General features: G+C 69.0%; 41 protein-coding genes and 2 pseudogenes. 29 read left to right on the top strand and 14 right to left on the bottom strand.

Features of this window, described 5'->3' with window-relative positions; all coding sequences use genetic code 11:
- Positions 1 to 138: 138 nt before the first annotated feature.
- The 3 genes and pseudogenes from FFS72_RS02385 to FFS72_RS02375 all read left to right on the top strand — a co-directional run.
- Positions 139 to 819: pseudogene (locus tag FFS72_RS02385) on the top strand (thiamine pyrophosphate-dependent enzyme); the annotation flags it as partial.
- On the top strand, positions 816 to 1,472 hold the full coding sequence (locus FFS72_RS02380) for an SRPBCC family protein (RefSeq protein WP_137872410.1): 657 nt from the start codon (positions 816 to 818) through the stop codon (positions 1,470 to 1,472). The pseudogene FFS72_RS02385 and the gene FFS72_RS02380, both read left to right, overlap by 4 nt.
- Before the next feature lie 13 nt (positions 1,473 to 1,485).
- On the top strand, positions 1,486 to 2,505 hold the full coding sequence (locus FFS72_RS02375) for a 3-oxoacyl-ACP synthase III family protein (protein WP_137872409.1): 1,020 nt from the start codon (positions 1,486 to 1,488) through the stop codon (positions 2,503 to 2,505).
- A gap of 17 nt (positions 2,506 to 2,522) precedes the next feature.
- Here FFS72_RS02375 and FFS72_RS02370 read toward each other — a convergent pair whose 3' ends face one another.
- Entirely contained in the window at positions 2,523 to 3,518 is a 996-nt protein-coding gene (locus FFS72_RS02370; RefSeq protein WP_137872408.1) for a bile acid:sodium symporter family protein, read from the bottom strand.
- 84 nt (positions 3,519 to 3,602) lie between these two features.
- Here FFS72_RS02370 and FFS72_RS02365 point away from each other — a divergent pair, with 84 nt between their 5' ends.
- The 3 genes from FFS72_RS02365 (at position 3,603) to FFS72_RS02355 (ending at position 6,155) form a co-directional block, all read left to right on the top strand.
- Positions 3,603 to 4,463 carry a LysR family transcriptional regulator gene (locus tag FFS72_RS02365; protein ID WP_137872407.1) on the top strand — a complete coding sequence of 287 codons (861 nt, stop codon included), beginning with the start codon at positions 3,603 to 3,605 and terminating at the stop codon, positions 4,461 to 4,463.
- Between the two features lie 784 nt (positions 4,464 to 5,247).
- Positions 5,248 to 5,574, top strand: a complete 327-nt coding sequence (locus FFS72_RS02360; RefSeq protein WP_137872406.1) for a hypothetical protein — start codon at positions 5,248 to 5,250, stop codon at positions 5,572 to 5,574.
- Between the two features lie 275 nt (positions 5,575 to 5,849).
- Positions 5,850 to 6,155, top strand: coding sequence for a hypothetical protein (locus FFS72_RS02355; RefSeq protein WP_137872405.1), 306 nt, complete (start codon positions 5,850 to 5,852; stop codon positions 6,153 to 6,155).
- Between the two features lie 111 nt (positions 6,156 to 6,266).
- Here FFS72_RS02355 and FFS72_RS02350 read toward each other — a convergent pair whose 3' ends face one another.
- The 3 genes from FFS72_RS02350 to FFS72_RS02340 form a co-directional block, all read right to left on the bottom strand.
- Positions 6,267 to 7,382: an NDMA-dependent alcohol dehydrogenase gene (locus FFS72_RS02350; RefSeq protein WP_137872404.1), complete on the bottom strand. Its 1,116-nt coding sequence runs from the start codon at positions 7,380 to 7,382 to the stop codon at positions 6,267 to 6,269.
- 39 nt (positions 7,383 to 7,421) lie between these two features.
- On the bottom strand, positions 7,422 to 8,852 hold the full coding sequence (locus FFS72_RS02345; protein ID WP_137872403.1) for an aldehyde dehydrogenase family protein: 1,431 nt from the start codon (positions 8,850 to 8,852) through the stop codon (positions 7,422 to 7,424).
- A gap of 454 nt (positions 8,853 to 9,306) precedes the next feature.
- Positions 9,307 to 10,266 carry a DUF1648 domain-containing protein gene (locus FFS72_RS02340; protein ID WP_137872402.1) on the bottom strand — a complete coding sequence of 320 codons (960 nt, stop codon included), beginning with the start codon at positions 10,264 to 10,266 and terminating at the stop codon, positions 9,307 to 9,309.
- Between the two features lie 129 nt (positions 10,267 to 10,395).
- On the opposite strand from FFS72_RS02340, the gene FFS72_RS02335 reads away from it, so the two are divergent.
- Positions 10,396 to 11,625, top strand: coding sequence for a wax ester/triacylglycerol synthase domain-containing protein (locus FFS72_RS02335; protein ID WP_137872401.1), 1,230 nt, complete (start codon positions 10,396 to 10,398; stop codon positions 11,623 to 11,625).
- Between the two features lie 10 nt (positions 11,626 to 11,635).
- Here the strand turns inward: FFS72_RS02335 and FFS72_RS02330 are convergent, their stop codons facing one another.
- Positions 11,636 to 12,142, bottom strand: a complete 507-nt coding sequence (locus FFS72_RS02330; protein WP_137872400.1) for an SdpI family protein — start codon at positions 12,140 to 12,142, stop codon at positions 11,636 to 11,638.
- 140 nt (positions 12,143 to 12,282) lie between these two features.
- Here FFS72_RS02330 and leuS point away from each other — a divergent pair, with 140 nt between their 5' ends.
- Positions 12,283 to 15,135 carry a leucine--tRNA ligase gene (gene leuS, locus FFS72_RS02325; RefSeq protein ID WP_137872399.1) on the top strand — a complete coding sequence of 951 codons (2,853 nt, stop codon included), beginning with the start codon at positions 12,283 to 12,285 and terminating at the stop codon, positions 15,133 to 15,135.
- Between the two features lie 63 nt (positions 15,136 to 15,198).
- Here the strand turns inward: leuS and FFS72_RS02320 are convergent, their stop codons facing one another.
- Positions 15,199 to 16,668, bottom strand: coding sequence for a lipase family protein (locus FFS72_RS02320; RefSeq protein ID WP_249353078.1), 1,470 nt, complete (start codon positions 16,666 to 16,668; stop codon positions 15,199 to 15,201).
- A 153-nt stretch (positions 16,669 to 16,821) separates the two neighbouring features.
- Between FFS72_RS02320 and FFS72_RS02315 the strand changes: the two genes are divergently transcribed.
- Positions 16,822 to 17,196, top strand: coding sequence for a nuclear transport factor 2 family protein (locus tag FFS72_RS02315; protein WP_050066766.1), 375 nt, complete (start codon positions 16,822 to 16,824; stop codon positions 17,194 to 17,196).
- 81 nt (positions 17,197 to 17,277) lie between these two features.
- On the opposite strand, the gene FFS72_RS02310 is transcribed toward FFS72_RS02315, so the two are convergent.
- Positions 17,278 to 17,862, bottom strand: coding sequence for a hotdog family protein (locus FFS72_RS02310; protein WP_137872398.1), 585 nt, complete (start codon positions 17,860 to 17,862; stop codon positions 17,278 to 17,280).
- Positions 17,863 to 18,040: 178 nt separating this feature from the next.
- On the opposite strand from FFS72_RS02310, the gene FFS72_RS02305 reads away from it, so the two are divergent.
- The 3 genes from FFS72_RS02305 (at position 18,041) to FFS72_RS02295 (ending at position 20,484) form a co-directional block, all read left to right on the top strand.
- Entirely contained in the window at positions 18,041 to 19,519 is a 1,479-nt protein-coding gene (locus FFS72_RS02305; RefSeq protein WP_137872397.1) for an FAD-dependent oxidoreductase, read from the top strand.
- Between the two features lie 68 nt (positions 19,520 to 19,587).
- Positions 19,588 to 19,857 carry a DUF4235 domain-containing protein gene (locus tag FFS72_RS02300; protein ID WP_050066763.1) on the top strand — a complete coding sequence of 90 codons (270 nt, stop codon included), beginning with the start codon at positions 19,588 to 19,590 and terminating at the stop codon, positions 19,855 to 19,857.
- Positions 19,858 to 19,965: 108 nt separating this feature from the next.
- The gene (locus FFS72_RS02295; RefSeq protein ID WP_050066762.1) at positions 19,966 to 20,484 is read left to right on the top strand and encodes a flavin reductase family protein; all 519 of its coding nucleotides are present in this window, start codon (positions 19,966 to 19,968) and stop codon (positions 20,482 to 20,484) included.
- Positions 20,485 to 20,576: 92 nt separating this feature from the next.
- On the opposite strand, the gene FFS72_RS02290 is transcribed toward FFS72_RS02295, so the two are convergent.
- Positions 20,577 to 21,335, bottom strand: coding sequence for an IclR family transcriptional regulator (locus FFS72_RS02290; protein ID WP_137872396.1), 759 nt, complete (start codon positions 21,333 to 21,335; stop codon positions 20,577 to 20,579).
- The gene (locus tag FFS72_RS02285) at positions 21,332 to 22,879 is read right to left on the bottom strand and encodes an APC family permease (protein ID WP_171018518.1); all 1,548 of its coding nucleotides are present in this window, start codon (positions 22,877 to 22,879) and stop codon (positions 21,332 to 21,334) included. The genes FFS72_RS02290 and FFS72_RS02285 overlap by 4 nt, the downstream gene beginning before the upstream one ends.
- A 397-nt stretch (positions 22,880 to 23,276) precedes the next feature.
- On the opposite strand from FFS72_RS02285, the gene FFS72_RS02280 reads away from it, so the two are divergent.
- The 9 genes and pseudogenes from FFS72_RS02280 to FFS72_RS02240 all read left to right on the top strand — a co-directional run bounded on the left by FFS72_RS02280 (position 23,277) and on the right by FFS72_RS02240 (position 31,045).
- Positions 23,277 to 23,915 carry a MauE/DoxX family redox-associated membrane protein gene (locus FFS72_RS02280; RefSeq protein ID WP_137872395.1) on the top strand — a complete coding sequence of 213 codons (639 nt, stop codon included), beginning with the start codon at positions 23,277 to 23,279 and terminating at the stop codon, positions 23,913 to 23,915.
- Positions 23,912 to 24,511, top strand: coding sequence for a redoxin domain-containing protein (locus FFS72_RS02275; protein ID WP_137872394.1), 600 nt, complete (start codon positions 23,912 to 23,914; stop codon positions 24,509 to 24,511). Before FFS72_RS02280 ends, FFS72_RS02275 begins: the two co-directional genes overlap by 4 nt.
- Positions 24,512 to 24,550: 39 nt before the next feature.
- The gene (locus tag FFS72_RS02270; protein ID WP_137872393.1) at positions 24,551 to 25,216 is read left to right on the top strand and encodes a methylamine dehydrogenase light chain; all 666 of its coding nucleotides are present in this window, start codon (positions 24,551 to 24,553) and stop codon (positions 25,214 to 25,216) included.
- Complete coding sequence (locus FFS72_RS02265; RefSeq protein ID WP_171018517.1) at positions 25,213 to 26,526, top strand: hypothetical protein; 1,314 nt, start codon at positions 25,213 to 25,215, stop codon at positions 26,524 to 26,526. Before FFS72_RS02270 ends, FFS72_RS02265 begins: the two co-directional genes overlap by 4 nt.
- On the top strand, positions 26,523 to 28,097 hold the full coding sequence (locus FFS72_RS02260) for a multicopper oxidase family protein (RefSeq protein ID WP_137872391.1): 1,575 nt from the start codon (positions 26,523 to 26,525) through the stop codon (positions 28,095 to 28,097). The genes FFS72_RS02265 and FFS72_RS02260 overlap by 4 nt, the downstream gene beginning before the upstream one ends.
- An 11-nt stretch (positions 28,098 to 28,108) precedes the next feature.
- Positions 28,109 to 28,450: a cupredoxin domain-containing protein gene (locus tag FFS72_RS02255; protein WP_137872390.1), complete on the top strand. Its 342-nt coding sequence runs from the start codon at positions 28,109 to 28,111 to the stop codon at positions 28,448 to 28,450.
- A gap of 14 nt (positions 28,451 to 28,464) precedes the next feature.
- Positions 28,465 to 28,793: pseudogene (locus FFS72_RS02250) on the top strand (cupredoxin domain-containing protein).
- A gap of 35 nt (positions 28,794 to 28,828) precedes the next feature.
- Positions 28,829 to 29,674, top strand: coding sequence for a methylamine utilization protein (locus FFS72_RS02245; RefSeq protein WP_137872389.1), 846 nt, complete (start codon positions 28,829 to 28,831; stop codon positions 29,672 to 29,674).
- A 192-nt stretch (positions 29,675 to 29,866) separates the two neighbouring features.
- Positions 29,867 to 31,045, top strand: coding sequence for an NADH:flavin oxidoreductase (locus FFS72_RS02240; protein WP_137872388.1), 1,179 nt, complete (start codon positions 29,867 to 29,869; stop codon positions 31,043 to 31,045).
- A 9-nt stretch (positions 31,046 to 31,054) separates the two neighbouring features.
- Here FFS72_RS02240 and FFS72_RS02235 read toward each other — a convergent pair whose 3' ends face one another.
- Positions 31,055 to 31,732, bottom strand: a complete 678-nt coding sequence (locus tag FFS72_RS02235; RefSeq protein ID WP_137872387.1) for an SDR family oxidoreductase — start codon at positions 31,730 to 31,732, stop codon at positions 31,055 to 31,057.
- A 20-nt stretch (positions 31,733 to 31,752) separates the two neighbouring features.
- Positions 31,753 to 32,463 carry a GntR family transcriptional regulator gene (locus tag FFS72_RS02230; RefSeq protein ID WP_137872386.1) on the bottom strand — a complete coding sequence of 237 codons (711 nt, stop codon included), beginning with the start codon at positions 32,461 to 32,463 and terminating at the stop codon, positions 31,753 to 31,755.
- Positions 32,464 to 32,623: 160 nt separating this feature from the next.
- Here FFS72_RS02230 and FFS72_RS02225 point away from each other — a divergent pair, with 160 nt between their 5' ends.
- The 8 genes from FFS72_RS02225 (at position 32,624) to FFS72_RS02190 (ending at position 40,496) form a co-directional block, all read left to right on the top strand.
- Positions 32,624 to 33,298 (top strand): phosphonatase-like hydrolase, encoded by a 675-nt coding sequence (locus FFS72_RS02225; RefSeq protein ID WP_137872385.1) that lies wholly within the window; start codon positions 32,624 to 32,626, stop codon positions 33,296 to 33,298.
- Positions 33,299 to 33,323: 25 nt separating this feature from the next.
- Positions 33,324 to 34,304 carry a phosphate/phosphite/phosphonate ABC transporter substrate-binding protein gene (locus FFS72_RS02220; protein WP_171018515.1) on the top strand — a complete coding sequence of 327 codons (981 nt, stop codon included), beginning with the start codon at positions 33,324 to 33,326 and terminating at the stop codon, positions 34,302 to 34,304.
- A 3-nt stretch (positions 34,305 to 34,307) separates the two neighbouring features.
- Positions 34,308 to 35,123 carry a phosphonate ABC transporter ATP-binding protein gene (gene phnC / locus FFS72_RS02215; RefSeq protein WP_137872384.1) on the top strand — a complete coding sequence of 272 codons (816 nt, stop codon included), beginning with the start codon at positions 34,308 to 34,310 and terminating at the stop codon, positions 35,121 to 35,123.
- A gap of 74 nt (positions 35,124 to 35,197) precedes the next feature.
- The gene (phnE, locus tag FFS72_RS02210) at positions 35,198 to 36,721 is read left to right on the top strand and encodes a phosphonate ABC transporter, permease protein PhnE (RefSeq protein ID WP_137872452.1); all 1,524 of its coding nucleotides are present in this window, start codon (positions 35,198 to 35,200) and stop codon (positions 36,719 to 36,721) included.
- Positions 36,697 to 37,728, top strand: a complete 1,032-nt coding sequence (locus FFS72_RS02205; protein WP_137872383.1) for a zinc-binding dehydrogenase — start codon at positions 36,697 to 36,699, stop codon at positions 37,726 to 37,728. Before phnE ends, FFS72_RS02205 begins: the two co-directional genes overlap by 25 nt.
- A gap of 234 nt (positions 37,729 to 37,962) precedes the next feature.
- The gene (locus tag FFS72_RS02200; RefSeq protein ID WP_084734433.1) at positions 37,963 to 38,253 is read left to right on the top strand and encodes a hypothetical protein; all 291 of its coding nucleotides are present in this window, start codon (positions 37,963 to 37,965) and stop codon (positions 38,251 to 38,253) included.
- 61 nt (positions 38,254 to 38,314) lie between these two features.
- A complete protein-coding gene (gene ggh / locus FFS72_RS02195) occupies positions 38,315 to 39,652 on the top strand; it encodes a glucosylglycerate hydrolase (RefSeq protein WP_050066744.1) in 1,338 nt (445 codons plus the stop codon).
- Positions 39,653 to 39,758: 106 nt separating this feature from the next.
- Entirely contained in the window at positions 39,759 to 40,496 is a 738-nt protein-coding gene (locus FFS72_RS02190; protein ID WP_137872382.1) for a glycoside hydrolase family 25 protein, read from the top strand.
- A 20-nt stretch (positions 40,497 to 40,516) separates the two neighbouring features.
- Here FFS72_RS02190 and FFS72_RS02185 read toward each other — a convergent pair whose 3' ends face one another.
- The 3 genes from FFS72_RS02185 to FFS72_RS02175 form a co-directional block, all read right to left on the bottom strand.
- The gene (locus FFS72_RS02185; RefSeq protein WP_137872381.1) at positions 40,517 to 41,230 is read right to left on the bottom strand and encodes a GntR family transcriptional regulator; all 714 of its coding nucleotides are present in this window, start codon (positions 41,228 to 41,230) and stop codon (positions 40,517 to 40,519) included.
- 67 nt (positions 41,231 to 41,297) lie between these two features.
- Positions 41,298 to 42,440: a TIGR03364 family FAD-dependent oxidoreductase gene (locus tag FFS72_RS02180; protein ID WP_137872380.1), complete on the bottom strand. Its 1,143-nt coding sequence runs from the start codon at positions 42,438 to 42,440 to the stop codon at positions 41,298 to 41,300.
- A 144-nt stretch (positions 42,441 to 42,584) separates the two neighbouring features.
- Complete coding sequence (locus FFS72_RS02175; protein WP_137872379.1) at positions 42,585 to 44,666, bottom strand: PhoX family protein; 2,082 nt, start codon at positions 44,664 to 44,666, stop codon at positions 42,585 to 42,587.
- Positions 44,667 to 44,832 lie beyond the last annotated feature (166 nt).

Genomic DNA, 44,832 nt, shown 5'->3' with positions numbered 1-44,832 from the left:
GTCTTTCTGTCGGCGGACGAGTTGGTGGTACTTCTCATCCTGCCGCGGAAGGACCCGTCCGCCTTGGTTGGCCCAGATCCTGGCCGGTGTCTACAACGTCATGACCCGCAACAGCTAGTCGACGCGTTCGCGCCGGTGCCTGTGGCGCACTCGAACCGCGACGTCCACCGGCCGACGTCCGTCGCGGTGCCACCCTCCCACGGGCCGGGCCTTCGGTACCGGGACGCGGCCGCGGTCCTCGACCGCCATCTGCCGGACGGGGTGGACGTGTTCGTCGATGCGGGCAACACCGGTGCGGCGATCGTGCACCACCTGCCGGTGCGGCGCGGCGGACGGTTCGTCGTCGCGCTCGGTATGGGCGGAATGGGCTACGCGTTCGGTGCGGGCATCGGGTCGGCCTTCGTGCGGGATCGCCGCACCGTGGTGATCGCGGGCGACGGCGCGTTCTTCATGCACGGCATGGAGATGCACACCGCGGTGCAGTATGCGTTGCCCGTGACGTTCGTCGTCTTCAACAACAACGCGCACGGCATGTGTGTCACCCGAGAGCGGTTGCTGTACTCGGATCGATACAGCTTCAACAGGTTCGAGAGTTCGCACCTGGCCGCGGGCGTCGCGGCGATGTTCCCGTCGGTGCCGGCGTACGTCGCGGGAACCGTCGCCGAACTCGACGCGGCGCTGTCCGCCGTCGCCCAGGTGCCGGGGCCCGTGTTCGTGGAGGTGCTCTGCGACCCCGACGAGATCCCGCCGTTCCTGCCGTTCCTTCCGCCCGCGGAGGCCGACCGGTCCGACACCCACAACCCGGGAGGAACCCCGTGACCGAACCCCTTGCCGCCCTGAGCGACATCCCTCCGGACGCGTTGCCCGCGGTGCACCGAATCGAGAACACCCCCGCGGAGGAGGCGCACCCGATGATTGCCGAGATGGTCCACTCTGTGTATCCGCACGACCAGATCTACGGCGACTACTGCACCCTGCAGGGTTTCGTCGCGGCGCCGGCCCGGCAGGTGTACGACTACCTCGCGCACACCCGGAGTCTGGAGGAGTGGACGTTCAGTCTGCGCGGCTTCGCTCCGGTCGGCGACGACGGACTGTGGCTCGGCAAGGACCTCCTCGGTGACGGCGACACCGACATCTACGCCCGCACCCGCGCCTGCCCGGACGCGATGACCGTCGACTACCACTGCGCCTGGGACCAGGGCGAGCACCTGTGGATGATCTACCTGATGCGGGTGGTCGACGCGCAGGTGGTGCTCGACAAGCCGGGGTCGGTGGTGCTGTGGACCAACTGTCATCACCCGTTCTACGACCGTAACCCGTTCCCGGAGAAGGCGCTTCCCGGTCGTGACGCGTGGGTGGGTGACTACTGGGACGTCTTCTACCCCGGTCACCGGCTCGAGCTGGACAACCTGACGCAGATCTGCGAGTACCGGCATGCGCACGGTCTGCCGTTGACGCCCGCCGGGCTGTGAGAGGAGGCCTGCCGTGAAGACCGTCAGCCTGGTGGACATCGCCTCGTATCTCCCCGAGAACCGGGTCGGCGCAGACTATTTCGCCCAGTTCGCGGCGCCGAGCCGGCTCGCGAACAGTCCGATGTTCCGGCCGCCCGCGCACCGGCACCACGTCGCGGACGGGGAGAGCGCCGTCGACATGGCGATGCGCGCTGTCGCGCCGCTGGTAGCGCGGTCCGGGGAGGACGTGGTGCGCGGCGTCGACGCGATCCTCACGCACACTCAGCTGCCCGACCTGCCGTTGCAGGGATGCGCCGGAGAGTTGGCGTACCGCCTCGGCGCGAACCCGGAATGGGTGCTGGACGTGCACAACAGTGGGTGCGCGGCGTTCCCGTACATGATCAAGGTGGCACGCCAGCTGCTCCAGCAGGACGGTGCGCGGTCGGCGCTGATCGTCGCGGTGCAGAACGCGGCCGGTCAGGTGTTCACGCAGACCGAGGTCCGCTCGCAGCCGCAGGCCGCGATCCCCGGCGACGGTTGCGGGGCCGGGCTGCTCGTCGTCGGCGATCGGGCGCCGGTCCTCGCGACGGCGTGCCGGTCACAGGGCGAGTTCGCGCCGTCGCCCGCCGACGCGGACGTCGACCCGCCGCGCAAGTACTGGGAACCCGGTCCGGGCCAGTTCCGGATCGCGTTCAACCAGAACAAGATCGCCCGCGTGTACGCCCGCGGAAACCGGATGGTGCCGGAGGTCGCGCACGACGTGTGCCGTCAGGTCGGGGTGGCGCCGGACGAGGTGGACGTGTTCGTCACCAATCAGCCGAACCGGCTGTTCCTGCGGAACTGGCGGGAGGCGATGCAGCTTCCGCCCGAGCGGCATCCGGACACCTTCGACGAGTGCGGCAACCTGTTCGGCGCGGGTATCCCCGTCACTCTCGACACCGAGAACCGCGCAGGCCGCATCCCGAACGGTGCGCTGGTGGTGATGTCCGCGTTCGCGCACGCGGGCGACTTCGCCGGCGCCGCCGCCGTCCGCTGGGGCGCCGCCCCGGTCTGACCCAACCGGCACCGGGGTCAGGACGCCGTCGCGACCTCCAGTTCGGGGTCGGTGCGCTTCGCGTACCGCTGTGCGAGCGCCGCACAGACGATCAGCTGAATCTGGTGGAAGATCATCAGCGGCAACACGATCAGCCCGATCGGCTGGCCGGCGAACAGCACCGCCGCCATCGGCAAGCCGGTGGCGAGGCTCTTCTTCGACCCGCAGAACAGGATGACGATCCGGTCGGGCAGCGAGAACCCGAGGGCCTTGCCCGCGTACGCGGTGGCCGTCATCACGACCGCGAGGATCAGGCAGCACACCGCGACCAGCGCGACGACGTTCCAGGCGGACAGGCCCGCCCACGCGTGCTCGACCATGCCGGCGCTGAACGCGGCGTAGACGACGAGCAGGATCGAGCCGCGGTCGACGAGCTTGGTCGGCTCGGCGTACTTCTGCAGGAATCCGGCGACCCGCGGTCGGATCAGTTGTCCGAGGAGGAACGGGAGCAGCAGCTGCACGACGATGTCGACGATCGAGGACGCGTCGACGTGCGCCTCCCCGGTGGTGTTCATCAGCAGAACCACCAGCAGCGGCGTGACGAAGACACCGAGCAGGTTGGACATCGACGCGCTGACGATCGCCCCGGCGACGTTGCCGCGGGCGATGGAGGTGAACGCGATCGACGACTGCACGGTCGACGGCACCAGGCACAGGTACAGCACGCCGGTGTACAGCTCCTCGGTGAGCACCGACGGCACCAGGATCCGCAGCGCCAGGCCGATCAGCGGAAAGAGCACGAACGTCGCGGCGAACACCACCGAGTGCAGTCGCCAGTGCCTCAGGCCCTCGAGTGCCTCGCGGGGGTGCAGGCGGGCGCCGTAGAGCAGGAACAGGAAGGCGATGGCGATCTTCGTGGCCCATTCGAGTGTGGTCGCGCCGGCGCCGGAGGCCGGGAAGATGCTGGCGAGCACCGCGACCGCGATGATCGACAGGATGAACCCGTCGACGTGGAACCTGCTCAGAAACCTCACCCGACCACGGTAGGGCGACCACCGGGTATCGGAGAAGTCGATGAGACCGATTATTCACATCGAGAAACGTGATAAATATCGGGGATGCTGGATCCGGTGCTGCTCCGTTCCCTCGTCGCCGTCGATCGCGAAGGCGGGTTCACCGCCGCCGCGGCGCGGCTCGGCTTGAGTCAGTCCACTGTCAGCGGACACGTGGCGCGCCTCGAGAAGTCGGTCGGCCGGGAACTGCTGCGCCGCGACACCCGCAACGTCGAACTGACCGCCGACGGTGCCGCGATGCTCGGCTTCGCGCGCACCATCCTCGACGCGTCACAGCAGGCAGAGGCGTATTTCGCGGAACCCGACCTGTCCGGGCTGCTGCGGTTCGGGGTCTCCGACGACCTCGTCGCCGCCGAACTGCCCGAGGTGCTGTTGGAGTTCCGGCGCAGTCACCCGCGGATCGACCTGGAGCTGACGGTCGGGCTCAGTGAGACGCTGGGGGCGAAGGTCGCGGCCGGTGAACTCGACCTCGCGTTCGGGATGCGCCGGCCCGGGGAACGGCACGGGGAGCTGGTCTGGCGCGACCGCCTCGTGTGGGCGGGATCTCCCGAGAGTGAGGTCGTCGATCCCGCCGCGGGTCCGGTGCCGCTGGTGACCTATCCCCCGCCGAGCATCACCCGGCGGGCTGCGATGGAGGCGATGGAGCGGGCGGGGCTCGTGTGGCGGACGACGTGCGTGACGGACAGCCTGCTCGGCCTGCGCGCGGCGGTGCTGGCCGGTCTCGGGTACATCGTGCACGCCGAGTCGATGCTGCCGGACGGCCTGGTGCCGCTTCCCGGCCACGCCCTGCCCGACCCCGGCGACGCCGACTTCGTGGTGATGCGCCGCCCCCGGCCCGCGACCGGGCCGGAGGCCGCGCTGACGGCGCTCATCGTGGCCAGCGAACGCCGCCTGCGCCGCAGCTAGGTCCGAATCACTCAAGTGAGCGGGACCCACGACGGCAGGGCCGCAGCGCGGTGGGGATCCTGCCTCCGGTCGTGTTTAACGCTGTGACCTGCAAAAACTGGAATCCGATTCGGCCGCAGGACTGGCCGATTCGCCCTAGTCTGGCTCGGTCGGGGGGCGCCGTGTCGGGTGTGGGCGCCCCGGTCCCACTTCGAACGAAGGAAGTTGCATGTCTCGAAATCTGGCGCGCCGCGGCGCGTCCGTTCTGGTCGCGGCGGCTGTGCTCGGTGGTGGCCTGGCCCTCGGTGGGGGCACGGCGTCGGCCGCGGAGACCGACCCCCTCCCCGACAGTTGGATCGTCGATTACATTCTTTTCCCACTGATTGCCCCACTGACGGGCAGCGTTGCGGACCTCCCCCCTGGGGCGGGCAGCGCCGCTGTGGGCAGCAGCGAACCCTGCCAGAGCTGGGTGGAAATGGGGGGAGACAGCCCTGGCTGCATATTCTCCTACCGCTACCTCCCCGCGGAGCTTGCTTCCCTGAGTTAGGGCACTTCTCCCAATCCCTGTTGCGGGAGTGGGAGACACACCTCCTCAGGTCCGAATCACCCAAGTGAGCGGGACTCGCGGCGGCAGGACGCAGCGCGGTGGGGGGTCCTTCCGCCGGTCGTGTTCAACGCAGTGAACTGCGGAAACTCGAGTTCGATTCGGCTGCAGGACTGGCCGATTCGTCCTACTCTGGCCCGGTCGGGGGCGCTGCGTTGGGGTGGTCGCCCCGGTCTGTCACATTCGAACGAAGGAAGCTGCATGTCTCGAAATCTGGCGCGCCGCGGCGCGCCCGTCCTGGTCGCGGCGGCTGTGCTCGGCGGTGGCCTGGCCCTCGGTGGGGGCACGGCGTCGGCCCAGGAGACCGACCCCGTCTTCGGCGGTTCCGTCGCAGAATTCGGCCAATTCCTCGCCGACGTCATTCTTCCCCCCATTCTTGCCCCATTGGGCAGCTCTGAGCCCGGGTCTGGCAGCGCCGCTGTGGGCAGCAGCGAACCCTGCCAGAGCTGGGTAGAAATGGGGGAAGACAGCCCTGGCTGCATATTCTCCTACCGCTACCTCCCCACCGAGCTTGCTTCCCTGAGTTAGGGCACTTCTCCCAGTCCCTGTTGCGGGAGTGGGAGACACACCTCCTCAGGTCCGAATCACCCAAGTGAGCGGGACCGACGGCGGCAGGACCACCGCGCGGTGGGGGTCCTGCCGCCGGTCGTGTTCAACGCTGTGAAGTGCGGAAGCTCGAATCCGATTCGGCTGCAGGACTGGCTGATTCGCCCTAGTCCGGCTCGGTCGGGGGCGCCGCGTCGGGTGTGGGCGCCCCAGCCCTACACCTTCCCGGTCCTACACATTCGTACGAAGGAAGTTGCATGTCTCGAAATCTGGTGCGCCGCGGCGCGTCCGTCCTGGTCGCGGCGGCTCTGCTCGGCGGTGGCCTGGCCCTCGGTGGGGGCACGGCGTCGGCCGAGGAGTACGACCCCTACGCCGGCGATCTGTTCATGCAGGTCGCCGCAGTCCTTCTTTCCCCACTGGGCAGCGCTGCGGGCCCCATTGAGTCGGGTAGCGCTGCTGTGGGCAACACCGAGCCCTGCCACGGGGTCTTCGCAGAGGAACCGGAACCTGGCTGTTTTCTTGGTGTCTTCCGCGTCCTCCCCGACGAGCTGGCTGCCAGTTAGGCATGTCTCCCGATCCCTGTCGCGGGATTGGGAGACCCGCCCCGGGTCGACGTCCGCGCACCGCCGGGCCCTGTTCGGCCCGACGGTGGCGGAGCGTCCGCACGAGTGGGATCAGAAGACGATCACCCCGCGCAGGTTCCTGCCCGCGTGCATGTCGTCGAAGCCCTGCGCCACCTCGTCGAGGGTGTAGGTGGTGGTGACGAGGCCGTCGAGTTCGAGCTTGCCGGCGGTGTACAGGTCCACCAGCCACGGGATGTCGGCGCTCGGGGCGGAGGCGCCGAACAGTGAGCCCTGCAGACGCTTCTGGTAGAGCGTGAGCTCCATCGGGCTGATCGGGATGCCGACATCGGTCATCTTGCCGAGGCCGGTCACCACGCAGACACCCGCCTTGCGGATGGCGGAGAACGCCTGCGCGATGTGGTCGCCGGTGGTCACGCCGACGGTGACGATCGCCGCGTCGGCGCCTTGACCGTTGGTCAGTGATCGGGCCACCTCGGTGGCCTCCTCCATCGTCGAAAATACCTGGGTTGCTCCGAACTTCAGCGCGCTGTCCCGTTTGAACTCGACCGGGTCGACCGCGAGAACGTGGGCCGCGCCGGCGTGCGCGGCGCCCTGCACGGCGTTGATGCCGATGCCGCCCACACCCATCACGATCACCGTCTGGCCGGGGTAGACCTGCGCGGAGTTCACCGCGGCGCCCCAGCCGGTACCGACGCCGCAGCCGAGCAGGCACAGCGTCTCGAGGGGTAGGTCCTTGTCGACCTTGACGGCGGAATCGGTACTGACGGTGGTGTATTCGCTGAACGTTGACAGCCCGCAGGTCTGCGCGACCGGGGCGCCGTCGAGGCTGAGACGGAAGCTCGTCGGATCGTCCGGGCGGCTGCCGGTCATGATGGCCGCGCCGCGGTCGCACAGGTTCTGCAACCCCTTCGCGCACCAACGACAGCGTCCGCAGCCGGCAACGAACGAGAAGATGACGTGGTCGCCCTCGGTGAAACCGGTCGTCTCCGGACCGACCTCGACGACGATCCCGGCGCCTTCGTGGCCACCGCAGATCGGATAGACCCCGACAGCGTGGTCGCCCTTGGCGACGTGGTCGTCGGAGTGGCACAGGCCCGAGGCGACCATCTTGACGGTGATCTCGCCGCGCCGGGGCGCGTCGAGGTCCAGCTCCACGACCTCGAAACGGCCGGGCGTGCTGCGGATGACGGCACCGCGTGTCTTCACGAGTGAATCCCTTCTGAAAAGTGTTGTGACGAAAGGTGTCTACGGGGTGACCTGGGCGGCCATCATGGCGCGGAACTGCTCGGTGTACGGCGGCAGCATGCCCCACTCGCCGCGCAGGTCCGGTCCCGCGGACTCGTAGACAGCGCGCGCGTGGCTGAACTCGAGGAAACCCTCGCGACCGTTGTAGTGGCCCATGCCGGACCCGCCGACACCGCCGAACGGGGCGTCCTGCAGGCCGGGGTGCATCATCACCTCGTTGATCGTCACGCCGCCGGACAGGGTGCGGTCGACGACGGCCTCCCGCTCGATGACATCGGTGCCGAAGTAGTACAGTGCCAACGGCTTCGGTCCCGTGTTGATCGCGTCGATCACCTCGTCGATCGCGTCGTAGCCGAGCAGCACGACGGCGGGTCCGAAGATCTCCTCCTGCCGTATGACGGCGTCGGCGGGCGGCTCGATCACCATGCGCAGCGGGCGGCGGCGGCCGGTAGCGGGCAGCGGAACGTCCGGTGCGGACTCGACGCGGGCGCCGCGCTCGACCGCATCGGCGACGTAGCCGTCGACCCGGGTGACGTGCCGGTCGTTGACGATCGCGACGGCGTCGGCGTTGTCCTCGATCGTCGGCAGCAGTGCGGTGTAAGCCTCGCGCAGTGCGCCGGTGAAGTCGTCGAGCCGGTCGCCGGGCACGTACACGGTGTCCGGGCTGACACAGATCTGGCCGCCGTTGGTGGCCTTGCCGACCGCGATGCGGTGCGCGGCGTCGGCGAGGTCGGCGCCGGCACCGATGATGGTCGGGGACTTGCCGCCGAGTTCGAGCGTGACGGGCACCAGATTCGTTGCGGCGTTGGCCATCACCAGCTTCCCGACCGCGGAGCTTCCGGTGAACACGAGATGGTCGAACGGCAGCGACGTCAGCGCATCCGCGACGTCGGGTCCGCCGGTGACGATCGCGAGGTCCTCGGGGTCGAATGCGGCGGAGACCGCATCGGCGAGCACCTCGGCGGTGCGCGGCACCAGTTCGGACGGCTTGAGCACCGCCCGGTTGCCCGCGGCGAACACCCCGGCCAGCGGGCTCATGAGGGTGTAGACGGGGGCGTTCCAGGTGCCGATGATGCCGACCGAGCCCTTCGGCTGGTGCAGCACCCGCGCCGTCGCGCCGAGCTGATCGTAGGGCGCGAACACGGGCCGCTCGTCGGGGGCCATCCAGGTTTCGAGGTGGTCGCGGGAGTACTTGAGCGCGGTGATCGAGCCGACCACGTCGTTCATCAGCGAGTAGCCTTCGGGGCGTCCGCCGAAGTCGGCGTCGAGGGCCTTGGCGATGTCGTCGGCGCGGGCGACGAGCAGGTCGATCACCCGCTGGATACGCGCCCGGCGTTGCTCCGCAGTCGCGGATCCGGCCGCGGTGTGGGCCCGGTGCTGAAGGTCGAGAATCGCCGAGATCTGTTCTTGCGCAGCGCTGTTGCGTTCCATTGCCCGGACGCTAGAACGTGTGCCAGGTCACGTCGGGTGCGGTCCCGGTGAGTGGGACCGGTCTTCGCGCGGCAGGCAGGTCCCGTCAGCGACATCCCGCGGCGGTTCGGGCCGCACACCGACGGCGAGTCCCGGTGCGGCCCTGACGCGGACCCCCGAAACGGCGCCCTTGCGCGTGACCGCGGAAGGCGATCACGCGCAAGGACCCCCTCTCGTGACGGGAGACCCGTCACGTCTCGACTGCTCGCCGGCCGAGGACGGTACCGACCCCCGGCGCACCACCAACCGATACCGTGCCCGGCTGAGCAGCGAGGTTCCGGCCCGAACGGGCTGATGCCGGTCCGGCCACCCCAGGGGAGACCTGTCCCGCGTCTCCGTGCGCCCGACGCTACTCGGGGCGGGGTCGCCGCGCCGCGCTTTGTGATCAATAACCGGTCAGCCGGTATCGGTATCGCTAGAACCGCCGGTCCGCGAGGGCGTTGAGGGCGCCGGCCATCTCCTCGGCCCGGTCGGTGGTGACGGTCAGCCGCTGCCCGTTCGCGGCGGTGAACACGAGTGCCGGTCCGGTCTCGGTGACGACGCCGTAGTTGCCGCGGCCCTTGACCCGAAGCCCCCAGCCGCCGAAGTCGCGGAACGGTGCGATCTCGGTGACCTTCGCGCCCTCGAGCTCGTCGACGCCGTAGCCGACCGCGCACATCCCCATGTTGAAGACCCGCAGTCCGGCCTCGTCGACCACGACGCGGAAGCGCAGCAGCCCGACCATCAGCAGGCAGACGGGGAGGAACACCGCGAGCATCCACCACGACCCGGCGAGGCGGCAGAGGCCGACGGTGACGAGCGCCCCGATGCCGATCAGGACCGCGGTGGTGCCGGTGCCGAGCCCGACGGACGCGACGATCGGGACGTCGACGGGTCCGCGAGGCAGGCGGGAGTCGGGACGCTCGGTCGCGGGTCGGCGGTCTCGGTGGTCACGCAGCATCGACGCCCCGAGCAGCCCGACCGCGCCGCCGACGAGGATTCCGACCGCGATCGACGTCGTCGACAGGTCGGCGTCGGCGGGGTCGGCGATGTCGAGGTTCGCGGACATCAGCGCCAGCCACAGGGCGAGCATCAGCCCGGTGACGGCGAGTCCGACGATCAGCATGGTCCGCCGCATCATCAGCATCGCCTGTCCCAACGCCGCGACCGCGCTGCAGCCGCCGCCGACGAGGACGATGACCAGCACGAACGTCCAGGATGCGGACGACGTGGCAGTGAAACCGTCGGCGGTCCCCCCGCTGAAGTGGGTGGCGATCTCGGAGGGCAGACGCGACTTCCATGCCTGCGCGGTGACGAGAACCGTCACGGCGGCGGCGACGGGAACGAGTACGCCGAATGCGACGCCTGCCGGATCGAACGTTCTCGCTTCGCTCATGGCCGCCGATTCAACCAGGCGATCGGAGGCCCGCGGCGTGGTACCGGGGCCACGGTTCGTCGCGGACGGCGACCGGCCCCGGGTCTACAGTGCGGACAAGCGTTGACCTCGGCGCGAAGGAGCCCGAAGATGGCCGGTCCGGTGCCTGACGTTCCCATCTCCCCGGTGGACACGGCGATTCTCGGCATCAACGTCACCGGGCAGCCGTATGTGGTGACCCTCGCCGGGCTGCTGGGCCCGGGTGGTGTCGTCGACGCGGACGGCCACCCCGATGCGGGGCGGGTGACGGAGTTCCTGGTGCCGCGGGTGGCGCGGGAGCCCGACCTGCAGCAGCGTCCGCAGCGCCGGGGCGGCCGGTGGTGGTGGGTGCACGTGCCGGTCGACGTGTCGGAGCACATCACCGTCGAGTCGGCGCACGGCGACGGCGGCTTCGAAGCGCTGTGCGCGCGACTGGTCATGAAGCCGCTTCCCCATGATCGTCCGCTGTGGCACATAACCCTCGTCCCCGGGGCCCGCCCGGGACGGTGCGGAATCGTCGTGCGCCTCCACCATGCGGTGGTCGACGGTGCGCGGGCAAGCGCTCTGCTCGAGCGGCTGTTCGATGACGGCGGGGAAGTCGATCCGGTGTCGGATATCGGGGAGGACCACCTGGAGGCCGACCGGCCGTCGTTCGGTGCGCGGGCGCATCACGTCCTGACGATGTTCCTCCGGCGACCTGTGCGGTCACGGGCGCTGCTCGGACCGGTCGGCCGTACCCGCGATGTCGCCTCGACCAGCGTGGACCTGGACCGGTTGGAGGCGGGCGCACTCACGCTCGGCGCCACGGTCAACGATGCCTATCTCGTTGCGGTCGGGCAGGGGCTGCGCGCGGTGGTCACGGAGGCGGGCGAGCAGGTGCCGGACGAGTTGACGGTCTCGGTCCCGGTGCGGGTCGCCACCCGTGGCACCGCGCACAATGCCGTCGGGGTCATGCTCGTCGGAGTGCCGCTCACGGAACCGGAGCTGGCTCTGAGGATCGTTGCCCGGCGGACGTCGGAGTCGAAGCCCCTTGCCCGCGCCTCGGGGACGGCGGGCGTGCCGTCCCCGAGGCTGTTCACCGTCTTCACCCGTCATCAGCGGGTCATCGCGACGGTCGCGTCGAACGTCCGGGGTCCGCGGCATCCTCTGACACTCGACGGTGCGCCGCTGGTGGAGATGTGGCCTCTCGGCCCTCTCGCGGGCAACGTACGCGTCGGCTTCACCGCCGCGTCCTACGCAGGTCGGCTGTGGGTCGGCGTCGAGTGTGACGCCGGGAATCTGCCGCCCGCGTCGCGGATCGCGGCAGCCGTCGGCAGGTCATTGCACTCGGTCGCCGGGTGACGCCCGTGCCTCAGTGCGGAAGGCAGGCACCCTTGAGGGAGCACGAACCGCAGGAATCCGTGCCGCAGTCCGCGGCGGCTGCCGCGTCCGCGGGGGACTCGGAGGCGCAGGCCGACGTGGTGGCGGCGTCGACATCCGAGGTGTCGGGTGCGCTGCCGCAACCGCAGGCGTCACCGCATCCGGCGGGAGCGGCCGCGGCGGCCGCGCGGGCACCGGCGGTGCCGCCGTAGCCGGCGGCGACGAGCGCCGTCAGGACGGCGAGTCCGGCGACGGCGAGTCCGCCGACGGTACCGAGTGCGAGCGCACCGAAAGCGCCGATGACCAGCAGCAACGCCGCCACCGCGAGGGTCGGGGCCGCGATGCGGTTGGCGAGGCGGAACGTCTCCTCGGACGCGAGGGTGTCCGGTGTGCGGACACCGGCCCAGCGGTTGCGCGGAAGCCGTCCGGTCATCGCGGCGGCCGCGACACCTCCGACGACCACGGCGACGACGAGCAGCACACTTGCAACGATGAACACGGATACCAGGGTACGGCGGGGGCCGTTCGGCGGCGCCCGGAGGGTGACACTCTAGGCTGGTGTCGGGAAACCCTGCCCGAAATCCGGGTGCGGGTGACCGTCCACCCGAAGCCCCCCAGCGCAGAGAAGACAGCGAACAAGTGACCGAGTCAGTGCAGCAGCAAGGCGGCGACGCGACCCCCCAGCACCGTTACACCGCGGACCTCGCGGGCCGAATCGAGGCCCGGTGGCAGGACCTGTGGCGGGAGCGGGGCACCTTCAACGCGCCCAACCCGGTCGGCGACCTCGCCGGCGCGCTGCCCGCCGACAAGCTGTTCGTGCAGGACATGTTCCCGTACCCGTCGGGTGCGGGCCTGCACGTCGGGCACCCCCTCGGCTACATCGCCACCGACGTCTTCGCCCGGTTCCACCGGATGCACGGCCACAACGTGCTGCACACCCTCGGCTACGACGCGTTCGGCCTGCCCGCCGAGCAGTACGCGGTGCAGACGGGTACGCACCCGCGCACCACCACCGAGGCGAACATCGCGAACATGAAGCGCCAGCTGCGCCGGCTGGGTCTGGGTCACGACGAGCGCCGCAGCGTCGCGACCACCGACGTCGACTTCTACCACTGGACGCAGTGGATCTTCCTGCAGATCTACAACGCCTGGTACGACACCGAGGCGAACAGGGCCCGGCCGGTGTCCGAGCTAAAGGCCGAGTTCGTCTCCGGTGTGCGCACTCCCGCCGACGGCCGCGCCTGGTCGGATCTGTCGGACGCCGAGAAGCACGCCGAGATCGACTCGTACCGCCTTGTCTACCAGTCGGATTCGATGGTCAACTGGTGCCCCGGTCTGGGTACCGTGCTGGCCAACGAGGAGGTCACCGCGGACGGACGCTCCGAGCGCGGGAACTTCCCCGTGTTCCGGAAGCACCTGCGGCAGTGGATGATGCGGATCACCGCGTACTCCGACCGCCTCACCGACGACCTCGAGTACCTGGACTGGCCGGAGAAGGTCAAGTCCATGCAGCGCAACTGGATCGGGCGCAGCCACGGCGCGCGCGTCAAGTTCGCGGCACACCGTGAGGGTTCCGCCGCCGAGCACGACATCGAAGTCTTCACGACCCGCGCGGACACCCTCTTCGGCGCCACCTACGTCGCGCTCGCGCCCGAGCACGAGCTGGTCGACCAGCTCGTCGCCGACGCGTACCCGGACGACGTCGATGCACGCTGGACCGGCGGAGCCTCGAACCCGGTCGACGCCGTCGCCGCGTACCGCGCCGCGATCGCCGCGAAGTCCGACCTCGAACGGCAGGAGAGCAAGGAGAAGACCGGCGTCTTCCTCGGCTCCTATGCCGTCAATCCGGTGAACGGACACAAGGTTCCGGTGTTCATCGCCGACTACGTGCTCACCGGCTACGGCACGGGCGCCGTGATGGCTGTGCCCGGTCACGACCACCGCGACTGGGAGTTCGCCACCGAGCTCGGGCTGCCGATCCTCGAGGTCATCTCCGGCGGCGACGTCACCGAGGCCGCGTACACCGGCGACGGTCCGCTGGTGAACAGTGGCTTCCTCGACGGGCTTCCGGTGGACGAGGCGAAGAAGTCCGTCATCGCGCACCTCGAGGCCGACGGCCGCGGCATCGGCACCATCCAGTACAAGCTGCGCGACTGGCTGTTCGCGCGTCAGCGGTACTGGGGCGAGCCGTTCCCGGTCGTCTACGACGATCAGGGTCTCGCGCACGCACTCCCGGAATCCGCTCTGCCGGTGGAACTCCCGGAGGTCGAGGACTACGCACCCGTCTCCTTCGATCCGGACGACGCCAACTCGGAGCCCTCGCCCCCGCTGGCGAAGGCGTCCGACTGGGTGAACGTCGAGCTCGATCTCGGTGACGGCCTGAAGAACTACCACCGCGACACCAACGTGATGCCGCAGTGGGCAGGCAGCTCCTGGTACCAGCTTCGCTACATCGACCCCACCAACCAGGACACGTTCTGCGCCAAGGAGAACGAGCAGTACTGGATGGGTCCGCGTCCGGAGCTGCACGGCCCGAACGATCCCGGCGGCCTCGACCTGTACGTCGGCGGCGTCGAGCACGCGGTGCTGCACCTGTTGTACTCCCGGTTCTGGCACAAGGTGCTCTTCGACCTCGGGCACGTCAGCTCCTCCGAGCCGTACCGGCGCCTGTACAACCAGGGCTACATCCAGGCGTACGCGTACACCGACAGCCGCGGTGTGTACGTGCCCGCCGCGGACGTCGTCGAGAAGGATGGGAAGTTCCTCTACGAGGGCGCCGAGGTCAACCGCGAGTACGGCAAGATGGGCAAGTCCCTGAAGAATGCCGTTGCGCCGGACGAGATCTGCGAGGAGTACGGCGCCGACACGCTGCGCGTGTACGAGATGTCGATGGGTCCGCTGGACACCTCGCGGCCGTGGGCGACGAAGGACGTCGTCGGTGCGCAGCGCTTCCTGCAGCGTGCGTGGCGCGTCGCCGTCGACGAGGAGACCGGCGCCGTCCGTGTCACCGACACCGAGCCGACCGAAGAGACGCTGCGGGCGCTGAACAAAGCGATCGACGGCGTCAACGGCGACTACACGGCGCTGCGCGACAACACGGCCGTCGCGAAGCTGATCGAGCTGACCAACCACCTCACCAAGGCGTACCCGAACGGGGCGCCGCGTGCCGCCGTCGAGCCGCTGGTGCTGATGCTCGCTCCGGTCGCTCCGCACGTCGCCGAGGAACTGTGGTCGCGGCTCGGGCACGAGACGTCGCTCGCGCACGGCCCGTTCCCGACTGCGGACGAGAAGTGGCTGGTCGAGGATTCGGTCGAGTACCCGATCCAGGTCAACGGGAAGGTCCGCAGCCGCGTCACCGTCGCGGCGGATGCGAAGCCGGACGTCATCGAGGCCGCGGCCCTCGCCGACGAGAAGATCGTCGCGTTCCTCGAGGGCAACGCGCCCCGCAAGGTGATCGTCGTGCCCGGCAAGATGGTCAACATCGTCAAGTGAGTTGAACGCCCTGCGGCCCCGGTGATCGTGTGATCGCCGGGGCCGCAGGTCTTTCCGAGGGCTTCAGCACTCGCTGGGGGCGGGCTCCCCACGCAGCCGGGCGTCGACCCAGTCGAATGCATCGCCGACACCGGTCAGCTCGGCGGCGAAGTGCTCACCGGGAACCTGCCGGTACACGGCGGGCACGCCGTAGCCGCACTGCTCGTCGTACAGGTTCCGGGTGCCCAGCGCAGGAACCCAGAAGTCCTGGCCGCCGTTGTACAGGTACAGCGGGGTGGCGGACTTGCGGTCCGCCATCCGCATCTTGGTGTAGACGGAATGCGCGACCGGGGTGTCCAGGGCCTGCTTGACGTTCGCGAGCGCCTCGGCGGGTACCTGGAAGAGGCCGAGGACCATGAGCTTGTTCCCGCACGCATCCTTCAGTGACGAGACTCCGAGCTGCCGTGCGAGTTTGTTTGCAAGTGCGAGGATCTCGGGGTTCTCCCGCGAGATCCCGAACAGCGCGGCAAGGAACAGGCCGCCGGCCAGGTTGCCGTTCATGGTGCGGGCCAGCATCTCGAAGTCGGCCGGAACGCCGCCGAGGGAGGCGCCGACGATGTCGCCTGCGAGTTCGGGTGCGTAGCTGTCGATCAGCTTGACGGCGCCGTGGGTGGCGATGGAGCCACCGGAGTAGCCCATCATCGCGATCGGACTGTCACCGAACTCGTCGGGGTAGAGCGCCCGCATGCCGCGAATGGTGTCCAGGATCGAGTGTCCGCCGACGAACGGCTCCCCGTACGCCATCCGTGGGCCCTCGTGGTCGGGTATCAGGACCGCGTAGCCGCGTTCCTCCGCCTTCGCGGTGACCGGCCGTGTCAGTTCGAAGGTGTTGGTGGACAAGGTTATTCCGTTTGCCATGGTGTGGCCCGGTGCGCAGTCCCGGCCGAGGCTGTTGATCGGCACGTTGTTGACCAGGACGGGCCGAGGTCCCGAACCCGCCCACGGTGTCGCGGGGACGACCAGCGTCGCGGTCGCGAACGAGGGTGCGCCCGCGGCGTCGGTGGATTTCACCTTGTACTGCCGCACCTCGCGCACGGGGCCACGCAGGAGTTGTCGGGCGACGGGAGTGACGTCCCGCGTCCCGATGACGGCGCCGTTCGCCATCGCGTCCAGGCCGGGCGGGTACTCGTCGAAGAAGGCCTCCCCCACCGGAGCGGGCAGCATCGCCGCCTGCAGCGTGGGAATGTCCGGCGACCCGAGGTCGGGTGCCGGGACGATCGAGTCGATCACCGGCGGCAGCCAGTTACCGGACCCGGTCCCGGCGGCGGACCCGGTGCCGACCGAACCGGTGACGAGCGTGGTGCCGTTCCCCAACACCCCGTCCTCGGCGGTGCCGTCCGTCAACGATCCGGTGCCGACGACTCCGTTGCCGCCCGCGCTTCCCGTCGGTTGTGCGAGGGCCCCGCCGCCCGCCGCCCCGGCTCCGATCGTCACCGTTGCCGCGAGTGCGGCGACCACCATCCGTACCCCGAAACCCCGACCGTGGATTGGCATGAGCGGGACGCTAACAGCGCAAACCTACCGTTCGGCTTTGTCATTTGTGCACGTCGGAGCACAAATCGGTTTCGATTGAGCCTCGGGAACGATGCGGTCACCTGTACCCTCGCGGGTAGAACGAGTTCTAGTAGTCGAGGAAGGGACACCGGCATGGCGCCGTCACGCGAGAGCATCCAGAACACCATCGAGTCCTACGTGAAGTCGGTCGCGGGCGGCACCGTCGACGACGTGCTCGCGCTGTACGCGCCGGGCGCCACGGTGGAGGATCCGGTCGGCACGCCGCCCCGCACCACCGAAGAATCGCTGCGTGAGTTCTACGGCATCATCGAGCCGCTCGAGCAGACCGCCGAGCTCGGCATCGTGCGCATCGCCGCCGACACCGCCGCGTTCAATTTCACCCTCACCACCCACCTCGGTGAGCAGAAGATCGACATCTCCGTCATCGACGTCATGACCTTCGACGACGACGCCAAGATCACCAGCATGAAGGCGATCTGGGGCCAGGAGGACATGGTCACCCGCTGACCTCTCCCCCGCTGGTTCCCTGATGTCACAGTCGGGGTCGTCAAGTGACCCGATGTGACATCAGGGAACCTGAGGCAGGGGTCAGGCGGCGCGAGCGAAGGTGGCCCAGGCGCGGCCCGCGACGCGTCCGCTCTCCCCGACGGCCGTGAGCACGACGTCGACGCGCGCTTCCCCGTCCGCGGTGTACTCCTGCACGACCTCTCCTGTGCACGACAACGGTTCGTGGCCGGAGTCGGAGTCGAGTTGCCGGGTTCGGAAGCGGCGCAACGATTCTGCGCCGAGCCAGCCGGTGGCGTGATCGGCGAGAAGGCCGACGACGGCCCCGTCCGCGCCGCCGCCCTGGATCCATGCATCTGCGACGAGCCTGCCGTCGCTGTCGCGGTACTCGGTGAGACGGTCGTGCGCGCCGTCGCGGACCGTGACGGTCAGCTGATCCCCTGCGCGTGGCGGCCTGCCGAAGAACCTGCAGTCGCGTTCGGTCGGGACGTCATGGACGCCGGTGAGGGCGTCGACCCCGCACAGGTAGGTCGGCGGGACGACGGGATTGTCCTCGCGGTACGCCCGGTGGGTGCACCCGGTCGCGTCCGCGAACGCGCGAATGCGCTCGCCGTCGATGGTGAATCGTCCGCTTGCCTGCAGCGTCGTGTCCATGTCGGTGCCTCCCATCGGTTCCCTGAGTCGACGCTAGGTGGCGAGGTCGCAGTGTCCCCGCCCCGTTCCCGCTGATCGGGAGCGGACGGCTCGACTCCCGAAGGATGGGACGGCGGAGCCGATGGTGTTCGGTGCACGGGTAGATCAGAGGGGCCACACCCGGCGTATCCTGAACGAACCGAAAGGCATTGCCATGACGATTGATTCGGACGACGTGCGACCGGTCCCGGAGGCCGGGATCGAACACTGGGATTTCGAAGCCGACGTTGTCGTCGCCGGATTCGGGGTTGCCGGGGCGTCTGCGGCCGTCGCGGCGGCCCAGGCCGGTGCCGACGTCCTCGTTCTCGAACGCACCGGCGGATGGGGCGGTGCGGCCGCGATGGCGGGTGGCTTCATCTACCTGGGCGGGGGAACGCCGCTGCAGCGCGCATGCGGGTTCGAGGACACCGTCGACAACATGAAGGCGTTCATGACGGCGGCCCTCGGGCCCGGCGTCGACGAGGCGAAGATCGCCGCGTACTGCGAGGGAAGCGTCGGTCACTACCACTGGCTGGCCGACGAGTGCGGCGTGCCGTTCAAGCCGGAATTCTGGGGCGAACCGGGCTGGGAGCCGCCCGGCGACCAGGGTCTTCAATACTCGGGCGGCGAGAACGCGGCGCCGTTCCACGAAACGATTCCGCCCGCACCCCGCGGCCACGTCCCGCAGATGCAGGACAAGCACGCCAGCTCGGAGAAGGGCGGCGGCTACATGCTGATGAAGCCCCTCACCGACACCGCCGCAGCGCTCGGTGTGCGCTCCGAGTACGACATGCGGGTGCGGACGCTGGTGACCGACGAGCAGGGTCGCGTCGTCGGAGTCGTCGCGAAGCAGTACGGCAAGGACGTGACGGTGCGCGCCCGCAGGGGCGTCGTCCTCGCGACGGGCAGCTTCGCGTACAACGACACGATGCTCGAGTCGTACGCCCCGAAGCTCAAGGGCAGGCCCGCGGCGTCCATCGAGGAACACGACGGCCGCGCGATCCGGATGGCGCAGGCGCTCGGCGCGGACCTCGCGCACATGGACGCCGCCGAGGTCGCGTTCTTCTGCGACCCCCAGCTGTTCGCCCGGGGAATCCTGGTCAACGGCCGGGGGCAGCGGTACATCAACGAGGACACCTACCCCGGACGTGTCGGGCAGGCAACGCTGTACGAGAACGAGAACCAGGCATTCCTGATCATCGACGAAGCCGCCTACGAGGAGGGCCTGTCGCGCCCGACGGCGACGCCGCAGCTGCGTGGAAAGCCCAAGTGGGTGGCCGAGACCGTCGAGGAACTCGAAGCCGAGATGGGATTCGCGACGGGGACGCTCCAGTCGACGGTCGAGGTGTACAACCGGAACGCCGAACGCGGCGAGGACCCGCTGTTCGGGAAGAAGGCGCAGTGGCTGCGGCCGATCGGCTCCCCTGTCGCGGCGATCGACCTGCGCGGCATGACCGGCGGATTCACCCTCGGCGGCCTCCGCACCTCCGTCGACTCGGAGGTGCTCCACGTCTCCGGCGACCCGGTCCCCGGCCTGTTCGCAGCGGGGCGGTGCACGTCCGGGGTGTGCGCGGGCGGCTACGCGAGCGGCGCATCACTCGGCGACGGCAGCTTCTTCGGGCGGCGCGCGGGACAGGCAGCGGCCAAGGCCTGACCCGGTGCCATGTTTCACGCTCGTGGCGTTCGGGTACGGGCACCTCGACAAGGAGTGGAGGACCAACGATGAGTGTGAAATCGAAAGCGATCTACACGCCCGTCTCGCTCGCCACGAGCGTGCTCGGGGGCATCCTCGCCGGCCTCGTGTTCAAGGAGGTCTGGAGGCGCGTCGGCGACGACGAATCGGTACCCGACGCGAACGATCTGTCCCGATCGGTATGGGCGGTTCTGGCCGCCGCGGTGATCCAGGGCGCGGTGTTCGGCCTCGTGAAGGCGGCAGTCGAACGGGCAGGAGCCAGGGGCTACCAGTCGGTGATGCACGAGAGCCCGGCCTGACGCGACCTCGGGCCAGTATCGTCGAGACCACTGGCCGGGACACGACCTGGCGCAGCGCAGACAGGTCACGCATCCTGTCGAGGTCAGATTCGTCAGGAGGAGACACCCATGAGCGCGGAACCCACTCTCGCCGATCACGTAGAGCTGTCCGGCCCCGATGCCGCAACCCTGCGCCAGGTGATGGGTCATTTCTGCACCGGCGTCGCCGTCATCACCGCACACGACGGGGAGCGTCCCCTCGGGTTCACGTGCCAGTCCGTCGTCTCGCTCTCCCTCGAGCCGCCGTTCGTCTCGTTCTGCCCGACCAAGACGTCGACCAGCTGGCCGCTGCTGCGTGAAGCCCGCCACCTCTGCATCAACGTCCTCGCGCACGACCAGAAGGCGATCGCGTCCGGCTTCGCTCGCAGCGGCGCCGACAAGTTCGCAGGCGTCTCCTGGTCACCCGCCCCCAACGGTGCGCCCGCCCTCGACGGCACCCTCGCGCGCATCGACGCGACCCTCGAAGTCGAACACGACGCGGGCGACCACACCATCGTCATCGCCCGCATCACCGACCTCACCGCCGACATCGAACGCCAGCCCCTGCTCTTCTTCAAGGGCGGCTTCGGTGATTTCGCCGCGCACTGACGTTCGCGGGTGATTTCGCCGCGCACTGACGTTCGCGGGTGATTTCGCCGCGCACCGACGCTCGCTGTAGACCTGCGCCGCACGGCGCAGGTCTACAGCAGCCCGGTGAGCTGCCGGGAGCCGTCGTGCAGGAATCCGAGTAGTTCGGGATCACTGCCGGACACGCGGAGCGGCGAGCCCTGCAGGCAGAGCCCGCCGACGACCTCGGCCGCATGGTTGCGGACCGGTACCGCCAGCGCGGATCGCCCGAGGCGACACTCCTGGTTCTCGAAGGTGTGGCCGTCACGGTGCGACCGTGTCAGTTCGGCGCGCAGAGCGTCCGGGTCGCAGACGGTGTAGTCGGTGAGGCGTCGGAGTTCGAGCCCGGCGCCGAGCGCGGGATGGTGGGCGAGCATCAGCTTGCCCAGTGCATTGGCATGAAGGTTCTTGGCCAGCAAGGCGATTCCGACGATCTCGTGGTCGGGATCCTGGTCGACGAAACGCAGCCGGCCACCGGCGAACGACGCGACGTGCAGCCCGAATCGGGTGTGGCTCCGCAGGGTTTCGACGGTCTCGTGCAGCGACGCGGACGTGTCGGTCGCCGCCGCGGCCCTGGACAGTTCGGCGGTGCGACGCCCGAGAGCGAACCCGGACAGGTCGGGGACGCGCACGAGGAAGCCTTCGGCGACAAGCAGGTTGAGCATGCGGTAGGCCGTGGTCGGCGCGACGCCGGCGAATCGCGCGATTTCCTTCGCTGTCGTTCCTGGTCCGAGTTGGGCCACCGCTTCGAGCATGCCGAGTGCCTTGCGCACCGCCCGTGGTTGCTGCCCGGTGAACCCGGCGGGTGATTCCGCATCCACGTGTGAGGTCATTCCCGTGGCCCCGGGCCGGCATGGGCGGACACCAGCTGGGGGCGCCCGGCGTCGTCGAGGATCAACGTCCCGGAGCCGGGAAGCAGGTCCGCGGTCTCGACGCTGTCGAAGGCGCCCATGGTTGTGAGGGAGTGCGGGCGCAAGCGTGCGAGTGCCGCGGCCCACGCGGTCCCCGACGCGCCGATCAGCAGCACGGCGACCGGCAGCACCCACTGTCCCCGGGCGACACCGTCGACGACGAGGTAGCCGAGCAGGCTCGCACCCGCCGCCACCATGCCGACCGACACCGCCGTCGTGGACAGGGAGTCCTCCCCGATCCTGCGCAGGAACCGCAGACACGAGACGGCGAGGAGGGTGTAGGCGATGACGAGCGCGACCTCGACGAACCCGTCGAAGGCGGTCGAATCCTGGACGAAGAACCGCAGGTACGCCCACGCACCGGCAACGCCCGCGAGAAGGAAGGACGCGACGGCGACGTACGGGGTGCGCAGTCGCGGGTGCACACGGGAGAGCGACCTCGGCGCGGTTCCTTCCACGCCCATCGCCAGCAGCAACCGGGATCCGGCCTGCGCGCAACCGAGGGTGCAGGCGAGCCACGAGCAGGTGACGCCGACCTTCACGGCCAGCACCATGGCCAGGCTCACCCCGGAGGCGGTGCCGTCGAAGTAGGCGGCGACGACCGCATCGGCGCGCCCGGTCAGCGCGGCCCATGCCGCGAAGACGAACACCGACCCGCAGACCACGGGCGTGACGAGGACCGCGCGGGAGACGGTGGTGAGCGGGCGCCTGGCCTCGGGTCCGAAGAAGGCGGCGCTCTCGAATCCGGCCATGCTGAGGACGACGATGAGGGCGAGGACGGGAAGGGTGCCCGGTGACGGAGGTGTGGTCGGGTGACCGGCAGCGTCGGGTCCCGCGAGCATCAGGATGCAGATCAGGGCCAGTGAACAGACCTCGACGACGAGGATCGCTCTGGTCGCGAACCGGACGCCCCGAACCGCGATCACCGCGACGAGACCCGCGACCATTGCTGCCGTCACCATCATCGGTCCGCTCCCCGACAGCGGAACATCCAGCGCGGCAGCGATTCCGAGCAGAGAGACCGCCGAGTTCGCCAGCACCGAGATGGAGATACCGAGGTAGCCGAGCAGCAAGGCCGCCCCGACCGTCAGCGTTGCTCGCCGCGGAAGCCCGTGGAACGCGAAGCTGTAGAGCGAACCGGCGGCGGCGAGTCTGCGGGTGAACTGGGTGACACAGAAGGCGACGGCGACGACGACGGCCGTGATCCCGACGATCGCGGCGAGGCCGACCAGACCGGGACGTGCCGAAATCATCCAGGCGGCAATGTAGATCATCCCGGTCGCAGGCGCGATCGTCGAGAGGGATTGTCCGATCAGGTCGACCTGTGAGAGCTGACGCCGCCCCAGTGCTCCCAACGGTGAGAAGACCTGTTGTGTCGGAGGCGGTGTGGTGCGTGCCCGCGCGATCGCGGCGCCGAGTGCACCACCGTTTCGCGACCACCTTCCACCAGATCTGTTGGCTGCCAAGTCGGTACCTCGTTCTCGATCACCGGGCCGGCCATCATTCGGTCGGTCGTCCTTCGGAAGGCTAGAAGGTTCGTGTTTCCGGCGAGTTTCCCGAAGGGACGCAGGCCCATGTCGGCGAGGGCGGCGCCCGGGCGTCGGCGGTTTCACGGGTGTTGCCACGGTTTCGGTGGTGTTTCCCCAAGTGGAAACCGATGTGGCCGGTGCGCCGTCGAGCGCCCCCGGCATCGCCGCTCGTGGGTGGCGTCGGCTCCGGGATTCCGGTCTCCACCAGTGCGGATGCGAACGGAACGACCCGCGGTCCATTTCCACTCGTGATGCGTACGGATGTTGCTCGCGCGCAGCGAAACCGCCGCATTCGCCCACCACCATTGTCACGACGAGAGAGAGGACGTGATCAATGTTCTGGGTGGTGGTGGCATCGATTCTCGGCGGAACGCTTCTGCTCGCGGGTGTCCCGAAACTCGGTGACCGTGACGGACTGCTGATGGTGGTCAAGGGATACCGGCTGCTGCCGGCGTCGCTGGAACGCCTCGTGGCGGTGACCCTGCCGTACGTCGAGGTCGCGATCGGAGTGTTGCTGATCGTCGGAGTGGGTGGCAGATGGTCCGCGGCGGCGGCAACCGTGCTGTTCGCCGGATTCGTGACGGGGCTCACCGTCAACCTGGCGCGGGGGCGCCGCGACCTCGACTGCGGTTGCTTCGCGTTCGGCGCCGGGCACGAGGTGCCGCGCATCGGCTGGTTCCATGCGGTCCGCGCAGGAGCATTCATGGCGGTCTCAGCAGCGCTGGCGCTCGTGCCGACACCCGAGGTGGCGCCGGTCGCGAGGTTGGCCGGCGTCGCGGCAGGTCTGCTGATCCTGCTGGCGGCGGTGGTGGTGGCACAGATCCGCGCCGTCGTCCATCTGGGGCGCAGGCCGGTCGACGACTACCTCACGGCCGCGTCGATGAACCTGCGGGCCTCGAACACGGTGTCGCGGTACGACACCGCGGTGATCGACCTTCAACAACTTCCACGACAGACGGGACTGGTTCGATGACAACATTTCTGGTGGTGGGCGTCGTCGTGTTGACGGTGGCGGTGGCGCTGCTGTTCCTGATGACGTTGGCACTGGCGCGGGAGATCGGACGCGTCCAGGTGCGGCTCGGTCCGCTGGGCGCCCGCATGATGGACACCGGTCCGAAGGTCGCGCAGGCGGGCCCGTCGTTCGCGGGCCTCGAGGACCATCTCGGCCGCTCCGTGCGGGTCGGCGGTCACCGCGACAAGCCGCAGCTGCTGATGTTCACCGCACCGAGCTGCAGCACCTGCAAGAGCCTGCTGCCCGGACTGCGGTCGATGGCACGTGCCGAGTCCGACCTCGACGTCGTGATCATCTCCGACGGAACCCCGGAAGAGCACCGGGAGTTCCTGGCGGGCAGCAACATCGGAGCCGAGTTGAGCTACGTCGACGCCCGCGACGTCGGCATCGCCTACCAGGTCGGCACCACACCGTACGGGGTGATCCTCGACGAGCACGGGAAGATCGCCGGCAAGGGCCTGTGCAACCACATGGCCCAGGTCGAGAGTCTGCTCAACGCCCTCGAGTCCGGCACCCCGTCCCTCCAGCACCTGCATGCGCAGGCGAAGTCGGCTTGAGTTCCGAGAGAAGGAGACACGTCCGTGGAACACCATGACATGACCGAGAACAGGTATCCGGTCGACGAGGACACCGTGCGCGAGCAGTCCGCGTGGATGGCGGGTCGGGGCGGATCGTTCACCAGTCGCACGGGACGCAAACTGTCCGAACGGGTTTCGCGACGCTCGATGATCAGCAAGGTGGGTCGCTGGACGATGGGGGTGTCGGGGGTCGCGCTGATCGGATCGCTTCCGGTGACCCGCACCGCGATGGCCCAGGAGGCGCCCCCCGCTCCCGAGGCACCGGAGCCGCTGGTACCGGTGTACGACGGGAAGGATCCCGCCGAGTGTGAGTACTGGCGCTGGTGCAACATGGACGGCACCTCGTGTGCCACCTGCAACGGCGGCGGCGTGACGACCTGCGCGCCCGGCTCCAAGCCCGGCGCCGAGTTCTGGGTGGGCTGCTGCACCAACCCGGACACCGGAAAGACCTATCTCATCGCCTATTACGACTGCTGCGGGGCCCCGTCGTGCTCGAACGCGTTCTGCGGCGAGCCGGACATGCAGGCGGTCATGTACAACCCGGTGTCGGGAAGCTACGACCAGGAGATCATCTGGTGCGTCTCCGACGAATCGCAGGCCTACACCTGCACGATGGCGCCCATCATCGGCGAGGACTGCCAGACCCGTCCGGCCGAGCGCCCGAAGGTCGGTGCCGGAGCATGAAAAGTTCACGCATGACGCGTCTTTCCCGGTCGGCAGCGGTCGCCCTGCCGCTGGCGGCCACCCTGGGGCTCGCCGGGTGCAGCTCCGCCGACGACGATGCCGCCTCCGGCGAGGTCACCTATCCGACCGTGCCGTTCACCGCGCCCGGCGAGGGCATCTCGCTCGGTCGCGACGACCAGGAGATCGGCGCCACGATTCCGGAGCCGGTGCACGTCGGTGAGATCACCCCGATCAAGTCGACAGATCTGCTCGCCGTTGCAGGCGGGTTCGGCAAACTCGAATTGGGTGTCAACGCGATCGACCCGGTGACCGGGGTCGCCGGAAGCAGATTCGTCGTGGGACCGGGCATCTGGGATCCGGTCATCCACGGGTTCGTCGGCGAGACACCAAGTGATCCAGCCGTTCTCGCCGCCGAGGTGTGGCGACCTCGCGGGTCGCGCGGTGCAGCGAGCTTCGTCGTGAGCACCTATTCGGGCAATCTCCTCGAACCGTCGGAGGCACCGCTGCCCGACTACGCCCGCGTGCATTCGCGCCCCGGATCGAATGCCGTCACCTCCGACGGCAAGTACTTCGTCACCTGGGACGACGGGCTCTACGGCGTCCGTGTCGTGGACCTGGAGGCGAAGAAGGAGAGCGGTGCGGTGCAGATCATCGGCTGCGGACCGTTCACCTGGCTCGACGGCCACGAGCTGTACAGCATCTGCGAGGAGACACGTGAGCTGATCCAGATCTCCATCGACGACTCCGGTGTCCCCTCGGAGACCAAGCGGTCGAAGGTGCTTCCCGAGGACTTCGTCAGCACCCGCAAGGTCACGTGGGCCGCCGACGCGAAGAAGGCACTGCTCGTCGGAGAGAACGGCGACGTCTACGTCTTCGACTTCTCGAACGGTCTGCCCACCGCGGCCGTCGCGCCGATCGGCAACGCAGGCCAGGAGGGAGGCCGGTTCGGGGAGAACGCCATCGACAACACCGGTGGTCGCCTCGCCGTCGAGTACACGGATTCGGCGATCCACCCGGACTCGGCCCGCGGCGGCGACGTCGTGAAGATCGAACTGCGCGACGCGGCGACCTTCGCTCCGGTCAAGACGCTGGACCTGCCGTATCTCGGGCTGACCGGGATCGACAGCATGGCGTGGTCGGTCGACGGTGCGACGCTGTACGTGCTCGGGGACGGCCCGGAGGTGGACGGCGAGACCGCGAAGACGATCGTCGGCATCGCCGCCGCCACCGGTGACAAGGTCAGCTCGGCAGAGGTCACGGGCACCGTCGAGGACGTCGGCACCCTGCTCACTCCGCAGGTGCTGGAATGACGCGCCGTGGGCCCGTCCTCGACCGTCGCGGGTTCCTGCGGCTGGGGTCCCTCGGGGCCCTCGGCCTCGGGGTGCTGGGGACGGGTACCACGGCATGTGGATTCGTCGAGGCGACGGACTCCACGTCGCCGCCCGACTACATCGCACCGACCGATCCCGAGATCGCTGCGGCGGAGGCGGCCCGGGGGTGGAACGGACGCGTCGCGCCGTTCGCGTTGACCGCCGGTGTCGCCACCGTCGACCTCGGCGGCCGGCTCGTCGAGACCTGGTCCTACGGCGGGAAGGCGGTGGCCCCCGAACTGCGGGTCACCGCCCGGGACCGACTGCAGGTGGCCGTCCGCAACGACCTGCCCGCGGACACGACGCTGCACTGGCACGGAATCCGGATCCGCAACGACATGGACGGCGCCGCCCCGGCGACCCAGGCGCCGATCGGTCCCGGGACCGGGTTCGACTACGAGTTCGTCGTTCCCGACCCCGGAACCCATTGGTACCACTCGCACAGTGGACTGCAGGCCGACCGCGGTCTGTTCGGTGCGCTGGTGGTGGAGGACCCGGACGACGCCTCCGGGGCGGACGTCGACGCCGTGCTGGTGCTCGACGACTGGCTCGACGGGCTGGGCACCACGCCGGACGCCGTCCTGATGGCGTTGAACCCGGCGATCTCCGGTGGGCACGCCGGTCACGGCGGTGGTGGCGCCCCGGTCGTGCATTCCGCCGACTCGATCGGCGTCGCGCAGTCGCTCGTCGCGGGCGGGCACGGGTCGTCGGATCCGCTGGGTGGCATGACCCAGCACATCGCGTACCCGCTGCACCTGGTCAACGGGCGACCGCCGAACGACCCGGAGGTGGTGACCGCGGCACCGGGTGCGCGGGTCCGGCTGCGGATCGTCAACGCGGCAGCCGAGACCCCGTACCGGTTCGCGGTCGCGGGTCACGAGTTGACCGTGATCGCGGCGGACGGGTTCGACGTCGTGCCGACCACCACCGACACCCTCGTCGTCGGGATGGCGCAGCGTTACGACGTGCTCGTGACCCTGAAGTCGGGGGCGTGGCCGGTGGTGGCGAAGGTGGAGGGACGTGACGGGTACGCGTCCACCGTCCTGCGGTCCACGGATGCCGCGCCGCTGTCCCAGCCGGATGCCGGGGGTGCGATCCCGGAACTGTCGGGACGGCTTCTCGCCGAGAGCGCGCTGCGTCCCGTCGACGGAGTTCGGCTCGACTCACGGACTCCTGACCGCGACTACCGCGTCGAGCTGATCCAGGCAGGCGACCGGTACGTCTGGGGCATGGCCGGCCCGGACGCCGGGAAACTGGTGATGCGGCAGGGCGAACGGATCCGCATCACCATGGCCAACACCACCACGATGTGGCATCCCATGCACACCCACGGCCACACCTTCGCCGTCCCCGACTACGGCGGCCTGCGCCGGGACACCGTCAACGTCCTCCCCGGTACCGAACTCGCGATCGAGTTCGACGCCGACAATCCGGGCGAATGGATGTTCCACTGCCACAACGCCTATCACTTCGAAGCCGGGATGACCGCGAACCTGCGGTACATCCGTTGAGAGGACCCCCGATGAAGAAACTGCTTCCCCTCCTCGCCGCACTGGCGACCGTGACGAGCCTGACCGCGTGCGGTTCCGCGGACGCGTCGGCCGAGCCTGCAGTGGTGATCGACGTGAAGAACATGTCGTACACGCCTGCCTCCGTGACGATCGAGGCCGGACAGACGGTGCGGTGGCGGTTCGACGACAACGGCCTGCCGCACGACGTCTCCGGAGACGCTGCGCTCGAGGGTGTGCTGCAGAGCGAGCTGCTCACCGAAGGCACCTACGAGTACACCTTCGACGACCCCGGAACCTACACCTACCACTGCACGCCGCACCCGATGATGGTCGGCACGGTGATCGTGCAGTAGTGCGCCGCAACGGAATCGGAAGGAGGTTCGCGCTTCCCGGCATCGCCGCCGTCCTCCTCGCAGGCTGCTCCGGGGAGGCCCCGCCGGACGCGGTGATCGATATCAGCAACGTGCAGTTCGGTCCGGCGGACGTCACCGTTCCCGTCGGCGGAACCGTCGGAGGTTCGACGACGGCGGCGTCCTGCATCACGTGGCAGCGGAGCCCAGGCTGGGAGTGGAGGGCGAATTCGACAGTGGGATAACCGGTGTCGGGACCTTTCGGCACACCTTCGACCGCGCGGGAACCTACGTCTACACCTGCTCGGTGCACCGGTACATGACGGGCACCGTCACGGTCGAGTGAGAACTCGAGTTCAGCAACGACTTTGGAGGTAAACGATGACAACCGTCCTCAATCACGGACCGATCGAGACCGATCTGCCCGACATCCGACCCGCCCTCGGCGACGCTGTCGCGGTACCCGCCCGCGTCGGGATGATCGCCGGGGCCGCAGCAGTCGGCGCAGGCGTCGCCACGCTGGCGAATCCGGCGACGCCGACGGCACTGACCGCTGCCGTGGTCGGTGCGGGCCTGGTGACGTCCCTGGCCGCGAACTGGTCGACGTGCGGGATGTCCGTCGCCGGCGTGGTCGCGGCACCGAAGCAACCCGGCCGCAAGGGCACGTCGACGCCGGTGCGCCGGCTCGCCTGGCACGCGCTCGGCTCGGTGGCCACCGGCGCCGTCACCGGCGCGGCGCTCGGTGTCCTCGGCTCGCTGGTGTCCGCTCATCTGTCGGTGACCTGGATGCTCTTCGGGTGGGCACTGTTCGCGCTGGCGTACGGCCTGCACGAGCTGGGCGTGATGACGATGCCCGCGCCGATGCGACGCAGGCAGTTGCCGCGGCACCTGCGCAGGACGATGGAACCGTGGAAGGTGTCGCTGCTGTTCGGCGCCATCATCGGCCCGGGCTTCCTGATCTTCATCCGGTCCAGCGCGTACTACCTGCTGGTGCTCGGCGTACTTGCGGTCGGCTCCCCCGCACTCGGCGCGGCCATGTTCACCGTGGTCTCGCTCGGGCGATGCATGCCGAGCCTCGCGGCGATCGTCCACACCCGTCGCGGCGGCTCGATGCCCGGCTTCCTGTCGGTGATGTGCGTCGTGGATCGCCGGGTGCAGTCGGTGACCGGCGCGGCGCTCGTCGCCCTCGCCGCCTTCGCCGCCTTCGCCGCCGTCGCCCTGGTCTGATCGGCTGCGGAGTTCGTCCCGCTGATCGGACCCCTGGGTGTTCCTGAATGGCCCATCCATTCACTCTGAGTGAATGGATGGGCCATTCAGGAACTACGGCGGCAGCCGCTCCGCCCAGGAAATACACAATTACGGTTCCACTGGTAACGAAATTGTCCTAGGCTCGATGAACCCGAGACCAAAGGACCTGCCGTGACCCATCCCGACGTGCTCGCGCCCGCGAAGCTGGGCCCGATCACCCTGCGCAACCGCATCATCAAGTCGGCGACGTTCGAGGGTCGGACACCGAACGCCCTGGTCACCGACGACCTCATCGACTTCCATCGCGAGGTCGCCGCCGGCGGCGTCGGCATGACGACAGTCGCGTACTGCGCGGTCGCGCCGGAAGGGCGTACCGAGTACGGGCAGCTGTGGATGCGACCCGAGGTGGTGCCGGGCCTGCGGCGGCTCACCGACGCGATGCACGCCGAGGGGGCGGCGGTGTCCGCGCAGATCGGGCACGCCGGACCGGTCGCCAACGCGAAGTCCAACGGGTTGCCTGCGCTCGCGCCGTCGACGTCGTTCAACCCGATGAGCATGAAGGTCACGAAGTCGGCGACTCTCGACGACATCCGCCGCATCACCGCTGCGCATGCCGACGCCGCCCGGTTCGCGATCGAGGGCGGGTGCGACGCGGTCGAGATCCACTTCGGCCACAACTACTTCGCCAGCTCGTTTCTCAGCCGAAAGACGAACCACCGCACCGATTCCTACGGCGGATCGCTGGAGAATCGGGCCCGCATCGTGTTGGAGACGGCGCGCGCGGTTCGGGACGCGGTCGGCGACCGGATCGCGATCCTCGCGAAACTGAACATCGACGACGGCGTCCCGGGCGGCTTCTGGGTGGACGAGGCGATCCAGGTTGCGCAGTGGCTGGAGGCCGACGGCAGCCTCGACGCACTGGAGTTGACGATGGGCAGTTCGCTGCTCAACCCGATGTACCTCTTCCGCGGCGACGCGCCGGTGCACGAGTTCGCGAAGGCGATGGACCAGCCGCTCGTCCGGATGGGCGTGAAGATGATCGGCAAGCAGTTCATTCGCACGTACCCGTACGAGCCGCTGTTCATGCTCGAATCGGCCCGGCAGATCCGGGCCGCCGTGGACATGCCCCTCGTACTGCTCGGCGGTGTCACCGACAAGGCCGGCATGGACACCGCGATGGCCGAGGGCTTCGACTTCGTTGCGATGGCGCGCGCCCTGCTTCGGGAACCGGATCTGATCAACCGGATCACGGAGGACGAGCGGACTCGGTCGCTGTGCATCCACTGCAACAAGTGCATGCCGACGATCTTCACGCGTGCGCGCTGCGTCCTGGTGGACCGCGGCGTGTAAGGCGCTCCGTCAGCGCGGATTCGGCCGCAGCACGATCTCGGTGGGGTGGGCGTCGCGGGGCGTCACGACGGCGTTCCGGACGGCCCACGCCACCGTTTCGGGTGTGAGGAAGCGGTCGGCGTCGTAGTCGTCGCCTTCGGTGGCGACGATGGCGCGCTGCATGTCGGTGTCGATGCGTCCCGGGTGGATCGAGGTGACGCGCAGCGATGGTTCCTCGGCGCGCAGCGCGTCCCCGAAGGCGCGGAGCGCGAACTTGCTCGCCGCGTACGCACCCCAACCGGGGTTCGCGCGCAGTCCGGCACCCGAATTGATGAGTACCACATGAGCTTTCGATTGCCGCAGGGTCGGCAACAGCAGTCGGGTCAGTTCGACCACGGCAAGGACGTTGGCCTCGTACATGTGCCGCCAGGCCGAGATCGGGGTGCCTTCGACCGTTCCGATTTCGGCGACTCCTGCGTTGTGCACGAGGACGTCGAGTCGGTCGATGTGGGCGACCGCGTCCGCGAGCGCGTCGTGGTCGGTGAGGTCGACGGGCCAGCCGCGCGCACCTTCGAGTTCGCCGAGGACCGCGTCGACGGAGTCCGGCGTCCGGCCACCGAGCAGGAGGTCGTGGGTGGGGGCGAGTTCGCGGGCGATGGCGGCGCCGAGGCCGCGTCCCGCCCCGGTGATCAGTGCTGTCGGGCGCATGATCCGACCTTAGGCGGTCCCTATCCGGTGAGGGTCGCGGTGAACGTCATCCGGTCCCCGCGGTAGAGCGACCGGCGCTTCTCGATCGGGATGTCGTTCTGGTCGTAGGAGACGCGGTTGAGCAGGAACATCGGGGTGCGTGCATCGACGGTGAGCAGCGCCGCCTCCCGGGCATCCGGAAGGGTGGTCTCGATGACCTCGGTGGTCCGCGCGAACTCGATGCCGCGGGCGCGAATCGCGGCGTACAGCGAAGACCGGTGGTCGAAGTCGGTGATCAGCCCGGGGTAACGGTACGCGGGCAGTCGGGTGGTCTCGAGGCCGACGCGGGTGTCGTCGGTGGTGAGGACGCGTTCGATTTCGAGGACGGGCGCGCCGACCGGGATCTGGAGTTCTTCGGCGAGTTCCTCGTCCGCCTTCAGGTCTGCCCAGCCGACCGGGATACGGCCCGCCGTGCGGCCCTGCGCGAGGGCGTCCTCGGTGTACGAGCCGATCATCAGTGGCTGCACGACCTTCGGCCTGCCGACGACGGTGGTGCGCCCGTGCCGCTCGATCCGACCGGCGACGAGTAGCTCCCGCAGCGACTGTCGGACCGTCTCGCGGGCCACGTCGAAGCGTTCGGCGAGATCCCGCTCGGCGGGGACCGGGTCGCCGATCTCGAGCCCGAGCAGCAGCTTCTCGATCTGCGCGCGAACGACCTGATGTTTGAGCACTCGCGGTTCGGCGGCGGTCATCGCCGCAGCCTATCAGTCGGTGGTCTATACCAAGATGCCCGCTGCTGTTCACTTCGTGTTCAAACCGCGTCCGCTCCGTGGTCTATACCAACGTTCAGGGTACTGACCGGAGCCGAACTGCGGCCCCCCGCAACAGTTCCCGATTCGAAGGATGAACACAGTGACAGGCACAGCCCTGGCAGTACTCGACATGGCAGGCACCACCGTCTCCGACGACGGGCTCGTCCTCCGCGCCTTCGACGAGGCGGCGACCGCGGTCGGCCTGGAGGCAGACGGACCCGAACGCGACCACGCCCGCACCTACGTCCTCGACACCATGGGCCAGTCGAAGATCGAGGTGTTCCTCGCGCTCTTCGGCACCCAGGAGCGTGCCGAGCAGGCGAACCTCGCCTTCGAAGCGGCCTACGAGGCGCTCGCCGACGGCGGCATCTCCCCCATCCCCGGCGCCGCCGAGGCGATCACCGCCCTACGGTCCGCCGGTGTGAAGGTCGCTCTCACCACCGGTTTCAGCCGTAGCACCCAGAAGAAGATCCTCACCACCCTCGGGTGGGAGGACCTCGCCGACATCACCCTGTGCCCCGCCGATGCCGGGCGCGGGCGTCCCTTCCCCGACATGATCCTCACCGCCGTGATGCGCACCGGCGTCGCCGATGTCCGGGACGTGGCGGTCCTCGGAGACACCTCCAGCGACATCGTCTCGGGTCTCCGCGCCGGTGCGTCCATCGTCGCCGGCACCCTCACCGGCGCCCACGACGAGGAGAGCCTCCGCGCCGCGGGCGCCACCCACGTCGTCGGTTCCGTCGCCGAGTTCCCGCAGTTGATCCTCCCGGCCTGACACCACCACACGAAGGAACCAACCCATGAACCTCCGTATGCGCCGCAAGACAACCGCTGTCGTCGCCGGCATCGCCGGACTGGCCCTCGCGGCCTCGGCCTGTTCGGGGTCCGACTCCGCGTCGGCCTCCGCGACGACCGGGCAGGGCTTCCCCGAAACGATCACCCTCGCCGCGATCCCGGCCGAGAACTCCACCGACCTGAAGGCGAGCTACGACCCGGTCATCAAGCTGCTCGAGCAGGAGACGGGTTCGAAGGTCGAGTTCGTGCAGGCGTCCGACTACGCCGGCGTCGTCGAGGGCATCATCGCGGGCAACGTCGACCTCGCGTTCTTCGGCCCGTTCGCCTACGTCGTCGCCGGCATCAACGGCGCCGAGATGACGCCGCTCGGCGCCGTCGTCAAGAACGAGGGCGCGGCCCCCGGCTACCAGTCGTACGGTCTCGCCAAGTCGGACAACGCCGGCGTCAACGCCCTCACGGACTTCGCGGGCAAGAAGGTCTGCTTCGTCGACCCGGGCTCGACCTCGGGCTTCCTGTATCCGAGTGCCGGCCTGATCGAGGCGGGCGTCGTCAAGTCCGGCTCCGAGGCCGACATCTCCGCCGCGATGTCCCCGATCTACGCCGGCGGCCACGACGCGTCCGCCCTCGCCATCGCCGCCGGCGACTGCGACGCCGGTTTCGCGTTCGACACCATGGTCGACAAGACCATGATCGAGAAGGGCGAGCTGAAGCCCGGCGAACTGAAGACGGTGTGGAAGTCCGAGATGATCGCCGGCTCCGTCTTCGCGGCCAACAACGATCTCGGTGCCGACAACATCGCGAAGCTCAAGACGGCGTTCGAGGAGAAGCTCAACGCCCCGAGCCTCGAGGCCGCCGGCTTCTGCTCCGGTGACGCCTGCCGCATCACCGACGAACGTGCCTGGGGCGTCGTGGCGGCATCCGACTCCGACTACGACGGCGTCCGCCACGTGTGTGACGTCACCGGCTCCGAGAAGTGCCAGGGCTGACCAATGGACGAGACCGGTCCCACCCACGCCGTCGCCGGTGACGACGTGGTCGCCTCGATCCGGAAGGTGACCAAGACGTTCGGGTCCACCGTGGCACTCGACGAGGTGTCCCTCGACATCCACCGCAGCGAACTGGTCGTGCTGCTCGGACTGTCGGGCTCGGGCAAGTCGACACTGCTGCGGTGCATGAACGGTCTGAATCCGGTTACCTCCGGGGGGATCGTCGTGAACGGTGTCCGCGTCGACGGTGCGTCCGCGCGTCAGCTGCGCGCGCTGCGCAAGGACGTCGGGTTCGTGTTCCAGCACTTCAATCTCGTGGGCCGGCTCAGCTGCCTCGAGAACGTGCTCGTCGGCGCGCTCGGCCGGCTGACGGTGCCGCGGTACGGAGCGCTGACGTATCCGAAGAGCATGCGCAGGGAGGCGATGGAACACCTCGATCGGGTGGGACTGGCCGAGTTCGCCGAGCGGCGTGCGGACACGCTGTCCGGCGGACAGCAGCAGCGGGTGGCGATCGCGCGCACGCTGATGCAGCGACCGAGCATCGTCCTCGCGGACGAGCCGGTCGCGTCGCTCGACCCGGAGAACGCAGGCGTCGTGATGGACCTGCTGTTCCGGGTGTGTATCGAGGAGAAGCTCACCGTGGTGTGCACCCTGCACCAGGTCGACCTGGCGCTCGGCTGGGCGCACCGCCTGGTCGGGCTGCGTGGCGGCGTCAAGGTGATGGACAGGCCCGCCGTCGGGATCTCCCGAGACGAGGTCATGGACATCTACCGGCGTGTCGACCCGAATGCGGCAGAGGCGTCAGCGAGGTCGCTGTGAGCACCCTCCTCACCGACCGTCCCGGCGGTGGCGACACCGCCGGGACGCGCGGGCCGCGCCCTCCTCGGCGCGCGATGCTGCCCGCCCTCACCCTCGCCGCGCTCGTGGCGACGCTGGTGTCTGCGTGGTCGATCGAGTTCGCACCCGGCACCCTGCTGAGCGGTCTCGACGCGGTCGGCAACCTGATCGAACGGATGCTGCCCCCACGGGTTTCGGACCCCGGCCGGATCGGGGTACTGGCACTCGAGACGCTGCTCATGGCCGTCCTCGGCACCGTGCTCGCGGCGACGGCGTCGATTCCGCTGGCGTTCCTCGCCGCCCGCAACACGACACCCCACCCCGTCGTCCACGCCGTGGCCCGAGGATTCATCACGTTCTGTCGCGCGATGCCCGACCTGTTGTTCGCGGTGCTCTTCGTCCGCGCACTCGGAATCGGTGTGCTCCCCGGCATTCTGGCCCTCGCCCTGCATTCGATCGGCATGCTGGGAAAGCTGTTCGCCGACGCCATCGAACAGACCGATGCCGGGCCGCGGGAGGCGGTCCGGGCGACCGGCGCCGGTTACCTTCGCGAGATGGTCAACGCCGTTGTCCCGCAGGTTGTCCCGTCCTGGATCGGTACCTTCGTCTATCGCATCGACATCAATCTCAGGATGTCGGTGGTGCTCGGCTTCGTGGGCGCCGGAGGCATCGGCTTCGCGCTGCAGGACGCGCTGCGCGGCCTGATCTATCCGCGCGCGCTCGGCATCGTCTGCATCATCCTCGTGATGATCGCGGCGATGGAGGTGGTCGCCATCGTGATCCGGCGGATGCTCCTCGCGCCCGCGCAGTCGAATCCGCGTCGGGATCGACTCGGGCGCATCGCTTTCAGTGCCCTGATCGCCTCCGGCACGGTCGCCGCGCTGTGGGTGCTCGAGATCAACCCGTGGTCACTGTTCACCTGGGTCGGGCCGTCGCTGGAGATCTTCGGCCGGATGTTCCCTCCGGACTTCGACGCGCTGGGCAGCGACCTGTTCACCGCCGCCTGGCAGACCGTCGCGATCGGTGTGGTGTCCACCGCGATCGGTGCGGTGCTGTCGATTCCCGTCGCGATCCTCGCCGCGCGGAACGTGACCCCCCATCCGGTGTTGTACTGGTTGGCTCGGGGTTGGATCCTGCTGGTCCGGGCCGTACCCGAGCTCATCCTCGCGGTGGTGTTCGTCGCGGCGCTGGGACTCGGACCCGTCGCCGGAACCTGCGCGCTCGCCATCGGATCGGTCGGCTTCCTCGCCAAGCTGGTGGCCGATGCGATCGAGGAGATCGACCCGGGCCCGATCGAGGCGGTGCGCGCGGTCGGAGGCGGCTGGTGGAAGACGCTGTTCGCGGCGGTTCTGCCGCAGGCGATGCCGTCGATCGTCGGGTCGACGCTCTACCTCTTCGACGTCAACGTCAGGACGTCGACGGTCCTCGGCATCGTCGGTGCAGGCGGCGTCGGGTTCCTGCTCTTCGAATCGATCCGCACGCTCAACTTCGACGTCGCGGGCGCGATCGTCGTCGTCATCTTCGTCATCGTCTATTCCATCGAGAGGTTGTCCGGATGGATTCGCTCACAACTCGTCTGAGCCGCACCGCCGTCTGGACCGGCGACGGCATCGAGGTCCGTGACGTGCCGGTACCCACCCTCGGTGCGGGCGAGCTCCTGGTGCGCGTTCGGCTCGCGACGATCTGCGGCAGCGACCTGCACACCGTGACGGGTCGACGGACCGCCGCCTGCCCGTCCGTGCTCGGGCACGAGGCGGTCGGGGTGGTCGAGGCCGTCGGCCCCATCTCGGACGGCGGCGTAGTGGCCGCCGCCGAGGTCGGTGACCGGATCGTGTGGTCCGTCACCGTCGCCTGCGGCCGTTGCGTGCGCTGCCGAGCGGACCGCACCGCGAAGTGCGACGAGGTCCGCAAGGTCGGGCACGAGGCCTTCAACGGCGACTGGGCACTGTCGGGCTCCTACGCCGAGTACATCGTGCTCCCCGCAGGGACCGCCGTGGCGCGGGTCGCCGATCGGATGCCGGATGCGGTCGCAGCACCCGCGGCCTGCGCGACGGCAACGGTGATGGCGACGCTCGAGGCGGCCGGACCGCTGCAGCGCAGACGGGTGCTGATCTGCGGTGCGGGGATGCTCGGGGTCACCGCCGCCGCGGCCTGCGCCGAGGCCGGTGCCCGCGTCCGCATCACCGACCTCGACGCGACTCGGGTCGAGGTGGCGCACCGGTTCGGCGGCGTCGCCGACACCGACGGAACGGTGGACGTGGTTCTCGACTACTCGGGGTCCGCCGAGGCGATCACGCGGGCCCTGGCGCGGCTCGATGTCGGGGGCGTGCTGGTGCTGGCAGGGTCGGTGACGCCCGGGCCCCCGCTCGCCCTCGACCCCGAGTCCGTGGTGCGCAGGCACCTGACGATCATCGGAGTCCACAACTACGAGCCCCGGCACCTCACGGCCGCGGTCGACTTCCTCGATCGCACCCGCGAGGTGTTCCCGTGGGCCGATCTGGTGGCGGCGCCGGTCGAGTTGGAGGACATCCGCCACGTCCTGACCGCCCCGTCGACGGGAGTGCTCCGCTCGTCCGTCGCACCCTGACTCCACGACGCGATCGGTTCGCTCGGGGCCGACGCGCCCACGTCATCTCCCGACCTGTGTCGCAGATCGGAGTACCCTGAACTGCGCAAACGATGACCCCCAGGTCTCTGTTCAGCATGTTCGGTACAACGTCAGCTACATTCTGGTTACGAGACTTGGTGCCGTGGGGTGCCGTGGTCCTCCCCGGTCCGACGAGTGCTGCCGGAACGGGCGATCGGGAAGGAAGTCGCGAACATGGGATCTGGCAAGGAAAAGAAGGAGCCTGCCGCCGCATCGGGCGGTGCGGCGGGAAAACCGCCTCTCGCCGTCGGAGACGCCGTCGTGACCAGCGCCGATCCGGTGACTGAAGGCGGGAAGTCGACGCAGGCCCCGGGCGTGATCGTCGACGACTTCGGCGGCAACCTCGCCGAGGACGCCGCCGACTACGGTCGAAGCTGGGCCCTGGCGAAGCGCTGGGCGATCAAGCTGGACGACGGACGTCTGGTGTTCCGCAGTTCCGACGAGGTGTCGCGTCCCACCGGCTGAGTGACGCGAAACCAACGGTCCCGGCAGGCGGAAGGGTCGGCCGGGTCGCACAATTGTGGGCATGTCCGACCCCGGTTTCACCCCGACCCAGCTCGCGGCGCGGGCCGCCTACCTCCTGCGGGGTAACGATCTGGGCACGATGACGAGCGCGGCGCCCCGCCTGTATCCACACATGTGGAGCTGGGATGCTGCGTTCGTCTCGGTCGGACTGGCGCCGCTGAGCGTCGAGCGCGCCGTCGTCGAACTCGACACCCTCCTGTCCGCGCAGTGGACCAACGGAATGATTCCGCACATCGTGTTCGCCAACGGAGTCGACGGCTACTTCCCGGGGCCGGATCGGTGGGCGTGCACGGGCCTCGCCGCGGCCGCTCCCGTCGCACCGCAGACCTCCGGCATCACCCAGCCGCCCGTGCACGCAATCGCGGTGCAGCGCATCCTCGACCACTCCCGTCGGCACGGTCGCACGACCCGGGCCGTCGCCGAGGAGTTCCTCGACCGCCGCTGGCCCGACCTGATGCGCTGGCATCGGTGGCTCGCGCACGCCCGCGACCCCGCGCAGGCCGGTCGGCTCACGGTCTACCACGGCTGGGAGTCCGGTATGGACAACTCGCCGCGCTGGGACACCGCCTACGCCAACGTGATTCCCGGTGCGGTCCCGGCCTACACGAGGGAGGACACGTTCGTCGTCGCGGACCTGACGCAACGACCGACCAACGCCGAGTACGACCGCTACCTGTGGCTGCTCGAGGAGATGAAGCAGGTCCGCTACGACGACACGGAACTGGTCTCGGCGATGAGCTTCGCGGTCGAGGACGTGTTCGTCAGCGCGATCTTCTCGCTCGCCTGCGACGTCCTCGCGACGATCGGCGAGGAGCACTCCGCGCCGAAGGCCGATGTGCGCGAGTTGCACCAGTGGGCGGAGCGTTTCCGCGCGGGGGTCGTCGCGTCGACCCATCCGCGCTCCGGTGCCGCCCGCGACTTCGATCTGCGGACGGGACGCTGGATCGGGACGGACACGATCGCGATGTTCGCGCCGCTGCTGTGCGGCGGGCTGCCCCGCGACGTCGAGAGGACGCTGCTGCGGACCTTCGAGGGCCCGCGGTTCTGCGGCCACCCGGATCTGCGGTACGGCGTGCCGCCGTCGACCTCCCCGGTGTCGCGCGACTTCCGGTCCCGCGAGTACTGGCGTGGTCCGGTGTGGCCGGTGATGACGTGGTTGTTCTCCTGGGTCTTCGCGCGCCGTGGGTGGGCCGAACGGTCCCGGCACCTGCGCAGCGAGGGGTTGCGGCAGGCCAGTGACGGCAGCTTCGCCGAGTACTACGAGCCGTTCACGGGCGAGCCGCTCGGCAGCATGCAGCAGTCGTGGACGGCGGCGGCGGTGCTGGACTGGCTGGGCTGAACAGTTGCGACACGCGCTCGAGTGATCGTGACGCCACGCCGAACAGCTGGTAACGATCGCCGCGGAATTGCTGCGTCGTTACCACGTGTCGGTTTAGTCTCGGGCGATGACGTCGACGCGCCGCGGTCGTATCCGAAATGTCATCCGCCTCGCCCCGCTGTTGTTGGCCGGGGTGCTCGCCTTCGCGGCGCCGGGAGCCGCGGGGGCCCAGATCAACGGGCCTGACGCCGCTTCCTGGCAGCATCCCGGCGGCGCGAGCATCGACTGGTTCGCGGTGCGTGCGTCGGGTCACGAGTTCGCCATCGTCAAGGCCACCGAAAGCCTCAACTACGTCAACCCGTACTTCGTGCAGGACGGGATCGGCATGCGTGCGGCAGGCATCGCCCGCGGCGCCTACCACTACGCGGACCCCACCCAGTCCCCCGAGGCACAGGCCGCGTTCTTCGCCTCGACGGCGGCCCCGGTCATCGCCGGAGGCCTGCCGCCGGTTCTCGACATCGAGCATTCCGGCGGCCTTCCGCCTGCAGCGCTGATCGACTGGACCCGCCGCTACCTGAACTCGGTGCAGGCACTGACCGGCAGGCAGCCGATCATCTACACGTATCCGAACTTCTGGCGTACCGCCATGGCGAACACCAGCGAGTTCTCGAACTACCCGCTGTGGATCGCCGACTACAACGGCGGCGCCGCCCCCGGACCGCTGCCGGGCGGCTGGCGGCACTGGACGTTCTGGCAGTACACCGACTCCGGCCGCATCCCCGGCGTCAACGCGGCGATCGACCTGAACTACTACGGCGGCGGACTCGGCGACATCCACGTGTTCGGCAATCCGTTCGGGTCGTAGCGTCCGCGGAGCGAGGGGCGTCAGCCCGGATCGGTCATCGAGTTCATGATCGAGAAGGTGACCTGGTGGTAGCGGTCGTCCGAGTACTCGAACGGACGACCGTCCGCGTCGTAACTGGTTCGTCGCTCCCGCAGCAGGGGTGTGCCCTGCGGGATCTGCAAGGCGTCGGCGTCGACTCCGTCCGCCGGGACGGCGTCGAGTACGTGTCGCATCGTCGCGAACCGGACTCCCCGGTCGACGAGGTGGTCGGTGATGGATCCCGCGTCGGCGTCGAACTCGAACAGGCTCTGGCCGACGTCCACGGTGAACCGGCTGCGCTCGAGTAGCGCGGGGGTTCCGTCGAGGCAGCGCAGGCGCACCACTTCGACGACGAACGCGTCCTCGTCGAGGTGCAGTGCGTCGGCGGTCTCGGCGCCGGCCCGGACGCGGCCGACGCCGACGGTGTGGTTGCTGGGACGGCGGCCCGATGTGATGGCCCACTGCGAGAACGGGGTGAACGAGGCGAGGGTCTGCGTCGGCTGGGGTTGACGGCGCACGCGGGCGGGCCGCCCCCGGGTCGTGTGGATCAGCCCCTCGGCGCGAAGGTTGTTCAGCGCCTGCCGGATCGGTCCACGACTGACTTTCCACTGCTCCATCAACGCGGTCTCGGGGGGCAGTTCGTCGCCGGGGCGGTAGGTGCCGTCGTCGATCTGAGTGCGGAGGTACTCGTAGATCTCCTGATGTCGGGGGGTCATTCCCGCCTCCGCCCTACTGCACCGAGTTGCTGTTCGCCGGTCACCGTATCCGCCTGTCCTGATCGCGTCACACCCCGACCGCCGCGGTGTCGAACGCTGCTGCGACACCGGCCGCGGCCAGGCCGAGGCCGGTGGTCATGCCGATGCCGGTGGTGACCGTGACGACGTGGGTGCGTGGCAGCGGTTCGGCGCGGAGGAATTCGCGTCCCGGTGCGGTGCTGTACACGCCCTGCCAGCGTTCCACGACGTCGACGGTGCGGACGCCGAAGAGTTCCCGAGTGTGGTCCAGCAGCACCTCGAAGCCCTTCTCGGACTGGAACGCCGAGGGGGTCACCTCCCGGATGTGGGTGTCGCCGATGAGAAGGGTGCCGTCGGGTTGCGGGGTGTACATCTGGTGCAGGTCGAGCGTGGTCTCGTCCGGAAACTCGGCGAGCAGGCGGGCCGCGACCGCCGGTGTCGACGGCATCGTCTCGAACCCGCTGTAGCGCAACAGGGACCAGCCGGTGAAGAGCGGGGCCGTGAGCGGAAACCTTAGTGGAACAACAGCTTTCATCATGTGTAGTGCGCACCGCCGCAAGTCGATGTCCTCGGCGAGATCCGGGAACAGGCGATCGATGTCGTGGTTGACGGTGACGAACGTGGTCCCGGCACGGATCCCGCCTCGTGACGTCCGCACCAGGCCGGGCTCGAACGAGGTCGCCGCGGTACGCCAGAAGAACTTCACACCAACCGATTCGAGCCATTGGGCGATGTTCGGTGCCGCCGTCCGGGGATCGACCTGGAGGTCGGCCGACAGGAACATTCCGCCGACGACGCCCGCCGGATCGGCGGGAACCCGGGCGAGCACCTCGGACCGGGTGAGCATGCGTGCGGCGCTCGGTCCGCGCAGGGCGGCGAACTCCTGCATCACGGCGAGCTCGTCGTCGTGGCGGGCGAGGGCGACGGTCCCGGTCTCGGCCGACCAGAAGCCTGCCTCGGCGGAAAGGGTGAGCCAGTCCGCGCGCCCGGCCCGGGCGTACCGGAGCGCCTCACCGGACTGTGCGCTGATGCACGCGTGACCGAAGTTCCGGACCGACGCACCCGCCACCCGGTCGGTGTGCTCGACCACCGCGACCGACAATCCCCGCTTGTGGGCGTGGTACGCGTGGGCGAGGCCGACGATGCCCGCGCCGACGACGACGACGTCGAACTCGAGTGTGGCTGTGCTCATGTGGTCGGACCTTCCCGTCACGCAGGCAGATGTCAATACTTCTTTAAAGAAGTATATACAACTTCCGCCAGGTAGGGTCCGCCCGTCCCACGAAGTGGTGCACCACCGGACGGGGCGACGTCCGGTGGTGCACCGCCGAGCGTGTCAGGATCCGATGAATCCGCCGCCGGACCGCCACGCGGCGACGACGGACGGACGCGGCTGCGACGTGCCGCCGTCCGGCCAGTGCGACGCGGGGGCGTCGGCGCCGGCCCCATCCAACTCACCGGGATGCTGCACGCAGACCACGACGCGCCGGTCGTCGACGATCGGTCCGCAGGTCTCGGCGCCCTTCGGGACGGTGAGGAACTGCTTCGTCTCGCCGCGCCGCTCGCCCTCGAGGACGACGGAGAACAGGCCGTCGTTCGACTTCAGCGCATTGCCGTCGGTGGAGATCCACAGGTTGCCGTGCGGGTCGAACGCCAGATTGTCGGGGCACGAGATGGGGCTGACCTGCGTCTTGTCGAAGCCGCCGAAATAGGTGTCGGCGGAGGCCGGGTCGCCGCACACCAGCAGGATGTTCCACACGAAGGCGGTGCCCGCGTGATCGTCCTCGATCTCGAGGACGTGCCCGTTCTTGTTGTTGTTGCGAGGGTTCGGCTCGTCGGCAGGCGCCTTGCCGTCGGTGCCGCGCTGCGTGTTGTTGGTCAGCGCGACGTACACCTTGCCGGTCTTCGGGTTCGGCTCGAAGTCCTCGGGACGGTCCATCTTGGTGGCCCCGACCTTGTCGCCCGCGAGCCGGGTGAACACCGCGACCTCCTCGGCGGACATGCCGTCGACGAGCGACTCGCCTCGACCGTCCTCGCCGGTGCGCAGCAGCGGAATCCACTCCCCCTTGCCCGCGAACCGTCCGCTCGGCGGCAGGGTTCCGGAACCGTCCACCCGATCCGGTTCGTCGCCGGTCAGCTTCGCGACGTACAGGGTGCCCGCGTCGAGCAGCGTCAGGTTGTGGCGCATGCTGGCCTGCCCGCGTCCGGGCATCATCTTCCTGGCGGAGACGAACTTGTACATGTAGTCGAAGCGTTCGTCGTCGCCGCTGTACGCGACGACGGTGCCGTCACCGGTGACGTGGATGGTCGCGGCCTCGTGCTTGAACCGGCCGAGCGCGGAATGCTTGACGGGCGTGGACGCCGGATCCCACGGGTTGATCTCGACGACGTAGCCGAATCGGTTGGCCTCGTTGGGGTTCTGAGCGAGGTCGAAGCGAGGTTCGAAACGTTCCCACTTGCGCTCGCTCGCGGCGCCTGTGAGACCGTACCGCTTGAGGCGGGCCGCGACGATCGGATCGGTGACCTGTTCGGCGTTCGCGAAGTACTGGTTGAAGTTCTCCTCGCCGGAGAGCACCGTGCCCCACGGGGTGAGACCGCCCGCGCAGTTGTTCAGGGTGCCGAGGACGCGGGTGCCGGTTGGGTCGGCGGAAGTCTTGAGCAGTTCGGAGCCCGCGGCGGGACCGGTTACGACGAACTCGGTGCTCGCCGTGATGCGGCGGTTCTGCGGGCCGAATTCCGGTGTGAGACGGCCGGACCCGACCTCCCCGCGAACCTTGACAACGGACATGCCGTGCGCGGCGAGCCCGATCCGGACCTGCTCCTCGGTGGGATTCTCGCCGTCGTAGCCGCGGAACATGAACGGCTCGGTGCTGTACTCGTGGTTCACGACCAGCAGATAGCCGCCCAGTTCACCGTCGACAGGCAGGAGCCCGGCGAAGTCGTTGTTGAAGCCGAACTGCAGTGCCTGCGCCGCCGCCGTCTGGTTGTCGAAGTCGAACGCGGGAGCGCCGGGCAGAACCGGGTCACCCCAACGGATCACGACTGCCTGTTCGTACCCGGCCGGGACGACAACGGCGTCCTGGGTGTTCGGGGCGACGGGGGTGAAGCCCGTGCCCGGTGCGGTGCTGCCACCGCCGAGCGATCCGGTGTCGCCCGAGCCCGACTGTGCCACGGCGGTGTCGGTCCCGCATGCGGCGAGCAGTCCGCCCGCGCCCACGGCGAGAACGGTCGTCGCGCCTGCCTTCAGTGCCCCGCGCCGCGACATGGCAGCCCGCACGATGTCACCGAAGTATTCGCCTTCCGACGTGTTCGGCACGTCGTGGGAACACGCGTCGCCACACTTGTAGCGGCACGTGACCGACGCGCGGGACGACGATCCGTCGTGCGTGACGAACAGGGCGAGGGGCTTGAGTTTCACGTGGAACTCCCGGTTGAAATGGACAACTCGGGCGACTGTAGGGGGCTCAGGCGTGCACCCGGCAACGCTCAGGTGAACGGCAGACCAGCGAATCCCCACGTTGTCGGGCACCCTCGGTGAGCGCTGCCCGTTCGCCCGGGCGTCGGGCTATACGGTGGGGCACAGT

The organism is Rhodococcus sp. Q (assembly GCF_005503035.1).
GTDB lineage: Bacteria > Actinomycetota > Actinomycetes > Mycobacteriales > Mycobacteriaceae > Rhodococcus_G.
The sequence above is the reverse complement of the archived record's forward strand: the minus strand, read 5'-3'. Positions and strand labels throughout refer to the sequence as shown.

Coding starts and splice junctions, on each gene's coding strand:
- FFS72_RS02365 (WP_137872407.1), top strand. CDS start 3,603: ATGCTGGATCCGGTGCTGCTCCGTTCCCTCGTCGCCGTCGATCGCGAA.
- FFS72_RS02360 (WP_137872406.1), top strand. CDS start 5,248: ATGTCTCGAAATCTGGCGCGCCGCGGCGCGCCCGTCCTGGTCGCGGCG.
- FFS72_RS02355 (WP_137872405.1), top strand. CDS start 5,850: ATGTCTCGAAATCTGGTGCGCCGCGGCGCGTCCGTCCTGGTCGCGGCG.
- FFS72_RS02345 (WP_137872403.1), bottom strand. CDS start 8,852: ATGGAACGCAACAGCGCTGCGCAAGAACAGATCTCGGCGATTCTCGAC.
- FFS72_RS02340 (WP_137872402.1), bottom strand. CDS start 10,266: ATGAGCGAAGCGAGAACGTTCGATCCGGCAGGCGTCGCATTCGGCGTA.
- FFS72_RS02335 (WP_137872401.1), top strand. CDS start 10,396: ATGGCCGGTCCGGTGCCTGACGTTCCCATCTCCCCGGTGGACACGGCG.
- FFS72_RS02320 (WP_249353078.1), bottom strand. CDS start 16,668: ATGCCAATCCACGGTCGGGGTTTCGGGGTACGGATGGTGGTCGCCGCA.
- FFS72_RS02315 (WP_050066766.1), top strand. CDS start 16,822: ATGGCGCCGTCACGCGAGAGCATCCAGAACACCATCGAGTCCTACGTG.
- FFS72_RS02310 (WP_137872398.1), bottom strand. CDS start 17,862: ATGGGAGGCACCGACATGGACACGACGCTGCAGGCAAGCGGACGATTC.
- FFS72_RS02305 (WP_137872397.1), top strand. CDS start 18,041: ATGACGATTGATTCGGACGACGTGCGACCGGTCCCGGAGGCCGGGATC.
- FFS72_RS02300 (WP_050066763.1), top strand. CDS start 19,588: ATGAGTGTGAAATCGAAAGCGATCTACACGCCCGTCTCGCTCGCCACG.
- FFS72_RS02295 (WP_050066762.1), top strand. CDS start 19,966: ATGAGCGCGGAACCCACTCTCGCCGATCACGTAGAGCTGTCCGGCCCC.
- FFS72_RS02290 (WP_137872396.1), bottom strand. CDS start 21,335: ATGACCTCACACGTGGATGCGGAATCACCCGCCGGGTTCACCGGGCAG.
- FFS72_RS02280 (WP_137872395.1), top strand. CDS start 23,277: ATGTTCTGGGTGGTGGTGGCATCGATTCTCGGCGGAACGCTTCTGCTC.
- FFS72_RS02275 (WP_137872394.1), top strand. CDS start 23,912: ATGACAACATTTCTGGTGGTGGGCGTCGTCGTGTTGACGGTGGCGGTG.
- FFS72_RS02270 (WP_137872393.1), top strand. CDS start 24,551: ATGACCGAGAACAGGTATCCGGTCGACGAGGACACCGTGCGCGAGCAG.
- FFS72_RS02265 (WP_171018517.1), top strand. CDS start 25,213: ATGAAAAGTTCACGCATGACGCGTCTTTCCCGGTCGGCAGCGGTCGCC.
- FFS72_RS02260 (WP_137872391.1), top strand. CDS start 26,523: ATGACGCGCCGTGGGCCCGTCCTCGACCGTCGCGGGTTCCTGCGGCTG.
- FFS72_RS02255 (WP_137872390.1), top strand. CDS start 28,109: ATGAAGAAACTGCTTCCCCTCCTCGCCGCACTGGCGACCGTGACGAGC.
- FFS72_RS02245 (WP_137872389.1), top strand. CDS start 28,829: ATGACAACCGTCCTCAATCACGGACCGATCGAGACCGATCTGCCCGAC.
- FFS72_RS02235 (WP_137872387.1), bottom strand. CDS start 31,732: ATGCGCCCGACAGCACTGATCACCGGGGCGGGACGCGGCCTCGGCGCC.
- FFS72_RS02230 (WP_137872386.1), bottom strand. CDS start 32,463: ATGACCGCCGCCGAACCGCGAGTGCTCAAACATCAGGTCGTTCGCGCG.
- FFS72_RS02220 (WP_171018515.1), top strand. CDS start 33,324: ATGAACCTCCGTATGCGCCGCAAGACAACCGCTGTCGTCGCCGGCATC.
- phnC (WP_137872384.1), top strand. CDS start 34,308: ATGGACGAGACCGGTCCCACCCACGCCGTCGCCGGTGACGACGTGGTC.
- phnE (WP_137872452.1), top strand. CDS start 35,198: ATGCTGCCCGCCCTCACCCTCGCCGCGCTCGTGGCGACGCTGGTGTCT.
- FFS72_RS02205 (WP_137872383.1), top strand. CDS start 36,697: ATGGATTCGCTCACAACTCGTCTGAGCCGCACCGCCGTCTGGACCGGC.
- FFS72_RS02200 (WP_084734433.1), top strand. CDS start 37,963: ATGGGATCTGGCAAGGAAAAGAAGGAGCCTGCCGCCGCATCGGGCGGT.
- ggh (WP_050066744.1), top strand. CDS start 38,315: ATGTCCGACCCCGGTTTCACCCCGACCCAGCTCGCGGCGCGGGCCGCC.
- FFS72_RS02190 (WP_137872382.1), top strand. CDS start 39,759: ATGACGTCGACGCGCCGCGGTCGTATCCGAAATGTCATCCGCCTCGCC.
- FFS72_RS02185 (WP_137872381.1), bottom strand. CDS start 41,230: ATGACCCCCCGACATCAGGAGATCTACGAGTACCTCCGCACTCAGATC.
- FFS72_RS02180 (WP_137872380.1), bottom strand. CDS start 42,440: ATGAGCACAGCCACACTCGAGTTCGACGTCGTCGTCGTCGGCGCGGGC.